The sequence below is a fragment of the Paraburkholderia sp. OAS925 genome (assembly GCF_040543975.1).
In the GTDB taxonomy this organism is placed as follows: domain Bacteria; phylum Pseudomonadota; class Gammaproteobacteria; order Burkholderiales; family Burkholderiaceae; genus Paraburkholderia; species Paraburkholderia graminis.
The window spans coordinates 1,091,945-1,149,615 of record NZ_JBEUNO010000001.1 but is presented as its reverse complement, the minus strand read 5'-3'; the positions used below and the strand labels follow the sequence as shown (position 1 = coordinate 1,149,615).

Genomic DNA, 57,671 nt, shown 5'->3' with positions numbered 1-57,671 from the left:
GGGGCTGCTGCTGGGCCCGGCCGTCGTCGGAGGCAATCGCTTTGAGGTGCTCCTCAACGGCGACGAAATCTTTCCGTCGATGCGGGAAGGCATCCGCTCGGCGCAGCGCACGATCACCTTCGAAACCTTCATTTACTGGTCCGGCGCGATCGGCGAGGACATCGCACGCGCACTCTCGGACCAGGCGCGTGCGGGTATCGCCGTGCATGTGTTGCTCGACTGGGTCGGCTCGTCGAAGATGGACAGGCGCTATCTCCAGATGCTGCGCGACGCAGGCGCGGACGTCATCCAGTATCACAGGCCGCATTGGACCGGTCTCGGCCGCATGAACGACCGCACGCATCGCAAGCTGCTGGTGATCGACGGACGCATGGGCTTTACGGGCGGCGTGGGTATCGCCGACGAATGGGCCGGGCACGCGCAGGACGAGAAGCACTGGCGCGATACGCACTTTCGCGTCGAAGGTCCGGTTGTCGGACAGATGCAGGCCGTCTTCATGGACAACTGGGTCAAGGCAACAGGAAACGTGCTGCACGGCTCGCACTACTTTCCGGAGATCGACGTCGCGGGGAACGGCCTCGCGCACATGTTCAGCAGCTCGCCTTCGGGCGGCAGCGACGACATGCAGCTGATGTATCTGATGGCCATCACCGCCGCGACGCATTCCATCCACCTGTCGAGCGCGTACTTCGTACCGGACAAGCTGACGATCAATGCGCTCGTCGAGGCGGCCAAGCGCGGCGTGAAGGTTCGCGTCATTACTCCCGGCAAGCGCATCGACGCCCACACGGTGCGCGAGGCGTCGCGTGCATGCTGGGGCGACCTGCTCGCGGCGGGCATCGAAATGCACGAATATCAGCCGACGATGTTCCACTGCAAGCTGCTTATCGTCGACGAGTATCTGGTGTCGGTCGGCTCGACAAACTTCGACAGCCGCTCGTTCAAACTCAACGACGAAGCGAATCTGAACATTTACGACCGGGATTTCGCGCGCCAGCAAGCGGCGATTTTCGATCGCGACGTCGCCCAGGCAAAACGCATTTCGCTCGACGACTGGCGCCGCCGTCCGCTCCTCGAAAAGTTGCTGGACCGCGCTGTCGCGCTGCTCGATCCGCAACTTTGACGTTGGGGGCGCGCGAGCGACCGCTGCGGACTATGGCTCACCGACGAGCCCAGCGGGCGAATGACCGCTCTACTGCCGAACACAACGCTAGGGCCGTGACGCAATCACCGGCCGCAACGGGCCGGCTGGGGTCCTGTAGTCCGAGCGCTTATCGCTGCATGGGGGCGCCTGGCCGCTAAGCAGTGATTCCATGGACAAACGTGGCGGGCCGCGCGCCGCACGAACGATGACCTGAGCCACACCGGTTCCCGGTCCGATTCGCAGGGCGTGGCACTGCGACTTGCGGAAAAGAACGGCTTCAGCGTGGCTTTTAGCCGTCAACTACTCCCTGCTATCGTGAATAGCTCGCCGCACCCACCAGGGACAGCCCAAGGTCATGAGCAGTTCCAGGCCCAAACACCGATCGTGCCAGCACGCCGGGTACGCCTTGTCGGGGAGGTTCCCCGGCCTTGGCCACGCTCTCGCCATACAGAGCGACAAACATGGCAAACGCCAGCATTGCCAACTTTCCTATCATGAGCTTGTTTTCATGTCCGCAGCCGCGCCTTCAGGTCGGCGATCTGCTGCCCGACGGCCAGCGTCTGCCGCACATACTCCGCGAGCTGTGGGACCATGCCCTCGAAATGATTCGACTGCCCCAGGCGTGCGGCCGGCAGGTTGGTCCACTTCACGCCCTTCTCCCGCAGATGAATCTCCATCATGCGGAAGTAGGAGCGGTGCGCGGAATTCCGGTAGGCCCGCACCTCGAAGTGCCAGTCGCTGTCGAACGCGGTGATGAGGATCGCCTTAGCCTCATCGCAGCCCGCCACGTGACTTTTCGCCTGACGGATCACCCTCATCGCCACCTTCTCTTCAGCGTAGCCAAGTTGAAACGCGGTGTTGACCCGCTGCTGGAACAGGTCCCATGCACCGCACAGTTCCCAGAAGAACGAGCGCAGCTGCCACTGGAGGGCGTTCACGTCGGGCTCACCGTCGCGGCGCGCCAGGATCTCCGTGATCCTTGCGAGCACCCGTTCGGCGCCGCTGATCGAGACGCGGGCGAGGTGATGTGCATCGACACCAGGGGCCGACCTCAGGTCGGGGTGGATTTCGAATGCCGGAAGTTTCGGTGTATCGCTCATGGGCTGCTTTTTCCGTTTTCGAGAGGCTGTTCAGTCGGGGGACTTGTCCAGCCGGTCCATCCCGGCCTGGATTTCAGCCGATGCCTTGTGGAACGCGGCGACAGCATCGCTGCTCGCCTCCGACGCGCGCAGGTATGCTCCATCAATTCCTTCCGCTGCTTTCCCAGCACAGACCGCTCGCGTACGCCGCGCAGCAATCGGGCACCAGCCCCGAGGTGGTTAAGGCGTGGGTGAGCCGGTTCCGCGGATGGCTGATGGCGCTTGATCCGACAGGCGATTACGAACGTCGTGTGCGCCTCGGCCTCAAAGCTCCGTGGCCGTCATGAAGTGCCCTCACTGCCGGAAGAAGGTGCTGGCGCGACCGCACGGTTTCAAAAGAACCAAGACGCAAACAGCTGCGCAACTGAGGCGACGCCTGTTCCGCTGTACCCGATGCAACGGCTTTTTCGATGTCAGCATCGACGCCCTGTAACTCGACCGAGCGCAAGTCGGCCAGGCACAGCCGGTGCGGTCGCGCAGTGCGCAAAAAAATCGACGTCGCGGGCATAGGATCAACAGTACCTGACTGTCGCGCCACGGTCGGCTGGCCGAGTAGTCAGAATTAGTGCGACAAACCTGTTCTCGCCGCAAGGACTATGGCTACGTTGCCAGACCCGATCGGCCGTAGACGACCCAGATGGAATGGACACCGCCCTCCCTTCGGGGAGATGGGCATGATTGAGGGCCTCCAGAACCGAACGGCATCAATGTGCCAAAGTGGAGTTGCGACACAACCACTTGAGGAACGGAGGCCCTAAATGAATGCTACGACATATGGACTGGATGTTGCAAAGCAGGTGTTTCAGATGTACTGGGTCGACGCTCAAACCGGTGAGATAGCCAATCGCCGGTTCGGACGCGACGATTTAATTGCGTTTCTAGCCCAACGTCCTGCTGGTCGAGTGGCCCTCGAAGCTTGGAGGAAGTGCGCACTGGCGGGCGCGTAAGATTCGGGCGCTGGGGCACGAGGTCGTGCTGCTACATGCACAATTTATTCGGCCATTCGTGCAAACGAACAAGACCGACGCAGCAGACGCTCGGGCGATTTGGACGGCTGTACAGCAACCCGGGATGCGCACGGTTGCTGCAGACAGAAGATCAGCAAACGATGCTGAGTCTGCACCGCATGCGCTCGTTACTCGTCAAGTTTCGGACGATGCAGGTGAATCAGCTACGTGGGTTGCTCTACGAATTCGGTGCGACGTTTCGAGCCGGACGGCTGGCAGGACTCGCTGAGATCCGCGAGCGCATGGCAGAGTTAGAGGACGCGCTACCACGACCGATCGTCCTTAATCTGCAAGACCAGCTACGACGTATCAACGCGTTTGAGGATGATATCAGTCAACTCGAGAAGCGCATCGGCGCCTGGCAGAAACAGAAAGCGGCGTGTCGCTCAATCTCCGAAGTGCCGGGCATCGGTAGACTCACCGCCACCGCTTTGGTCGCAACAATTGGAGATGCCAGGACGTTCAAGTCGGGACGTGCGTTCGCTGCATTTCTCGGGCTTGTTCCTCGGCAGAACGGTACGGGTGGCAAGGTTCGATTGGGCTCTATCTCAAAGCGAGGGGACCCATACCTGCGCACGCTGCTGATCCATGGGGCGCGCTCCGTCCTGTGTCACGCCAAGGTACCAACTGCTTGGCAGAAAGGAATTCAAGAGCGGCGACCTGGCAACGTAGTAGCCGTGGCTCTTGCGAACAAGATGGCGCGAATTGCGTGGGCCATACTTGCCCACGAGAGTAGTTACGAAACGAATTTCATGTCGTTGTCTCGCCGAATAATTGAAATGCGGAGTTCTTAAGCGCGAGCGTGCGCTCGCCTCCCGCTTACTTAGGATGACTATTTACCGCGTTTAAAACATCGCTCAGTGGCGAACAGCTTTAGCGTTGATCTTTCGACGACGAATCTTCCGTGCTGGCGCAGAACAGCGCCGCACGATCACTTCGCATAGCTAAAGCAAAACGCGCACGTCGACCGGACATTTCCGGTTTCCCGACGGCTAACCGCTGAGACGATTGATGGATTGCCGCGTTATGAAGGTCCGAACGGACACGGCACGGGGACACGGACAGCGATTGAGCGGGGGAACGCCAATTGCCGGCCTTGATATTGTTCTTTCGCCGGGCGTGCACCCGACTTCCTTGCGCCTGGAATACTCATAGCTGCCAGCCCCTGATATCGCGTCACTTTCGTTTCCTCGGCGCCTGAATGGCGAGTCGCCTCATGCCATGCACAGGCGCCGTTTTATTCAATGATTGAGCACTATCTGAGACGATGGCCGACCTATCGCTTTGGATACGGCGTCTCGCCCGGGGGGGCATGTAACAAAAAGAAAGTTGTGTGCTCAAGGGAACTTTCTCATAAGACTTTTCATTTGTCCACAGAAAGACGAGGCTGCTTTGGCGTATCGCGGTGGTGTGGCATTCGCATTTCCGCGGCGTTGGAACCGCAGTGAACTGCCGACCTGAAGAAACTGCGAAATGTCCGTCAGAAGGTGCTAGATTCGCTCTTTAGATGCAGTCTCGACACGGCTCACGCAAGGCCGGCCACGAGACGATATCCGGTGTCAGGAATTCGCGTCCGCGACGGCTCCACGATTGGGCCTAGACCGCAGCAACAAAGCGCGTGAGAAACGACAGGCTTTCAGCGTGTAACTTAGCGCCTGGTGCGACCGCAATGCAGCAGTTCGAAAACGGCGGCCCAAACGAGTGAGGGATCTCCAGTCGCAAATTGGCGCTCCATGGCCATCAGTGATTGCGGTGACACGACGAAGCGCGCGTGATGGCGCCGGGCAGCGACGCCTTGACGAGCTCACGCACGGGGACGAGTACCGATAGCATACACCGCAGTTTCCGGTCCACATACGCGCAGATGCCGTTTCGGCTGGATCAATGTACCTGAGACGAAGGCTTTTGGGTCGAAGTCTAGACGACTGCACGCGCGATCCCTCGCCCGTGTCTTCTCCGATAGTATTGCCAGGCATTCCGGGTCATCAGGCCTCGCCGAGAAATCGGGGAGGCAGCGTTGTCAGTCGACTGCCATAAAGCCAGGCTGTTCACACAATGTCTTTTCAGCAGGTTCGCTTCGAGCATCAACCATGCTTTGAAAGCGCTGCGCCTTGACAGCGTCAGACGCCGCTCCAGTTTCGGATTGAAGAGGCATAACGGTACGCGCCGCGAGGACGCGAGAGCACGAGCGGCTCGAAGCTTCCCAAAACGTCGACCATGCGGACCACCTGCCTGATTATTGCTTCGTCTAGCACGAGCGTGAGTTGACGAACTCAATTCACACCGATGAAAAGTGACAACTTCAGTTCACTGCATACCGAAGTAAATGCGTCAACTAGGAGGCTCACGCCCTGTCACAGCGGGCGGTGCCAGGGCCAAGATTACTTCGCTCTACGCCGCGTTGACGATGATAATGCCCAGCGCAAAGCGCTGGTCCGGTCTTGTGTCAGGTCACCGCAACGGGGATGTCTATCGTGTCGTGCGCAACGCCGATCATGCCGAACCGGATAGCCCGGTCGAGTCGCGACTCGGTGCCCGCCGCGCCGGTGTCGCGTGAGCGGGTCGCCGAAACGCCGCCGCGGACATGAACGCAGCGACGGCCATGACGCCGGCGAACACGAGGAAAAGTGCCGTGCCGCCGCGAGCCGCAATCAATCCCGGCGTGATGCCGAGAAAAGCGACGGCGAAACAACCCAGCGACAACCCGGCGATCGCGAAGAGCCGGTGCGGGTCAGGACCGCGACCAATGGTTCCATGCGTGACGCTCAGGCTGCTGTCGGCTGCGTCGTGCGAGTCGATCGACACTGCACTGCGAGCGGGACACGATTCCGTACGGGAACGGCCGCCGACGGGCTCGTCGCATTGCACAACTCCGACGCCCGCAGCGGCACGCCCTCTTACAAGTCGATTCCAGTGCTGTTCTCGCTCAGCAAGCGGGAATGCTCGCCGGACGACCATGCGTCCACGTGACAACATGGCGACGTGCGCAACGATCGCACCGGTGCGGGCGTCCCGGGCGAGGAGCATCTTGTCCCGAATGACGGGTCAACGCTTATGTAAAGGCTGTGGTGTGTGCGGCGTTACGCGCCCGGCCGGTGACCCGTCCGGACGAGCGGGGGTGCTGGGTAGAGCACATCCCCGCTCCGATCGCGCTGTTTCAGTACTTACACATTCGGCGTCGCGCTTTGCGGGTCCGCCGGTGTTGCGGCATCGGGATTCTGCAGCGGCGGTGCGTAGAGGATGACGTTGGGCAGCCGCGGGCTGGATGTGTCGGTGCTGTCCAGCACGCGCGACTGAATGGTCGTGTTATCCGTCACGCCCCAGAAGTTGTTCGAGAAGTCCAGCGAATGAACCGTGGACGCGTTGTAAGTGCCGTGAGACTCGATCACGATGCGATTCACATTCGGTGAATCCTTCTTGAAGAGAAACGAGTTCCATTGGGCGATGCCGGTGGGCGCCTGTGCACCGGCCGGGAACGCGTCGATCAGCACGAGCGGGTCGACCATGTTGATGAACAGGTTGTTTTGCACGAACACCGACGGATCGAAAGCAAAGGCTGCGGAGTCGACGAACGTATTGCCCTTCACGGTCGCGGACTTGCTCAAGCGCGGGTAGCCGTTCGTGCCGGCTTCGAAGGTGGTCACGCCGTTGCGAACGATCGGCGTCACATTCAGATGCGTAGCCTGGCTGTATGTCATCGAAAACGGCGCAGCGTCGCTGATCTGCACGAATGCGTCCTGCAACACCGTATGCGTGATGCTGACGATGCCGCCACCCGCGTCTTGCGTCAACGACGTGTTGGCAGCGGTCACGCCCAGCAGTTGAACCGGACCCTGGTTTCCCACGTTGAGCGTGCCCGCCACGTTGATGATACCTTTCGTCGGAATCGTACCCACGCACCCGGCCGTGCAGGGCACTGTGCGGTACGTCTCCACGACCGTATTGTCGCCGATCGTCAACGTGACGCCAGGCGCTACCCGCACCGTGCCGGCGAGGAAATATGGAGAGCCGCTCGTCGGCCACGTGGTATCCGCAGTGATGACGGTTCCATCGGGAATGACCGTGTTCGGCTGCACATAGACATATGCCGTGACGAGATTGCCGCTCGAGTCGGTGCAGACTTTTGTAGCGTCTGTCGTATATGGGCCGTCTGTGCATGCCTTGGGACTGGTGGACGAAGGCGCTGCCGACGAGGTGGTGGCGCTGCCGCCACCTCCTCCTCCGCCGCCGCCACACGCCGCGAGCAAAAGGGCGAAAAGTAAGCCTGGATATTTTTTCATGTGGAGGTCCCCGTACCGCGCTTATCGTTTTTGAAGTCGCTGGTGTACCGCGTCAGCGATTCGTGCAACGGATCTTCACACGCCGCGCCCGCGCTAACTGTGGTCCGGGACACAAAAGATCGCGAGAGGCGACGTCGCCGCCACACTTCCTCGTGCGCCTTTCAGGCATTGCATGTGCTCTCATGCGTCTGCGGCGCGGTCACGGCCGCTTCCCCCGAGCGAGGGGTCAACTATCAAGGAGCAAAATATGCGAGGCATTCAATCGATGCTTGTACTTTTGGCCGCATTGGCCGTTTCTGGCATGGCGAGCGCGCAAGCGGGCGGCAACGGCAACGGCGGATCAGGCGGCGGCAACGCACACGGCGCGGCGACGGCGGCCCCGACTGCCGGGGGAGACAACACGTCGGCACCGACCAGTACCCGCTCGAGCCATCATCGTTCGCACAAGCACCACAAGCATCAAAACCAGCGAGAGTCGCAGTAATGCAAGGCGCGGCGGGCGCGACCATGACGGCATGGCGACGCCCGCTCCAGTCAATCGCGATTTTTTCATCTTAAGGCTTGATGACGATGGGCACACGGGATTTTTTGAGCGAGAAAACTCCGGGGCATTCTGCAACCGATACTCCGACTGGGGGCACTACTTGTATTTGAGGCCTTATCATGAGGCGCAACATCCTACGAGCGGTTATGGTTGAAGTTTTCGCGTCCGGCCAGCCGCCTGAACGGATCGACCAAAGGCGCTCGTATCTCGGTCAAGACATCGTACAGATTTCCGTTCGATCTCTGTCACTCGCAAAGCCGCTCATCTATGTGTTGTTGCGTCTTTTCCTTTTTTTGACTCGTCACAAGGGTTCATGCATTTGGGTAAAGGGCGATGTATTGTTGTTTAGGACGCTCGACCGAAAGCGCCAAAGGAAAGCGCACCTACCTGCCATTCCAGGCCTGATCGCATCGCATGCAGCTGTGGCCGTGGAGTTCGAGTTCACTCGTGCAGGCGACAACAGTCCGGCCTCGCGCTGCCGCCAACGCCCGCAATCGGCTGGGCCTGCTGACGTCGGGGCGCCCTCAAGAAACGGATTTTTACGTACGCTAAGACCTTGGGGAGTTCGATTTGACCGTCCGCAGAGGCGCGGAAGCGCCCCTTGGCGACGCGCTTGTTCACGACCGGGCAAGCTCATTGTCGCCGTCCAGCCGTCCACCGTCCACACCGATCAGTGCCGCCAGTGCAGGCCAGTCCGCTGCCTTGCCGGGAACGTACAGATTCTTGTCTGCAAGATCGGCTATGCGCGGCGCGTACTGGAACCCGACGAAGGGGCATAGCCCGAACACGTGATCGGTGAAGCCGGCGGTATCGGTAGTGTTCCTCGATCAGCAAATCTAACTCGTGGCAGAGCAGCCCGTCGAGCACATGAGTGGCGTCCCGCACCGGTGAGTTGATGACTTTCGTATAGAACGGCGCGTACTGGTCACAGACATGCTGGTCTCGTCAGATCCGCGCGGGATCGGGTCGTATTTGTTGTTCCATTCGTCGGATTCAGTCAGGCACTTTTCCGCGCGCTCGCGCAGTCCCGACCTTTGCCCGCGGCCGGGTCCAATGCATACCGGTCAAGCGAAAATCGAGCCCGCGCAACGAACAGGTCGCAAAAAGCCAAAGCGCATCGACGGCGGGTAGGGAATTCAGGCTGACGTCCTTGGCCGACGCGTTTAGAGCGTTGATCCCGTACAGCCCGAAGCCCACGGAGAGGCACAGCAGGAAACCGAGGATGCACTAGGTGAGCGTCAGACGCGCTGTGACGGAGAAGCTTTCCATTTTTGTTGGTCCGTCAGTGCACGCAAGCGGGGCGCAGCACACTGCTTTTGCAAAGTGATGACTGTGGATAGATGTATTACGGCAGCAACTTCCGCGTCCTGAACCCGCCTTTTTCTAGCCGTAATAAGGCAACAGCGCGGAGGGCAATGCGATGGCTTCTCCTCACCGAGCTCACGTTTTGCCAGGCGACTCAACCCCTAAGCACTGCTGAATGGCAAGTCGCAAGCGGGACTCAGTGTGCCTGGGGGCCGCTCAACACGTCGGTGAATCCACCGGTCTTCGCGCCCAGGCGTCGAATGGCGAGGGCCACGTCCGTCGAGAGCAGCGCTTTCAATTCATCCGCATGACGATACGCGCGCATACCGCAAGTCAATGCGCACTCCCCTGCAACAGCAGGATGGCAATAGATCTCGCCCACGCCATCCGGCAAGGCAGCAAGCGCCGCGAGCCACGCACGCTCATCCATTTGCCCGCTGTCGGCCACGCCGACAACATAATCGTTATGGAGAATTCCGGCGGCGTCGAGTCGCGCCCTCACCCTCGCGATCCAGGGGCACAACCACAATGGCGCATTGACTTCGAGCGGCAAGCGCATCGCCTTCATGCCGAACTCGCGCCCAATTTCGAGGATCAAATCGAGCACCGTCGGATGCAGATGAAAGTGCTTGTGCGTGTTGACATGATCGAGCGTGAGCCCGCTGTCGGCGAACGCCTCGAACTGCGCGCGAATTTCCCGGGCAAGCTGTTTGCGCACGTGCGGCAGGAAGAAAAAGCGTATCCCGTCGCGCACCATGTTGCTGCCGAAGCGCCCATGCTCGTCGAGCAATGAGGCGATGCCCGCGCGCGGCATGACGGGATCGCCGTCGGCGAGTACCAGATGCAGGCCGACTCGCAAGCGCGGCATCGCGCGGGCGCGCGCGATTGCGTCGCTCGAGGCGGGTGCACCGACCATCAGGCTTGCGGCCGTGAGCACGCCGCTGACATGAGCCTGCTCGACGGCCATGTTCACCCGCGGATGCAGGCCGAAGTCGTCGGCGGTCACGATGAGTGCGCGCGGCTTAGCGGCCATCGGACGCCTCGATGGTATCCATCAACGGCAACTGCGCGCCGCGCGACGCGGAACGCGAAGTTCCAACCGGCACTCTGGCGCCTCGCCACATGACATGAGACCCGAAGGCGCTGGCGATCCACTGCACGAACAGCAAGCTATCGCGCAATGGAACGAGCGGCAGATCGCGCCAGAAAGCACGGCCGAATGCGTCCGATAATGTGTCCGATGAAGCGGACGATAAAGCGGACGACAACGCGTCCCCTGCCCCGTCCCTCAACCCGCGATGCAATGCCTGTTGCTGACGCACTGCCCGCGCGTGCAGCACGACGCGCGCGGCCAGGCCCGCGGCCATATTGACCGCGGTCAAATACGCCGGCCAGCCATGCAGGGCACCTTGCTGACTTGCAACAAGGCAAGCCGTGAGCCCGACGCCGACAACGAGCCACGGCGTAGCAAACGTAATGAAGAGAAACGCAAAGCCGAGCGGATTCACCGAACGTATCGTGCGCAACCAGCGCGTCTCGCGTTGCCAGAGCGCGGTGAACGTTGTTTCGGTGACGTCGGTGGCGACCATCATTCGCGACAGCACCGTTCGCAAACCGAGGGCGCGCACGTGTTCGGCGAGCCAGTAATCGTCCGCGAGACAGTTCTTCAGGCGCCCGAAGCCACCGATGCGTTCGAGCGTCTCGCGCCGCAAAGCAAGCGTGGCGCCGAAACCGAAGCGACGTGATCGGACCATATGCGCGACGCGCACCGAAGGTCCGAACCATTCGTTGACGAAGAGCGCGCCCACCCGCGACCAGAAACCGCTCACGCCGTGCGCGACATACAGACAGGTGACAACGCCGACAGAAGGATCGGCCAGCGGCGCGGCGACAGCGCAGAGATAATCGGCTTCGACGGCGATATCGCTATCGGCAATCACGATCACGTCATGCCGCGCGCGCTCGGCCATATTGACCAGATTACTCACTTTCAGATTGCTGCCGTGCACGCGCGCGTCGATCACGAGTTCGATGTCGAGCATCGGATACGCGGCTTGCAAACGGCGCACCACGGCAATCGCGGGATCGTCGGCAGAACCCACACCGAATACCAGCTGGAAATGATCGAGGCGCTGCTCGCAGAAGCTTCGCAGATTTTCATACAGGCGCGGCTCGACACCGCACAAGGGCTTGAGCACGCTCACGCGCACCGGCGAAAACGGATGGAGCGAACGCGTGCTGCCGCGCAGCCCGAAGAACGGCAACGCGAGCGCAGCCACCACGGCATACAGCGACGCGCCGACGCAGCCGGCAAGCAGAAGCCATTCGGATACCGGTAATGCATGCGATGCCATTGCCGCGCTCCGTCAGCGTTTGCTCAAGACGAACGGCTTCCCCGTGAGACGCAGATGCAGCACGACGAGCCACAACCGCGGGCAATCCGACGCGAGATCGATCGGCCTGCTGCAGACAGACGCAACGCTTGCATGGCGGTCTGCGACGGCGGCCCGGAACGCGGCTTGCGCGAACTGGCGCGCGACCATGACGCCGCCGGCCATCACCGCGATAGAAGAGAGCCGGAAAGCCGCTGACACGAACAGGTGCTCGGCGCCGGGATCCACGAAGACCGTCACGCACGCGAGCAGGTCGGCGGCGACAGCCGTGAGCGAAGCGACCATTAGGTGCGCGCGCAACATATCGGCGGTGACTGGCTTCATGGCTTCGTCTCGTAGCGCGATGAAAAGCATGCACGGCTTCTTGCGACGAAGCGGCGCCTGCTTCAGGAACCGCTCGTCGCAGCCGATAAAACCGTCACCGCGGTCGCCATGCATTCCATCGATGTACCGGAACCGCGTCGAGTGAAACTCGCAACTCGACACGACGCCGCACGCTCCTGTCACTCACAAGACAGTAAGCTGTTGATGGGCGATAGTAGCGATTCAAGCTGAAGGAAACCTTAAGCAGACCGCAGTAGAACCCGCCGTGAACAGCGCGGTTAAACTGCGGACTTCATCGCCGCTTTTCCGCGGTGCATCGCAATCGTGATCACAACACTCAACGGAATTTCAGTCCCATGCGTGTACTACTGGTTGAAGACGACGACCTGATCGGTTGCGGGGTCGAAGCGGGTCTGCGTCAGGCGGGTTTCACGGTCGACTGGGCGCGCGACGGCCATCAAGCAGGTCTCGCGCTGGACACCACGAGCTACGCGCTCGTCGTACTCGATCTCGGCCTGCCGCGCGTGTCCGGCATGGATCTGCTCAAGCGAATCCGCGACGCCGGCAACGACGTGCCGGTGCTTGTGCTGACGGCACGCGGCACGGTGGTAGACCGCGTGAGCGGTCTGGAGGCCGGCGCGGACGATTACCTCGGCAAGCCCTTCGACCTCACGGAACTGACGGCCCGTTGCCGCGCCTTGCTTCGCCGCGCGCAAGGCCGCAGCGTCGAGGTAATCCGCTATGGCGATCTCACGGTGAACCCGGTGGCGCAAACGGCGCAGATTGCCGGCACGCGGGTGCCGCTCACGTCGCGCGAATGGGCAATCCTGCTGCAATTGCTGACCAACCAGGGCATTCCGCAGTCGCGCTCGTGCCTCGAAGAAAGCCTGTATGGCTGGCAGCAGGAAATCGAGAGCAATGCGATCGAGGTGCACATCTCGAACCTTCGCAGGAAGCTTGGCGCAAAGCTCATACGAACCGTGCGCAATATCGGCTACGTGGTGGAGAAAGAGTAAATGAGCGCATCCATTCGCAGGCGGCTTATGCTGCTCGTGCTCGGCAGCATCGCGGCGGTCTGGGCGATTGCGCTTGCGTCGAGTTATCGTCAGGCCACGCAGGAAGTCGGCGAATGGGAAGAAGCCCGCCTCGCGGAAGTCGCGCAGATTCTCGCGCTTCTCGATCAGGCCAACCTCGCCACGCTTGCCAACGCGCACATCGACGTGCGAGAGGAAGAAAGAGGCGGCGCGACCAGTGCGAGCGATAACGACGACGACGACTCGCTGCCGCGCGACGCGCTATTTCAGGTGCGCACGCGCAGCGGCGACGTGATTGCCGGCAGCCCTGCCCTGCGCGCGCTCGGTGCATGGGATCTGCCGCTGCCGGCGGTCACCGGCACGCAAGACGTCGTGCTGGGCGGTCAGACGTATCACTCGTTCACGCTGCGCGGCACGGCGCTCGGCCACACGGTGCGCGTATTCGAGCAGGCCAATACGCGCAGCGATCTGGTCAGCGGAGTGGCGAACCGTATCGCGCGCCCTGCCCTGATTGCGCTGCCGGTCCTCGCGTTGCTCGTGTGGTTCAGCATCGGCTGGAGCCTTGCGCCGCTGCGCGTGCTGTCGGATGCAATCCGTTCGCGAGATATCAACCGCCTTGAGCCTGTCGAAATCGGCGACGCGCCGACCGAGGTGCGCCCGCTCGTCGACGCGCTCAATCTGCTGCTCTCGCGTTTGCACCATTCGCTCGAACGTGAACGCGCGTTTACCGCCGACGCCGCTCACGAACTGAAGACGCCGCTGGCCGCCATCAAAGTGCAGGCACAGGTTGCGCTCGCCGAGCCCGACCCGGCGCGGCAGCGACTCGCGATGGAGCGCGTCGTGCAAGGCGTGGATCGCAGCGCGCGGCTCGCCGAGCAATTGCTGCTGCTCGCGCGTCTGGACATGCATGAAAAACTGTCGACGGCACCGCTCGCGCCTGGGGCGCTCGCGAAGCATGCCGTGCTGGCCAACGCCGGCAACCTGCAGCAAAAAAACATGCGCGCGATGCTCGACTGCGACATGCAGGCCGAGATCAATGCGGACCCTGTGCTGATCGGTATCCTGTTCGACAATTTGGTGGACAACGCAATCAAGTACGGAAGCGAGGGCGGCAACATCGAAATTGCGGTCAAGAGCGCGCACGAGCCGCTCGATAATCGCGTTGTCGTGACCGTGCGCGACGACGGTCCCGGTGTGGCCTCGGCAGATGTCGCGCGGCTGACCAACCGGTTCTTTCGCGCCACTGGTAACCAGGCGACCGGCAGCGGGCTTGGCCTCTCGATCGTCGCGCGCATTGCGGAACACTTTGGCGCGACCGTGCGCTTCGGACCCGGCCTCGAGAGCCGCGGACTCTCCGTCGAAGTATCGTTTCCCGCCTCTACCGCCGCGCCTGACGAGCGACTGAAGGCCGCGGCCTAGCGGCGGTTCGTATCGCAGGCGACGCGGGTGTCCGCGAGTTCCGCCCGTTGCGGGTTCCGCTGCGCCTGACGGCGCACGGGCGCGCGGTTCGCGCCTTCCGCGAACTGCCATGCAATCAGCCCTGGCACGAACATCAGCAGATCGCGAATGCGGCGCGCGCCGGCAAGCGCGAGACACGTCGATGGATCGAGCCCCAGAGCGCCGCCGATCAATATAAAACCGCCCTCCTGCACGCCGAGGCCGCCCGGCACGAAGAAGGCCGCGCTGCTGATGGCCTGGATCAACGACTCGATCACGACGGCTTCAACCAGCGTGACTTGCGTGCCGAGAAAATACAGCGCGAGCCAGATTTCCAGCGACGTCAGCGCGCACTGCAGCGGCTGCCAGAAGAACAGATAGCGCAGCACGACGGCGCGGCGCCGCCAGATCAGCTTGATCGCCAGATCGATTTGCGCGGACTGTCCAACGAGTGCGGCGAGCTTGCCGCTCGTGATGTGATTGAGCGCGCGCGTCATGCGTTCGAACGGACTCGCGTGCTGCACGAGCGCGAACAAAACGAGAAGCGGCGTCAGCACGACCACGCCCCACGCAAGTTGCCCAGCGAGCCGCAGCGTGCCCGAATGCGCGTGCGCAAACAGAAAACCAATGCCGACCATCGTGAACAGCAACTGGCTGATCACCGTCAACTGCATATCGGCGATGATGCTCGCCACCGCCGTGGAAGGCCGCACGCCCCAGCGCCTGAGCATGCGGAACGACACGACCTCTCCGCCGATGCGCGCGACCGGCAGCATGCTATTGACCGATTCGCGCACCCACACGAGATGCAGCATGTCGAGCACGCGCGGCCGGTTCGCGCCGCGAATCAGCGAGCGCCAGTCGCAGGCATTGGCGAGCATCGGCAGGACATGTGCGAGTGCCGCGAGCACAAGCCCCGCGCCGGCGGCGCGCAGCGCGCCGAGCACCGCGACCGGGTTGTCCCGCCACACGAGCCACAGCGACGCAGCCAGTCCCGCGAGTGCGGCCACGCGCCCGAGATGCTTCATCATGCGGACACCTTTCGCGCGTTCGTTGCGCGACGGGCTTGCCGCTCATCGCGCCATTCGGAAGACGTGCGCATCATCGCCGCCTAAACTCCTCTCGTCGTCATTCGTCGTCATTCGTCGTCATTCGTCCTGCGCGGACGACAGCAGGCCGTCGCCATCGACGTCAAAGCTAAACCCGCGCCAGACCACCCGCGAACTCCAGAAGCTCACGACAAAGATCGCAAACGACACGATATCCCATATGGGCAGCATCCACGCGCCGCCATGCGCCTGCCGCAATGCGCGATCCGCGCTCACCTTCAGTGCGAAGCGCGCGGACAATGCAAGCGCCGCGATTAGCCAGGCCCACGGCGCGTCGCTCGACAAGCCGACAGCGAGCAAGGCCAATGGCAACGGATGCATCAACGCAGAGCCAAAATGACCTGTCGGATCGACGCTGCGAATCGTCCGGCTCCAGCGCAACTCATGCGCAAACAACTGCGCTGCGCTGGCCTCCGCGCAAGCGTGCGAAATGGCAAGCGGCGGAATCGCCACTGTCTCGCCGATTGCGCGCACTGCCTCGCCTATCGCATGGTCTTCAGCAAGATGACGCACGAACGGCAGAAAGCCGCCGATCTTCTCCAGCGTGCCGCGCCGCATTGCAATGGTCTGTCCAAAGCAAGGCCGCGCGAGACGGAGCGCGAGACCGGTGACGACGCCGGGCAGGAACTGATAGTGCGTCGCGGTCGCGGACAGGCGCGGCCAGAAGCCGGGATCGGGCTGCGCTCGATACACGCAGGTCACGAGGCCCACGCCGGGCTTCTCCAGTTCGCCGACGATATGCCGCAGATAGTCGGGCCCCACGCCAACGTCGCTATCGGCGAACACAAGCAGGTCGTGCCGCGCGTGCGGCATCATATTGATGATGTTGCTGATCTTGCGATTGGGGCCATAGAGGCGCGCGTCCACGATCACGGTGATGTCCGCGCGTGGACGCAGGCGCTGCAGGTTCTCGACGGCGTGCAATGCGGGGTCCGCCGGGTCATGCACGCCAAAGAGAAACTGCACTGGGCCCGGATAGTTCTGCTCGCAGAAGCTCGACAGATTGCTGAGCAGCGCCCACTCGCTGCCGTGCAGCGGCTTCACGACCGTCACCGCCGGAAAGCTGGCGGGCTCCGCGACAGGCCGCGCAAAAAACCGCCCGATCAGCACGCTCGCAATCGTCGTGTAGCCGATGCCGAACAGTGCGCATGCAGCGCAGAGATAAGCGCACGCATGAACGAAGACCGTGGCGGCCCAATGCGCGCCGTTCACGCCTCGTGTGCGCGCAGAAAGCGAAAGAATTCGACGCCTTCGCGCAAGCGCCGTTTCATCATGTCCCAACTGGTCAGCATCTCGCGCACGATTTCCCAGATTTTCGACGGACGAAAATAGAAGCGCTTGTAGAAGTTTTCGAGCTGGTGATAAATCTCCTCGCGCGACAGATGCGGATAGCCGATGGCCGCGAGTTGCACGCCTTCCTTGCTGACGAGGTTGATCACCTTGTTCTCTTCGAGCCAGCCGTTTTCGACCGCCTGGTCGTAGAGCCGCGTGCCCGGATACGGCGCCGCGAGCGACACCTGAATAGTGTGCGGATTGATCTCTTTCGCGTAGTCGATCGTCTTCTGAATGGTCTGCTGCGTTTCGCCCGGCAAGCCGAGAATAAAGGTGCCGTGAATCTTGATGCCGAGCTTGCGGCAGTCGTCGCTGAAGCGCCGCGCGATGTCGGTGCGCAATCCCTTCCTGATGTTCAGCAGGATCTGATCGTCGCCGGACTCGTAGCCGACCAGCAGCAAGCGCAGGCCGTTTTCCTTCATGATCTTCAGCGTGGAATACGGCACGTTCGCTTTTGCGTTGCACGACCACGTCACGCCGAGCTTGCCGAGACCACGGGCGATTTCCTCGACGCGCGGCTTGAAGTCGGTGAAGGTGTCGTCGTCAAACATGATCTCCTTCACTTCGGGCATGTTGTCGCGAATCCACTTCACTTCAGCCAGCACGTTCTCGACCGAACGCGTGCGATAACGGTGTCCGCCCACGGTCTGCGGCCACAGACAGAACGTGCATTTTGAGCGGCAGCCGCGTCCTGTATAAATCGACACGTAAGGATGCTTCAGATAGCCAATGAAGTAATTGTCGATCTTCAGATCGCGCTTGTAGACGGGCGCGACGAACGGCAACTCGTCCATGTTCTCGAGGATCGGGCGCGCTGCGTTGTGCTCAATGGAGCCGTCGGCGGCACGATAGCTGAGGCCCAGAATCTGCGCGAACGGTTTGCCCGCGGCGACTTCCTGGCAGGTGAAGTCGAATTCCTCGCGGCACACGAAGTCGATCGCCTCGCTTGCTGTCAGCGAATTGTGCGGGTCCACGGCCACCTTCGCGCCGACCATGCCGATCACAAGCGACGGCTTGCGCTTCTTGAGGTCTTCGGCAAAGAGCGCGTCAGTGGGGAACGACGGCGTGCTGGTATGAATGACGACGAGATCGTAGTGCTGCGCGATGTCGAGCGTTGCGTCGACGGACAGGCCGTCGGCGGGTGCATCGAGCACGCGGCTGTCGGGCACGAGCGCGGCGGGTTGCGCAAGCCACGTGGGATACCAGAACGAGCGGACTTCGCGCTTCGCCTGATAACGCGAGCCTGCGCCCCCGTCGAAGCCGTCATACGACGGCGCCTGCAAGAACAGAGTTTTCATGGACGCTCCAGCAAGCCTGAAAGGACGCTTTCGGTTTTCTGTCAGGAGCCTGTCGGAACTGGAACTCGGGGATGGCGAGCGCGACGGCAGACTCGCGCAGATAGTACGGAGCAAAGCTGAAGGAAACCTTAAACAGAATGCTTAGCGCGACGATGTCCGGGCACGGTCAGCGTTCGGGGAAGGCACAACGTTGCGACAACCGGTCATGGACTGAAGGCGGTGTCAGCCGAAGTCGACTGCTTGGCTCAGGTTAGTAACCGACCTGCCCAATCCGGGTCATTGCGAAGATAGTTTCCCGGCCCATGCACGGTGCACGCCGACAAAGGCCTTTTGCCCGATATATCAGACGAAGCTCATGCTCTTCGGCCTCCGAAGCGTGCGCCAGCTCGTCCGCCCTCCTTCGCAATCTGTGTTCTCGCGAGCGTGCGCGCATCGGTTACCGAGAGCCATTCCCCGAGTGCCATCGAGCAGGCGCCCGCGAAACTCCCGGCAAGCGCAGCCAACAGGATGGCGCGGTTTGGGTTCCGCCTCCCCTCCCCGCAAACACATGATCAGGCAAAAATTCGACGCCGGGCCGTCGTTAGCACCGAGTACTGCGGCGCGCAGAGTCGTGGCACCGGACGATACGCCCGGTGCCACGACTCTGCCTCGGCAATCTCGACGCCCTCGGTTGCTTCTGGCCGGCCATGGTTTGCCATCCAGCCTTGAGCTTGTCTGCCCGGCTCTTCGCGTGCTTTGGTTCCGAGACGGCCAATTCGCCAAAGGTCCGTTTTCTTTCGGAGTCCGCTTCAATTCCCGCGAGCGTCTCGGAAATGGCCACGCCATGCAGTTCGTCGGCGAGGCTGGTCCGACGGCGCTCCAGTTCTTGCCCTTGATGCCATAGCCGAGGGGTCCGTAGATGTCCGTAGATGTCCGTAGATGTCCGTAGATAGTAAAGCGTACAGTTGGGTCCGGCACTTCGCACCGGTAACCCTACGTCCTCTGAAGCGGTTGTCCAAACACTCCAGTTCGATTGCGGGCTGGTGGGGCCATTGTTGCCTCGGTTCTGGTTCCAGTGTCAGCTACATGCTGTTCGATCATATGCATCCGGTGCTCGTCGTGCAGAGGCACATGTACGGCGACACCTGGCATACGGCAGGTGCCGCCGCGTATTGCCCTCGCTCCTCCGCACGCGTTTTGCAATTTCAGATGCGCGTATACAGCGGCCCGCCATCTGCAGCACACAGTATTGTATTGATATGCGAGGCCGTGCCCTGGTTCGTGCTTCGCTGGTCAGAAACGAATGGATAAGCTTTTTGGATTGCAGGCGTCCACGCCGTTTGCGTCCCTGAGCAAGTTTGCGCATCACAATCTAGGCGAAGCGCGCGAATTCCCTAGCAGGCCGGTGAAATATCGGTCGTTAATGTGCCCAGGTGCATCACGACGGATGCTGGGGTCGCACTTTTGAAACGCGAAACATGTTTGCGAGCATTCGACGTTGCTCGCGGGTTCACGATATTGGTGTTGCTCATTGCTCTCTGCCCCTCAACCCGCGAGTGTGCGCATACGCGTCAGGTTGTAGCCGACCTGCGTCAGCACGAAGAGCTGGTCTACGCGTTCAAGTCCTCGATACATCGCTTGTCGAATTCGTCCTACTGTCTTGCCCCAACCGAATACCTGCTCAATGCGCTTACGTTTTTGCTGGCTGACCGCGTAACCTGGCCAGCGCGTAGTTCGTTCGTCAATTGCTGAACCTCCTGGACGTCCATCGTTTTGCGCCACATGCGGCGTGACGCGATGCGCGCGACAACTCGCGACGAAGCCGGCGGTGTCGTAGTTCTTGTCCGCGCCGACCGTGATGCCGAGCGGCGCAACACTTGCGGCATCGGCGAGCATCAGCTCGGCCGCGTCGCGCTCGGCGGTGCGCGTCGCTAGCGTCACCTGTGCGTTGACCACCAAGCCGTGTCGGTTGTCGGTCAACACGTGGCCCATATAACAGAGCATCGCTCCGGTTCCCTTGCTCTTGCGAAACAGGCGCGCCTGTACGTCAGTCGTGGATTGGTGCGTCTCGTTACTGCGTTTCTGTCCGTGCCAGTTGCCATTCGGCGCGGGCGGTTCGTCAGGAGGCGTGTCATCATCGTCTGGACTTGTCTTGGGCACAAAGCTCTTGTGCCGGGCCCATGCCTGAATCAACGTGCCGTCGACGCTGAAGTGTTCCCCAGAAAGATACCCGCGCTCGCGCGCGGTCTCGACTGTCTCGTTGAAGAGCAACACCAGCACGTCGTGTTCGAGCAACCGGTCGCGGTTCTTGCTGAACGTCGAGTGGTCCCACACGGTCCCGTCCATCGGCAGGCCGACGAACCAGCGGAACAGCATGTTGTAGGAAATCTGTTCTACCAGCATGCGCTCGCTACGAATTGAGTACAGCACCTGCAGCAACAAAGCTCGCACCAGCTTCTCCGGCGCGATGCTCGGCCGGCCTCCTTTCGCGTCGGCTTCGTACATCCGCGCGAACACATCGTCCATGCGTTTGAGCGCGTCATTGAGCCACGTGCGAATCGGACGCAACGGATGGCCCTTCGGCACAAAATCGTCCAGCTTCAACACCGTGAACATTGATTCCGTAAAACCATCTGGCCCTCGCATCCGTTCCATCTCGCTCTCATTGGTGACATCGGTTCAACGTTTACCCCTTCGTTACGGATGACCGCTACATGAGGTATTTCACCAGCCTGCTAGGGAATCATCGTGGTCGCCGCAGCTCACGCGGGCTGCCGCAACGTCTCGTCACTTTATGTAGTGCGCGACGCTGTACTCGTCCGGATGTTGCCTCTCTTAAGGCGACGGTGACTGCCGCAGTGCAACGTACATACGAGAAAAAGTTTTTTCTCGTTCATCGTCACGCTCGCAACTGCGAACAAGGACTCAAGGTCGTTTGGCTGCCGCTTCTTACTCAGATGGTGGAGCACACTCCATGCGATACTGGCACTGCAATGGCTGCCGCTCGCGCTCGTTGCGACTTTCCCTAGGCTACCGTAGAGTCGCTGACTGGATTTGCGGTCGAGGATGTCGTGTGTTCCCGGATGTAAGCTGGGCGGGCAAGAGTAGACTCCTGTGAGCATCAGGTCGACCACCACTGTCAATTCACGCTTTTCAGGACATCGCCGACGTGAAGTACGCTGCTACCCTCATTGCTCTCTTTGTTTGGCTAGGAGTGACGGCTGGTGCGCCGCTGACTACATCTAGCGACGCGCGGGCGACCGCATTCGTCGTTGCTGTCGTCACCAGCGATTTGCGCAGTGCACGGCAGGGCGGCCAACACGTGTTCGCTTACACGCCTGAAGAGACGGAAGCAACGCTGTCTTCTGTCATAAGAGAATGGTTGACGAAAGGCGACAGGCGCGGCTTGCGGCTTGCACTCGCGGACCAGCAAACGATCTTCGCGTTTCATTGGGCGGCGTTGCAGATGCCAGCGGACTCACAGTGCTTTGCTGTTATCGATAGTGATGGGTGTCAGGAAGACCTCGACTACTGGCTGACACGAGTCAGGAACGGTGATTCGCAATTCATCTCTGCGTATCGAGAGTCGCAGATGAGGCTGGGTCTGCCCCCACTCCTCACACGCAGTGGTAAAGGGCAATGAAGCCGTAGGTTGCCCCCCGACAGCCGTCAGAACGTCTCAGTTCAATTTCCGGTTACACCAGAATGGGCAAAATTGTGATTGGCGCGTATGGTGCTGCCCGTTTCGACTAGGCCGATCCCGGCGCACCGCGACGTGTTGCCCAATGATCAGGCATCGAACACGCAGGCATCGACAAAGCATCTCCTACCGGACGGCCGCTGCGTGCTTTCCACTATCTCGTGCGCAACAGACCGAAGCTGTGCCAACGTCACTTTGCGGCGAATACCGATCGTGAGCCTTGATACGCTCGAAACGCTCATGGCCGCTTCCCTCGTTCTTGTGCTTGGCAGGCAGATCCTTGCCCGGATATCCATTCTGCGAACTTACAGCATTCCCGAACCGGTTGTGGGTGGCCTGCTGATCGCGCTGCTGGTCTTTGCGCTACGTAATACCTTGCAGATCGACGTGCGCTTCGATACGACGCTTCAAGTGCCGCTGATGCTCTCCTTCTTTGCCACCATCGGTCTTAATGCGAATCTGGCAAGCCTGAAAGCGGGCGGGCGGTCGTTGATTGTCTTTCTTGGTGTCGTGGTCGGCTTGCTCGTGATGCAGAATGTGCTCGGCATCGGCCTCGCCTGGGCATTGGGGCAGGAGCGCATTCTCGGCCTGCTTGGCGCGTCGGTGACGCTCTCAGGCGGCCACGGCACCGGTGCCGCCTGGGCCAAGGTATTCGCAGAGCGTCACGGGCTCCAGGCGGCGACTGAGATTGCCATTGCCTGCGCCACGTTCGGCCTGATACTCGGGGGATTGATAGGCGGCCCGGTCGCGCGTTTCCTCGTCACGCGCTACGGCCTTGCTCCGAACCGTGAACCCGATGTCGCTGACACCACGGGTTTCGAGCAACCCAAAGCGGTTCGGGCGATCACAGCGGACGCTGTGATTGAAACCGTGGCGCTGATTGCGGTTTGTCTCGCTGTGGGCTCGGCGCTCGCATCGTGGCTGACCGGCACCGCGTTGGAGCTACCTCCGTTCGTGTGTGTATTGTTCGTCGGCATTATGCTTCGCAACGGGTTCGCCGTGACGGACTGGTACCAGGTGTCCGAACTCGCGGTATCGCTGCTTGGCAATGTGAGCCTTGCGCTCTTCCTCGCGATCGCGCTGATGAGCCTGCGCCTGGGAGACCTGGCCTCGCTTGCATTGCCGCTTTTCGCCATCCTGGTCGTACAGGCGATCGCCATGGCGGGCTACGCTATTTTCGTCACCTTCCGTGTCATGGGCCGCAACTATGATGCGGCGGTGCTAGCCGCGGGACACTGCGGGTTCGGCCTCGGGGCCACGCCGACGGCGATCGCTAACATGCAGGCCATCACCGAGCGGTTCGGCCCGTCGCATCTGGCGTTCTTAGTGGTGCCGATGGTCGGCGCGTTTTTTATCGACATCGCGAACGCGATCGTCATCAAGTTGTTCCTGCTGCTGCCAATGTATGGCTAGCGATAGTCGGCCCTGGGATTTTTCGACGCTACATTTGAGTGCACCCTACGAACTCAAGTCCACTCAGCGATTGAACCCGTGCAGTGCGGGAGTATTTGGAAGCATTGGAAGAAGCCAATCCGGCAAGCGCCGAAGTGGCAGAGAACGTAGAGAAATCGACGCCTCCAAGCGGGTATCTCTGACGAATCCCGCCGCGAGCTGGACGGCCGCAAAGGGCGGCTTGCCGTTCTTCGCCTACTCGACTAATTATCTTATTGACCTGCAGGCAGGGATCATCGTGGACGTTGAGGCGACGCCCGCGAACCGGTCGCACGAAGTGGAATCAACCAGGACGATGATTGACCGCGTTGAGCGGCGGCATGATCTCAAACCTCGACGTCTTGCAGGCGACACCGCGTATGGCTCAGCGGCGGTGCTTGCCTGGATGATCGAAGAGAAGGAAATTGCACCACATGTTCCGGTCTGGGATAAAACCGCACGCAAGGACAATACATTGTCCAGCAGCGAGTTCAAATGGGATGAGCTGGCCAATGAAGACCGCTGCCCCACCGGGCACGCACTACGCAGCGATCGGCGCAAGTTCAGAAATCCGCGCTCGCGAGTCACGAAGGCTGACACGATAATCTATCGGGCAAGCCAGATTGACTGTGAGAGCTGTTCGATGAAGGATCGCTGCTGCCCGAATACACCATTCCGCAAGATAGCTCGAAGCATCCATGAAGCTGCGCGTGACACAACGAGACGTATTGCGAAGACGCCTGAATACAACCAATCTTGCCGTGAGCGAAAGAAGGTGGGAATGCTTTTCGCCCATCTCAAACACATCCTGAAACTGGATCGTCTGCGACTGCGCGGTCCAAGCGGTGCCCATGATGAATTTCTGATGGCAGCAACTGCGCAAAATCTGCGAAGAATGGCCAAGCGGCTCGTGCCAGCAAGCAAGCAGATGAGCCAGGCAGTCGCATGACCGGCAACGGGGATCGTTGCCTCGTTCAAATTTGCCGCTTCGCCGATCGCCACAACTCAAAAACGTGCTGCTGACTCCAGCGCTTCGAGCCAAAACAAGACTTTTTCAACACAATCCCTTTCAAAGCGGCCATTCAGAGTTCGACGGCTGTGCGCGCTTGATCAGCTTCAGCCGACGTTGATGTGCGACCCATGATGCATGCGTTCACCGGAGAACGGGCGTTAGCCCGCAGCGGAACCGCTGTCAGCGACATTGAAAAAAGAAGACTGGCTCGCCGCAATTGCGCGCGCTTATGTCTTGCGGGGTATGCCGCAACTTTGTGCCCGACGCGCAAGCCGCCAGCGCTGAACTGGCGCCACACTCGTTCTGTGCTGCTTGTGCGGAACGGTGAGCGAGCTCGCCATCGGCCGAACGACGGGTTCACCTGGCATAATGTAACGAGGGCGGCCTGCGCCATAGTCTGGACACCGTCACACCAGATGCGGTCAGGCAGCGACCGCATCCTTAGCCGGTCCTGCCAATCAGCCCAGCGGCCAGTTCAGCACCACCAGGCTATCGTTGTAGTCGTTATCGGTACCGTCCTCCGATCCGACGAGGCCAAAGTAAGTCTTCTTGAAGATGTCGACTTGTCGCGACCCCAGCTTCGAAGGCTTGCCGTTGGCCGAAACCACAACCTTCACTTTGCCCTTGCCCGAGTTCAACACCTGCGTCTGCAGGTTCTTGTCCTGAGTGCCGTTGCCCTGAAACGTGGCCGCGGGGCTCTGATTGTCGTCCACGTAGACGGAGATCGTCTGCTGCGCCGACGAGTTCACGAGCGCGGTCACACCGAAGGGGGTATTGGGCGGCAGGTTGAAGACGCCGTCCCGTTCGCCGCCACTGGACGGTTGTGGCTCTGGTTGGGGTTGCAATGCCGCCTTCGCAAAGTAGGTGACCACGCAACCAATGCCAAGATTCGAAGCACCAGCAGGCAGCACGCCGGGCGCACCCGCCCAGGTGACGGTGCAGGCGGCGATCTGTCCGCTCGCATCCGTCTTGACCTTGTTCATCCAGCTACCTACGTCAAAACTATAAGGCGAGATCGAGATGTGAACAAATACGTCGTACGCAGATAGTTTCTCTGCGAGCTGCGCGGTCATGAATTGCCGCATTCTGTCCACCACGGCCTGCGCGCCGCTGGCCTGCACCGCGGCGGCATCGTTAGCGGCCTGCTGCAAGAGAGCATACAGGTCGTCATGAGTGAAGGGCTGTTGCATGTCTTTCCTCGTCGGTTAAGCGCTTCTGGCAACGGCTAGCGGATGGTAGCCGTTTCGGTCCCGGGCGGAAGCGGTGCACCGCCACTGGCGCATAACGCTGCGCGAACTTGGCGTGGCATCGTCCCGGGCGACCACCTTATACGCTGCAGACCTCCTGGCTAACTGCCTGTTCAGGTAGTACAAAAGTTTGGCCGCTCACGTTATCATCAGACGATTGCAGTCTGACGGGCGAGAGGGTCTGCGAGGGCTCCCGACGGCAAATTGCAAGTGCGTAGTGCGATCGGCTATCGGTCGCTGACAGCGCGAAACATTGCACGAGGTACTGCGGCAGCTTCTCTGCGAGTTGTGCGGTCATGAATTGCCGCATTCTGTCCACCACGGCCTCTGCGCCGCTGGACTGCACCGCGGTGGCGCCTGTGGCAGCGCGCTGCAGCAGAGCATAAAGATCGTCATGCGTAAATGGCTGTAGCATGTCGGTCCTCTCAATTGGGCGTGCCTGGCTCGCGCGCTGACGACGGATTGCAGTCGTCGCGCAGCCGGCTGTTGGGCGTGGCATGGTGTGAGCCATGACGATCTTGACTCGCAGCAGTGAAGAAAAATCATGTCGCACCTATCCCACACGAGAAGCTTGTGTTCGGCACTATCCGAAGCGAACTGTCCGCCCTGGAGCTATACAAAAACGGCCAGCGGCGCTAACATCGTCTGGCCGCCGGTCGAACGGCAGTCAGCTTGGTGAAGTAGCTCCATCGGGCGATCCCTGCGGTAAGGGCCGAGGCAATCCGCTCTGCGGAAACAGCGGACGGCCTGGAAAAGAAGACGCAAGCCCTCAGTGGAAAGTCGTCCAGTCCTTCCTCAGTCCGACCTCCTGCGGCAACCTGGAACGTTATGCGAATGAATAGAGTGCTTGCAGGATCGTTGCTGGCTTTGCTATTAGTCGTCGGAGCAAAGGCGTGCTACGCCGAACAGGGTGCCGCGATTGTCCGGTCGCCGATCCGTGGCGTGCTGTGTGACCGTTACATGTGCGCAAACAACAAAGGCATTTCCCGGCAGTTGACGCAGAGGTATCTCGGGGACAGGGCAGCGGAAACCCTTTTTTCACAAGGCGACTTTTCGCGCACGCAATTCACTTTTGCGAATGGGGTTTTCTGCGACGTCGAGGCGCGCGTCTGTCGGCAGGATCGCTACTTCGATACGAATGGCAAGCGCAGTGCAACGATATCCACCAAATACACAGCGCTGTTGTTCGGACAGTAACGGCGTCGACACTGGTTGACGCTGCGCGCCGGTCTGCAACTTCCGGCACTGGCCGGGTGAGGCCGAATCCTCGATGCAAATCCGGCGCTAACGGCTCTTTTCTTTTGCGCTGCGTTATCCGGCAGTGCTCCTATGCGCGTGCCGTCAGTCGTCTTTATTCCGACGGTCACCACATTCGAGCCTTCCCGCACCGAACCGGCGTTTCGATAATCGCGCAGCGTCACTATCGCGCGCGACTCGCGCACCACGCCAGCTTCGGCACCCTTCAAGGCTGACCCGGCAGGATGCGCGGCTCCGTCGCCAAACAGTGGCGCGGCCGCGATAATGAGGCGTCCGCGGTTGCCTGACGCAGACAGAGAAGTTGCTTCGCTGCGTGATGCGCCAATGCTCGCATATGCGGATTTGCGTACGAGGCTCTTGCAGATTTGCGCGTTATGTCGCTCGCGAGGTCATCCAGTATGGCCGTTGCCGTCAAGAACTGCGGATTTGACGTTGAGGATGGGTCGGGATCGACACGCTGAAGCCCTCCGTACTGCAAAGGTATCCGCCTGACGGCAGCCCGACAGTGTCCGCACTCGCCGAAGGGTGCCGCGTTGCGCGAAAAAAAAACCGGCCCGCGAGGGCCGGCAAAAACTAGCCCTGACCATTCCGAGGTGAATTTCGGCCAGGACCTGAGAGACGGGGCGAGGCCGTGGGCTGGCGAGCCGAGGGCACTCATTGCAATTGTTAACGGCCCCAAGTTACCGTACTTGAGGCTAATGTTGACGAAGAGCACCTCGCGAGACTAATAGTCCGGCCGCACTGCCTGTCACCGGAAGGCCGACGTCTGCAGTCTGGCGAGCCGTTGAGACCTCAAATGTCAACGGACACGTGCCCTGCCTTCGTCCGACGCCCCTTTCGGTTCCCAAAGGGTTAACATTGAATTCATCTGTTCGTGCTTGCTCACAGGTCAGACGTGCGCCTAGCTGATGTTCAATCCAGGCGCCAGCCCAACAGACAACCAGTCGCCGGATTTGGAAGATCGGACCCAACGAACGCGGCCAGGCATCCAACGCCCGGTGAATCGCAATGGACTCCTTATCGATCGTATGGACCGTCAACGGATTTGTCGCCGAGAGCGCTAGCTAGAACCGAGACGTCGACGGGTTTTTGCAGAACAGCGTCGAATAGACTGATGGCGGCAAAATCAATAGCTGATGGTTCCCACAGCGCGATCACTTTGCAACGACCTAGCTTGGGATCGCTGCGCAGTGCTTTGCATATGCGTACCGCATCTTCGCCCGTGGCGATATCGAGAAGTGCGGCATCTGCCGCCCAGTCCGCGGCCGTGATGGCCGCTGTGGCGGCTGGCCACGCGACGGCCGCCTCATGCCCGATCGATCTAATCTCCTCCGCGATCACCTTGACCGCCGGCAGATGGCTGCCGCTGACAACAATCTTCATGTCTTCTGCAGTAAGTGGGAGGCGAAACCACCTTCGTCTGTCGTTGCCAGCATGTTAGCGTCCGCGGCGAGGGGTTTTGAACTCACGCACTGCAGACGCGATATCGTTGCTCCCGCGCCGGCGCAGTTCCTCTTCAAGCAGTCGCTGGAAGACAGGCAATTCGCTGTCGCCATTGAGTTTGCGGAATTCGTCCATCACTTCCGAGATTGCACCTGTCCGTTTGTCATTCGTGAGCGCACTTCTGATGTGGGAGGCCCCACGGGCGAGTTTCAACATGTACAGGGTGCGGATAACCGCCCTGCCTGCGCACTCAGTCTTTCGTCCTGGCATGAGATCGTCTCCGCGGTTGTGAATGCGCCATGCGACAGTTTTGATCTACCCTCACTGCTCGCCCTTGCGAATATGCTGCGGCATATCCCGACAGTCGAACGGACCCGAGAGGTCATTGTCGCTGGCTTGCTACCGCCTGTCCGATGAGCGGTGATCAACAAATATCGCTGGCCAGTTGAGTGGCACTGAGCCTGACTGGCATGAATGGACTGCCAAGCCTTTACGATAGTCACTTAGGCAAAAATCTCAAGCGGAAGGCTAGGCAAGACCTGAGCCGGGCCGCGCAGCTCGCACCGGCTGCGGTGGACAAGGGTGATCCCTGGGGTATGGCTGGGCGGGCGGCCGTCGCTCGCCCGGATACCGACTATCTTGCGATTAGCTGCCTTCGGTCCCGCGGTGCTGGGGCTGGCTTTGAGCATCGCCTGGATTCCAATGCCGACGGCCGCGGGGCCGTCTCGGCGATTGCCGCCTGTCGATGCATTCGAGCCGCATCGACAGTTGCGCCAGCGCGAGGCAAACGACGCCGCTGCTGCAAGCGGGTACCTTCGACACGACCGAGGCCATTGACCCGGACGTCATGCTAGGCGAGCGCTGCACCGCAAGACCGGTAGTAGTCCGGACGGCAAACCTATCGACGCGGGACCGCACATGCTGACCGCATGTTTGGAAAGGAGCGCTGTTTGCGGGGGAGACGCACCTCTCCCAATCGCGGCGCGGCGCCTATAGGGGCCACGCCGTGAGCGTTGGTCAGAAACACGGCGAATTTTGCGCTCCGTTATCGCTCAATGTCTTCTCGAGGCGCGCGAGTCGTCCGATGACAGGCAGTCATCCCTGGCCACGGATTTGGTGGCGGAAAGGCCACGATAGGGGAGCGCAGCGCTCCCGCAGGGAATGTTCAGCGCGCTGGAAGCGCGGGCCATAGTTTCAGACCCGGCCGGCCACTCGCGCACAGCCGGTGGGCCGGCAGACCTTCTGGATTGGACGTGCCATCGATGCGGGCCACGCCTGTCTTTTGCTTCAGGGCACGACTTACTCGAGGGCTACTAACCGATGCTGTGAGCCTTAGTCAGGGGTTCGCAATGCTTAACGCTTTGCGTGCGCCACTGTATTTCTGGCAGGTCTCGTCCTGCCAACGCGTGGTTAATACCCGGTTCTGGTCGTCAAACTGGACCTGGTACTGGCAGTTCAGCACTCCGTCCTTCGTGGAAAGTGGAAAGCATAGTTCCACACCCGCACATGGAAGACAGACTCATGGAAATGGGGCGGTCCGATCAGCGCGTAAAGCTGATTCTTGGTCATGCCCGGCGCAACCTTGCTTACGCTTTCGGTGTTTGGGAATGAGCCCTCCGGCCAGGTCGAGATGTCAGGTGCGGGAAACGCTGTGTCGGTGGCGGTCGGCCCATGCGCCCGGTGAGCCGGCGCGCCTGCGATTAACCCTCTGCAGGATTCTGATGAAAATCGAAGGTTCTGTTGTTTTCGTAACGGGCGGGAACCGCGGCCTCGGTCTCGAGTTCGCCAAACAGGCGCTCGAAAGAGGGCGCGCAAGGTGTATGCGGGCGCGGGCGATCCGGCCAGTGTGACGTTGCGGCGCGTCGTGCGGGTGAAACTGGGCGTGACCGATCCAGCGGCCGTCGCGGCTGCTGCCGAGGCGGCGGGTGACGTCACGCTGCTGATCAACAATGCGGGCATAGCGCGGCTTGGCAGCCTGATGGACGACGGCGCAATCGACGCGTTGCGCGATCACCTCGAGACCAATGTGTTTGGCATGCTGGCGATGTCGCGGGCGTTCGCGGGCAACCTCGCCGGCAACGGCGGCGGCGCGATTCTGAACGTACTTTCGGTCGCGAGCTGGGTGAACCGGCCGATCCTCTCTGGTTACGGCGTGTCGAAGTCGGCCGCATGGGCGCTGACCAACGGCCTGCGTCATTCGTTGCGCGAGCAGCATACGCAAGTCGTCGGGCTTCATGCCGGCTTCATCGATACGGATCTGACGCGTGGCCTGGAAGTGCCGAAGGCGACGCCGGCCGACGTCGTGCGTCAGGCATATGACGCAATTGAGGCCGGCGCGGAGGGGGGTATCCACCGACGAGTTCACACGTGAGGTCAAAGCCACACTGTCCTCAGGCGTCTATCTCAACGAGCCGGTTGCTGATTAACGGCATTGGAGCGCTGGTCCGTCGCATGCGAACGCGTGCGACGGGCAGCATGACGAACATCCACGTCAAATAAACCTTTGCGGCAAAGGCAACAGCGGCAATTGGCGGCGCAGGTCCGGCTCACTCACGCGACCTTGAAATCTTCGCGAGTGACTGCTGTTTCCGGATGATATTGATCAAGCTAAGCAACGCCGGGTGGTTGTATCGACGACCACTGTAGTACATATGGAGTGGATCCTCTGCGCACGCATGGTCTTCGAGAACAACTCTCAGGGTACGCCGCGCCAGCTCATCGGCGATTCGAGCCTCGAGTAGATACGCTATACCCATTCCTGCCTTGCACGCGCTAATCGTGGTCGCGGTATCGTTGATCGTGATCGACCCCGGCACTCGGATCGGGGTTGTTTTACCTGCAACGCTGACTTCCCAACGGTAGCTCGAATTGTCACCGAGCAAAAGCTGAAGGCAGTTGTGATCAGCCAGTTCGCTGACGTGACGAGGAGTGCCGTGTTTCTTCAGGTAGGCGGGCGACGCGGCCATCACCCATCGCTGCGGGCCGGTAAGCGGCACTGCAATCATGTCTTCGGGTACATGATGACCGTAGCGGATGCCGGCGTCGTATCCTTCTGCAACGATGTCGATCGGCCGGTTGTCGACCACGACCGTAAGCTGCACATCGGGGCACAGGCGTGCGAATTCCGGCAATGCCGGTGCGACCAGCAAGTGGGCGGCATCCGCGAAAACATTCAGGCGTAAAGAGCCGAGTCGCGCGGTACCCGGCGCTTCAAAACTCTCGAGAGCGGAGCCGATCTGATTGAAGCCGTCTTCCAGCCGGGAAGCGAGATCGAGCCCCGCCTCCGTGGGCGAAACCGCCCTGCTCGTCCGGTTAAGCAGCTTTGCGCCGAGGCGGTCTTCCAGCCTCCGCATCGCGTGACTGACTGCTGACGGCGTCTGCCCGAGTTCAATTGCAGCCAGCCGGAAATTCCGGCACCTGACTATCGCAAGAAACAGCCTTAAGTCCGCAAAATCGATCCGGTCGTTCTTTGCCATGATGAATGCTGTTCATCGTTCCAGTGAATCCGTTTCATTCTACGGTATGTAATCATTTTCTTCGTCGCGAATCCCGGAGCGCTGCGGCGTATGCCCCGCTCGTGTTTATCCATTCGGAGGAAATTCCATGCATGGACTTGAGCAAACACAGATCGGCGATCTGAAGGATACGAGAGTTCTCGTCACGGGCGGCTCGACTGGAATTGGAGCGGCTATTGTTCGCGCATTTGCCGCACAGGGCGCGCACGTGGTCGCGCATTTCAACGAGAGCGAAGCGGCTGCGCAAGCGCTGCGTGCGGAATCGCCGGAGCGCATTCATCTTGTCCAGGGCGACGTCAGCGAGCCGGGCGAAGCATCGAGGGTTGTGAAGGAAGCGGCGCAACTGCTGGGCGGACTCGATGGGCTCATCAATAACGCCGGTGCCATGTTGGGACGGTTGGCATCCATAAGCGCCTCGGCCAACCACTTCGAACGCGTCGTCAATCTGAACGCAAGATCGGTTTGGGAAGCGACCTCGGCTGCCCATCCGTTTCTCAAGGAATCACGTGGTTACGTCATCAATACGTCGTCCGTTGCTGCGCGTACGGGCGGCGGCGCGGGAGCGGTGCTTTACGCGGCGTCAAAAAGCTTTGTCAGCAGTTTGACCCGTGGCCACGCAAAGGAATTTGTAAACGACGGAATCCGGGTCAACGCAGTAGCACCCGGACTCATACAGACGCCGTTCCACGACAAATACACGCCGCCGGAAATCTGGGCGTCGCAGACTGCCACGGTGCCGATGGGCAGAGAAGGTCTGCCGGAGGAGTGCGTCGGCGCGTTCCTGTTCCTCGCGTCTCCCGCCATGTCGGGATACATCACGGGGCAGATCATCGAGGTCAACGGCGGACAACTCATGCCATGAACGGAGAATCAAAATGAAAGAACGGAAGTTCGGACACGCAGAAAAGAGCGTCTCTGAAATCGGGTTTGGCGCGTGGGCCATTGGAGGTTCATGGGGCGACGTCGCCGAGAGCGATGCAAAGGCGGCTCTGCATGCGGCGCTCGATAGCGGTACAACCTTCATTGACACCGCCGACGTTTACGGCGACGGCCGCTCGGAGCGGATCATCGCGGACGTGCTCAAGGAACGTTCGGGACCGCGGCCATTCGTTGCGACCAAGGCTGGGCGGCGACTGGACCCGCACGTGGCGCAAGGCTACACCGCAGCGAATCTGAATGCATTTGTCGACCGGTCCTTGAAGAACCTGAAGATGGAGCGGCTCGATCTCGTACAGCTTCATTGTCCACCGACCGAGGTCTATTACCAGCCGGAGGTTTTCGATGCGATGGACCGCATGGTCGCAGCGGGAAAGATCAGCAGCTACGGTGTGTCGGTCGAGAAAGTCGAAGAAGGTCTGAAAGCGATCGAATATCCGGGTGTGAAGTCGGTACAGATCATCTACAACATTTTCAGGCAAAGGCCAGCCCGCTTTATTCAGGAAGCTCGTGACCGAGGAGTCGCCGTTATCGTCCGGGTGCCTCTTGCGTCGGGCCTGCTCACCGGAAAAATGACGCGCGAGACGACGTTTGCGGCCAATGACCATCGCCTTTTCAATCGTAACGGCGAGGCCTTCGACAAGGGCGAGACCTTTGCCGGCGTTCCTTATGACGTCGCGCTGGACGCCGTCGAGGAAATCCGCTCACTCGTACCGCAAAACGCCACGATGGCGCAGTTTGCGCTTCGCTGGATCCTCATGAACGACGGAGTGACGACTGTCATCCCAGGGGCGAAGAACGCAGCGCAAGCCAAAGCAAACGCTGAGGCGAGCGAACTGCCGGCGCTGACAGATTCGGCCATGGAGGTCCTTCGCGCGCTATATCTGCAAAAGATCGCGCCGTTTGTCCATCATCAGTGGTAAAACTTTGTTAAAAAACCGTCGAGCATTGCTTTCCGGTTACCGGCCGGAAACACCGGCAATCAGCGAAAAACCGGGCGGCCCGCATCGCGAAAAAGCATTCATTGCCCGCCCGGCGGTTGCACATGACACCGCAAACGCAGGCGGGTCAACGGCCATAGCAAATGCTCGTCGGTCGGACGCCGGCCAGCTGCTGCATGTCACTTTGCTGTCGTTGGCGATGCATGCAGGTTAGCGTCGACTCAGGAAAGTACGAATGAGTCTCGCGCGTCGGGCGTCTCGCGACCCTAATCCGGTCTGCCGCCGGTGCGATCAATGGCACGTCCCGGCAGCCGCATTGCAAAGGCGAATCACCACTCCTCTTTCGATGTCTCTTGATAATGCTTGGTGAGCAGGTCAAGAACAAACTGCGATGCCGTCTCCATGTATGCCGCATCGACGGAGATTAAGCCCGTCGCATCAGTTCGACGGCATGAGCCAATGAGCCGAATGGCCGGTCGACGCGAATTTTATCGACTGTTACGTCATGGATGGGAAGAAGCGTTTCAGGTCGGCCGCATCATTTTTGGTCGAGACGACGTCAACCTTAGCTACCGAGTCCTCAGTCAGCTTTAATTGCGACGCCTTCACGCGCCAAGCGCGCCGTGCTCTATTTGAAGTTGGGTAAGCGCGTCGGGGCGACCATCCGACTGCTGGGATACCATGCTTGAGGCGAGTATCGAGACCATAGCCAGAAGCAATAAACGGCCTGTGGTTCACTCCGATCGTGGACCGCACTATCGTTGGCCTGGATGGCTCTTCGGACGGCTCAAGAGGAGTGGTTCTATCACCGGGACTGGCGTACGACCATTGAGCAATTCATCGAGGTCCTCGACTCTTGCATCCGCTGGTATAACGCAAAGCGGATCAAAATCTCGCTCGGCTCTCTCAGCCCGCTTGAATACCGGGAGAGTCTAGGAATGGCAGCATAACCAGTCCAAGTATTTAGCCGCCCCCCTAGTGGGTCAGTTTCCGGCGCAAATCAACAACCGATATGTCGCCATGCGAGCTTGGCGTAAGTCAGCTGTTGCGAGCCTCTGCCATCAGAGACTCATAGTCGCGGAGAGCACCCCAAGCGGCACACCGTCACGTCGGACGCCTGACATCTGCTCATGCGGTGGCGACCCTGTCGAGCAATCGCTGCAGCCGTTCTTTCTGTGGCCGCACGAGTCCGTGCGTCGCATATGCCTGAAGAACCCGACCGCGCCAGTAAGTCTGCGCGAACAACGAGTTGGCGCTTTCCGCGCACAAAACCCGTTCAAGGTGCCTGATGGCGGCGTCAACGTTTTGCGGCGTGTAGGGGCTGACCCATGCGCCCGCTTTTGCGGTGTTCATGTGTGTCCTCTCAGGTACAAAGCTTGTTTTGCTAACACCGTGCATCGGGGGCCGAAGGCTTGTCGCTGCTCACCGCGAAATTGGCCGGGCGCGTCTGCATGTAATCGTAAAGAAAGATACATGAAAGGATGGCGTGAATAAACCGGGTTTACCCCGCTGGATTTGGGAGATGGTCAGATAAACCCCGCACGTTCGTGGCGCACAAAGATACGCCGCGGCGCTGCGTAAGCCCTTTACGCTAACTATCCATCGGCTACGCCGACCATACGCGCCGGCCGTCTGAGGTGCCGCGGCTTGGCATGTCGTGGACTGCGGCGGGTCCCTACCAACCGCTTACGAGCTACTTGGACGCCAAGCGGAAGCAGCCCGGCTCGAGCGAACCAGACTTTCAATGTAAGCGGACAGAGCGGCAAACCAACGTCGCGGACAAGCACAAGTTGGTTCTTGAGCAGACGAAACGGGAGGATCAGGTTCATATCGACGACCAAGCGTGCCTAGTGTCCCTACCAAACAAGGAATTGGCTACCACACGATTTGAGGATCGTTACGTTCAAGCGTGTACACAATGGGAAGTTGCATGCGTGCTGGATCGCAATTAGAACATTGATCGACAGGGCGAAAAGGTCATTGATTTGGACGCTGCTGGATTTCCTTTTCAGCTTGATCCGGACAGTCCAGACGGGGTTGTCCTCGCAAAGATCGAGGTTGCCCAGAAGACATTTGCTGTTGGCGATCAAATCCGATGGACTCCTGATGAATTGCCTGGAATCTGCCTCTTCTACCAGATGGTGATTGACAGAGTGACGCAAGCGGTCCAAGAGGACAAAAGACTGTGGCGTAGTTTTCGACCAGGCTGAAGCGTCGAAGCGTCCAACCTGAAGGGGGTTGCAGAAACTATCCAGCGGCAAGGCGACCTCCGCCGCCGCACCCTGTCCGTTTGCCCACCTTCCGATCTGGCCGACAACCTGTCAGCGACAAAACCCGTTCGGAGTGACTGCTGTCACCTCCGAACGCGACACGTGGGCTAAGATGGCCTGGCCGGCCGATATGGGTCGGGCTGCGTCAGCCCGCTTTTCCACTTCATCGCCGGAAAGCGGCCAGCGGAATCTCGCGGCCCGGGGGCAAACAGTCGCCAATGCGTGCTCCCGACCCCGTAGTCGCCACCGGGCCAGCAACGCCACAACGGCCGCCTTCTGATACCTAACGGGCGTCCATGCGCAGCACTCTCGCCACGTTTGCGCGACGCGTCCAGTGGTTCGCCGCACACCTTGGTGCCCGATCGTTCGGTTCGGGAGGACTCCTGCCGAGAATGCCGGAATCTTCCCACCGATATGCTCGGTCCACTGATTAGGACGCAGCAGCGCTCTGGGTCGTCTGCCGGCGATGACATTTACGTCGAGAGAAGGCGATGCTCTTAGATGAACTGTTCGGGCGTCGCGAGAGGCTGACCAGCGATCTCCGCTGCGCTTCTGTCGACGCCCGCAAGCAGTTGCTCCTGCTGATCGATCTTGACTACCAAAAAATGGGCGACAAGGGAAGGATTGCGGTCCAAGCCAAGGGGCTTTACGAATTCGTCCGGCGACACCTGCTCGAAGCGAATCCCCTTTCCGGGCGTCCCCGCGAGAATGCCCCTGAGTTCGATGTGGCTCCCGGAACCCCTGAAGCGAGACGGTTACCGCTCAATTGCTCCGAGCACGGCTACATTGGAGTAAAAAACCAAACAAAAAAGCCCGGCGATTTCGCGCCGGGCTCGAGGGCCGCCTGGTTTCAGCGGTTACAGCATCAGGCGTTGTTCGCGCCGTTACCGTTGCGTGCTTCGATAACGACCGCCTTCACTGCCTTGACGCCGATACCGAGTTGCTTCTTCGCGACGGCCAGACCGTAGCTCGCAGCGATTTCGTCGCTGTCGTTGACGCCGTTCGGCACGATGACGACCAGCGTACCGTCGTTGAGCATCCGAACGCGGTATTCCGTCACCGCGCCGTCTGCACGAACAACCGTGCCGTTCTTCCAGTCGGTGCCCGTGCCCTTCAGGTCCGGCGTCTTGTTGATCAGGCTCGGCGTACCTTCCAGTTCAATGGCGTTGCCGCGATCGACCACGTGGAACGTGCCACGGTTGTCCAGCGCTTCCGGACGATCCGAGCGGAACACAACAAGCGTGTTACGTTGTGGGCGTTCTTCAAGTGCGTCGTTCAGGCCCAGACTCGCCTTGCCGTCCATACTCAGGACAGAAGTCGAGAGCGCACCGTCAGCGATATCGACTGCATCACCACGTTGAGCCAGGGTCACCGGCAGGCCAGCGACGAGCGCCGGAGCTTCCGTCTTCGCGATTGCTCCGTCGCTGACGACCTTGCCCGCGTTATTCGTGGCTTGCGCCGTACCGTTCACACCCGTGGCGTCAGCAACGAGCGCAGACGGGTTGTAGCTCGGGCGAACGTCTGCTTGCGCGACAACAGCCGACGTGTCGAGGATGTAGTTGCCTGCATCTGCGCCGGCCAACGACAGACCTTCGCCGCTCACCGGCTTGTTCGTGCCGATGTTGCTGTTGTCGAACCTGCCGGTATCGCCGACGATCGAGACCTTGTCGCCCGCAACCACGCCATGCAGCGCCAGATCGTTCACTGCTGCAACCGTCTGGCCATCATACGGCTTGTCCTTCGCAGAACCAGTCGCGGTGACGACCTTTTGGCTGATGTCAGCCTTCGCAACTTCCTTTGACGTGTTGAGCGAATAGTTGTTCGCGTCGTTGCCCGTCAGGACCAGACCGGAGCCGTTCACCGACTTGTTCTTGCCTGCGTTGCGGGAGTCGAAGTCGCCGCTTGAGCCTTCTGCACGAATGTCGTCACCGTCCACCAGACCGGAGAGCTTGACGTCGGACAGGTGAGCGATAGTGTTGCCGTCGTAGACCTTGTTATCGGCCTTCGCAGACGCTTCGATCGTCTTCGGCGTGATCGCAGCTTTGCCGACTTCCGCCTGGTTGTCGAAGACGTAGTTTTGCGCGTCTTCGCCTGCGAGCGTCAGGCCACTGCCGTTGACCGACTTGCCCTTGCCTGCGTTCTTGTCTGCGAACGTACCGACCGTCCCGTCCACACGCAGATCATCGCCTGCCACCACATCGTTGGCGTGCGCATTCTTCAGTTCTGCGACCGTACTGCCGTCGTAGACCTTATCGGATGCGGTAGCCGTCAACGTGATTGACTTCGGCGTGATACTTGCCGTAGCGACTTGGTGGTTTGTGTCCAGAACGTAATTGCCGGAGTCGTCACCCACGAGCGAGAGACCTTCGCCGTTGACGGATTTGGACTGGCCGACGTTCTTCGTGTCGAACCTGCCGGTCGTGCCGTCTGCGGCAACGACATCGTTACCGATGACACCAGTCAGCTTTACGTTACTCAGGTCAGCCGTGACGTTGCCGTCATAGGTCTTGTCCTTTGCGTTCGCGGTAGCCGTGATGACTTTCCGATCGATGTTGGCCTGCGCAACCGTGTCGTTCGCCAGAACGTAGTTGTTGGCGTCGTTACCCGTCAGACCGAGGCCCGTTGCGTGGACAGCCTTCCCCGTACCTGCGTTCCTGTCTTCAAACGTAGCGCCCGTCGCAGTCGAACCGATGTTGTCGCCGTTAATGGTGCCATTGAGCGTGATTGCACCGATCGTGGCCGTGGTCGTCGCATCGTAGACCTTGTCCTCGGCCGTGGCGCTTGCCGTGATGGTCTTCGGTGTGATCGAAGCACCGGTGACCGTCGTCGTCAGATCATAGTTCTGTGCGTCTGCACCAGCCAGCGACAGGCCCGAACCGACAACAGACTTGCCCGTACCGGCATTCTTGTCAGAGAACGAACCGGTATTGCCCGAAATGGACAGGTTATCGCCCGCAACAATGCCAGCCGTGTCGAGTGCGACGTTCGTCAGGTCCGCATGGTTCGTGCCGTCGTACACCTTGTCCTGCGCAGCAGCCGTGCCCGTGATCGCGCGCTTGCTGACATCGGCGGTCATGTGCAGCGTTGCATCCTGCGAACCCGAGGCCAATACATAGTTGCCCGCGTCGTTGCCCGTCAGCGACGTAGTGACCGTCACATCCTTGCCGACACCCGCATTCTTGTCGGCAAACTGGCCGCTTGCAGCCGTGCTCACGTTGTCGCCGGCAATAACGCCGCTTACGGTCGTGTGAGCCGTGGTTGCCGTGTTGCCGTCGTAGACCTTGCTGTCCACGGTCGTAACGCTCGTGAGGGCCTTCGGCGTGATCGTGCCGATGTCACCTGAAAGCGTGTCTTCCGCGAGACGATAGCCATAGACCTGCACGACCTTCGAGCCGTCCGGGTTCGTGCTGCCCTGGTTCTGCGCGACGCCCAGCTTCACACCCGACAGCGTAACGGTCTTGCCCGTACCTGCGTTCTTGTCGCTGAACTGTGCGTTCGCGAGATTCGCGTCATTCAGGATCGCGAGCGGAACCTTGTCGCCGTCAATACCGACGAGGCCCGAGACCGCGACGTTACCGAGCGTAACCGTGTTGCCAGTCTGCGTACCATTTGCATCCGTGACAACGGTCGTGTTCGTTTGCGTGGCGGTCGTGCCGTCATACGTCTTCGTGACGTTGCCGACAAGCGTACCGGTCAGGACCGCAGAACGCGAGTACAGGTAACCGTTCTTGCCCGCCTGGTCGCCGTTCAGGATTTGAACGAGATCGGCGCGGTTGCCGACCGGATCGGTGATGACACCGTTCAGGTCCGGTTGACCACGGTCATCGAGCGATGCAACGTCAGTGCCGACCCAGTTTCCGTTGACGTTCTTGTACGTGCCGTCCGATTCCTTATACGTCGCTTCATAGACCTTGAAATCGACGTTCAGCTCGCGGCCGACATCCTTGTCCGGCGTCGTGGAGTAGACGAGCCAACGACCGCCTACCCCTACCGTCATCGCATCCGAGCCACGGTCGTTCACGAAGTTGCCGCCTTGCGACTCCTGCACGTCGGTGGACTTGTGGTCTGCCGTTGCTGCTGCGAGGATCGCGTTCGTTTCGGCCGTGACCGTGCCATTCTTCGTGATCACGACGTTGCCACGGCCTGTGCTCGTTACCGTTTGGTCTGCGTTTGCATCGCTGCCGACGTTGGCCGTATTGTGGTCGACGGAATCCGCTGCCTGGATGAACACGGAACCGTTGTTGTTCGTGACTGCACCATTCACGACAGCCGTGCCACCGATCAGGCCAACCTGGCCGGATGCGTTGAAGGTGAAGGGCGACGACGTACCATCCATGTGACCGACTTCGATCGTACCGAGATGATCAGTGCTGCCGATCGCCAGCGAAGGCGTACCTTGCTGTTGCAGATAAGCGAGGTCGCTTGCGCTCAGGAACGTGCTGGAAGTCGTGTTGCCGGTAACCGAACCGTCGCGGTTGACCGTGCCGTTACCGAGGACCACACCCTGGTCGTTGCTGACGAAGATGTTCGTGCCCTTGTCGGCCGACTTCAACTGCAGACCGGTCGTCGGGAGGCCCGTCACGCCTGTGTGGCTGATTGCGATCGTGCCACCTTCCAGACCGACGAGACCCGTGGTGGTCGTTGCCGCGCCGGTCTTGTCCAGAACGGACGGGTCGAGCGTCGTACCCGAGTCGAGCGTGACGGTGCTGTCCTTGTCCGTCTTGATCGTAGCGCCGCCGTGAATCTCCCAACCGGAGGTATTGACGTTACCGCCTACGCTAAGATCACCGCCGAGAATCGTCTTGTTGGCGGGTTTCGTTCCACCCGGACCGCCTGCATCGGGGACAGCCCGGAACGTGCCCGCTTGACGGGAGCAGCTACCATCGGTACACACCAGATCGACGGCACTTCCAAAGGTGAACGTTGCGGTTTGGCCCGAGTTGAAACCCCAGGCGTAGTTAAAATCGCCGCCGTTGGTCTTGATCTTGCTGCTGACCACCAGATTGCCGCCACCTGCGTGATCCGAATCAGCATGGAGGTAGACGTAGCCGCAATACGTCGTCAGGTCGCCAGAAATGGCGAGACCGTCTGCACCCAGAAGCGTAATCGTCCCTGCGCCCGGCGTAGCCGTATTCACGCCCGCCCAATCGGTGCTGCCGTAAGCGCTCGTGGATGTGGATTGGCCGTTTGCGTCCAGGCCACCGTGGGCGATCAGATTGAATACGCCCCGATTGGTATTCGGATCATTTCCCCCATTACCGATGGCACCACCGCCGAGCGCACCTGCTTCAATGAGGATGTGACCGGTTCCCGAAACTTCAAGGGTGTTGTGCGGATTATCGAATAAGATTCTATTCGACGTATCCAATCCATTGGACGCGTTCGAGGGATTAACTCCGCCATCAGCTTGAGCCGTGAAGCTGACATTGGGCTTCATCGTGATCTTGCCGTCACCACCATTACCATTCAGGTCGTGAAACTCGATAACGCCGGCACCTGCGCCATCGCTAATACCATTGGTGATCGTGGAGCTACCCTTGGCGTTTACCGACAACACCACCGACACATCCTGGGCTTCGAGCGACTTTTCATAAACGGCAGCACCCGTGACGTTAGTGCCGCCGTTGGGGTCGGAGCCGCCATAAACGTCAATGCGCGTGGGGTCAAGAAGCAGGGTTCCAGTCAAACCGTGCGCGGACAAGCCGTTGGTATAGCCTCGATAACTCAGGCTACCGAGACCCGAGACTTCGGCGAAACCGCCGTCACCACCGTCCTTGCCGCCACGAATAAAAATTTGGCCCGAAAACGCATTGGTGCCGTCCGACCAGACGGCGATCGTTCCGCCGTTGCCCTTTTGCGTCGCATCCGCCGACAGAACAACGTTCCTGCCTGTCGTGACCGCCGTCGCATTGTTGACAGTAGCGTCTTGACCACGAAGACCACCGCCGATCCTGATCGTACCACCACCCAATGCACCATCCGCCGTGATCGCCGCATTGTCGATCGCGATGGTCTTGCCTTGGATCACGACGTTACCGCCCACGCCGTCAGCCGATGAGGCGTTCAGCGTTCCCGCCACGGTCGTATTGCCGTTTGCTGCGTCGTTGTCCAGAACGATACGACCGTTCTTCGATTGCAGCGACCGCGCTTCGATCACGCCCGTGTTGTTGACCACGCTGCTGATAGCCGCGTCAGCAGCACGCGCCGTCAGGAGCACTGCTGAGCCGTCAGCCGAAATCTGACCTTCGTTGCTCACCAGTGCGTCGAGCGCGCCCTTCGTGACCTGAACGCTGATCAGACCGTCGCCGTTGAAGTCGAGATTGACATCCTGCCCGGCTGCGAGTGCAACGCCCTTCGCGTTGATGGTGCCCTGGTTCGTGACTTGCTGACCGATCAGCGCGACGACACCCTGGCTGTTGATCTTCCCCTGGTTGACGATGTTCCCCATTGCTCCGGTCAACTTCGTTTTGCCCGCGAGAAACTCGCTGTCGCTGATGTTCGCGCTCGAAGCAACGAGACCGGCGACGTTGATGGTCGCGCCCTTGCCGATGACCACGCCGCCGGGATTGATCAGCCATACCTGACCGTTTGCGTTCATGTTGCCAAGAATCTGGCTGGCACCGTTACCGCCGATGACACGGTTCAGCGAAACGGCCGCGCTGTTCGGTTGTGCGAACGTGACGGTATTGCCTTGGCCAATGTCGAAGCCGTTCCAGTTCGTGACCATCTTCCCGGAACTCTGGGTGATGGTCATGGACGAACCATTTTGCGTGATCGAGCCTTGGCCCGCCACAATTTGACCGCCAGTCGGAAGCGGCGGGGCTGCGTGCGCTGCGTCTGCCACGGCAACGACACCGAGGGCTGCGAGCAGGGCCGCGCTACATGCGCTGCGTTTGCCGCGAGCGTTCGTGTTCTCGGCTACGGCGACGAATGCACCGATCGTGGTGTTCCATATCAGCCGATAGACGTGATTCATTGATGCTTTTTTCATTTGCAGTCCTTTAAGATCGATCAGAAGGCCGTTCGGTCAGAACGCCATGCCGAGTTGGAGCCACGCGCGCCAGCTGGTATCCAGGCCATCGGCGTTGTTACCCGCCAGAGAAGCACCATCATTGCGGCCGATCGTCCGTGCAACAGCCGCGTGTGCGTTCCAACGACCGCTCCACACGTTCACGCCCAGACCTGCCGAGGTCAACGTCACCTTGTTCGTGTGCCCTTCGTTGATCTCCGAACCCGGGTAACCCGTGTGGTGCAAACGAATCTGGCCGACATCCACGAAGCCAAGCGCCTGAACCTTGACGGACGGAACGCCGATATTCACGAAACGGCGCAGTTCAACCGTTCCCATCCAGCCTTCGTCGCCCGAACCTTCGCCGACCGGATAACCGCGGACGCCAGTCGGACCACCGAGCAGGAACTTTTCCGAACTGTCGAGATTGGTGCTCGACAATTGACCCGCCCAACCACCGTAGACGCTCCAGTTCGGGTCGAGGGATTGCAGACGGCTGAAGTTCGCAGCGAGCTTCGTGAACGTGCCTTGCGTGCGCGCCGTCATCGAATCCGCCAGTTGATCAACCGGGTTGCCCGACAGGTCGACGTGACCGAACGTCACTGCGGCCCGGCCTTCCGTCACACCACCTTGCAGCAGACCGTCGTAACGGTTACCCGAGAGCGAGAACGTCACGTTGTCGAGCTTGCGCTTGCTCAGGCTTACATCAAGCGCGCTGTCCTTCAGATACTTGTGGTCGTACATCACGGTCGCATTGAGGTTCTGCGTGCGCGTACGAATGATCGGGTAATTCAAACCGGCCGAGCCAGTCACAGCCGAACCGCGCAGGTCGAGAGCCGAGTAAGCCTCCTGAACCACGCGATAATGCAGATACGAGCCGCCCAGCAACAGCGTCAGGCCAGTGGGCGTCAGCGGCAGGCTGTAGCCGAGGTTGGCGACTTCCGTGCCTTGGCTCTTGCTCAGACCGAGCGTGACCTGATCGCCCATACCAAGCGGATCGTTCACGAAAAACGTCGCCGTGCCGCGCTCGATGCCCGTGCTTCGGCTGCCATAGTTGTCGATGAACAGTTGGCCGTTGACGATCGGGGTCGGCGTCGTTTCGACGAGAAGCTTACTCGTGCCCGGTTGATCGCCCTTTTGCAGGATGGCCTTCGCGCTCACGCCCGGACGGTCGTTGATGAGCAGAAGTGCGCGTTCGAGGTCTTCCTTCTTCAGCGGGCGATCGGTCGGAAGGGCTGCGTTCGCGATGGCAGCGATACGCTCATTGCTGCTGCGAGTTTTGCCGTGGATGGTTACGCGGTTCTTGCCGGTTTCCAGGCGGCCTTCCACGATCGTGATGACGAGATTGCCCGCCGTCAGGTCTTGCGGTGCGAGGTACGCGTAAGCGAGTGCGTAGCCTCGACCGCGCAGATACTGGGTGATGGTGTCTGCGATTTTCTGCAAGCCCGCGTGGGTCAGTTTCTTGCCGACCATCAAGGCAGTAACAGACTGCAAATCTTCTGCATCTGCCACACTCTTGTCACCATCGAAGGTGATGGATTTCAGCGTCACGGTCGGGCCGACTTCTGGTTCGGCTGCGCCCGGTGCGGCTTCGGACGGGATCACTTCTTCCGGGGTTGTGGCTTGCGGTGCGCGCGGTTGTGGGGCGCTTTGCTGCTCGTTCAGGATCGAACCTGCATTCGGTAAAGATTGAGCGTAGACAGGAGCCGCCAGGATCAGGATCGCCAGACCAATAGGAGTGTGAAGTTTTCTTGTGAAGGTCATAGGTGGGTTATGGCCGTTGGTAGAGACTTAAAAATTGCCTCTGTTAAATAGTTGTTCGGAGCCGCATTGGGTGTGAGCTATCGGTGGTTTTTGAGCGACGTTGATTTCGACTCCACCGCCAAACGGCTCACGATTCAGATCGACTTCACTGCCGGCACTCGCTTCCGTATCCGGAAGTGGCTGGCGCGCATACCGTGGATGACACTGTCTCGAAGCGCTATTGACACCTGAGCTCCTTCCGGCATGACTGCTATCTCGCAGCGCGCACGCGGCGTGAGGCTGTCCGATGGCCGCGTCGCGCTCGTCGACCCCAGTTGGGCCAGCAAGCTTTGTGGCTTCACGCTGCTGTTTGAGGTGATGGTGCTCACAGTCGCCCGGCAGATGCCTTTTGCCGCGGTGGTCCACGCAGTCGGCGAGTCGCAGCACCGCGTACACGCGATCTGCAAGCACCACGTCGGACTGGCGTCGGCCGAGATTGATCTTTTTCACGTGACGAGCGCTGCCGTCGACAAGACTTGCTATAAGCGCGGGCACTAGCCGTTCGTCTCCAATGAACCGACGTCGTTCACCCGCGCGCCCGACGGCGCCGTCAATGCGCTCTGCTCCGAATGCGAAATTGCGTCTCCCGCATCGTTCAGGATCTGCGGCGTCACGCATGCGGCTCACGACGCGCATCCGTTCCAGGGTTACAAAATCGCGGAATGGCGACGATGTCACGCCATCACGTATGGTCCTTACGGCGTGGCGGGCTGAATATGCGCCAGAATGCTTATCTTTCATTGGAAGACTGCCCCCCTCTGCGCCCGGTCCGGGCGCAACATTTAATTTAATTAGAGCCTTTATGCACCGCCTCGCCATTTATGGGCCCCGGCCTGCGCGGCGATTATGAATTGGTTCCCGATAAATTCGAAAATAATCTTCTTTAAAGATTGTTAGATTTAAAATGACGCAACATGAAACCGGCTTCCGGCCCGCCTCCTCGCATTTCGCCTATAAAAAGCAAACTTTTACCGGAGTGCGTCCTGGCTGTGGCTCGCCCCTGTCGACGCATACTGCGCGACCTCAGTTTATGTGCCGTACCCCTAACGATGCTGCGCTGCCTGAGAGCGTAGGGAGACTAGACGGCTTTACAATAGCGGCACCCGGCCGGCCGCAAACGGTCGATCAGAGGCCGGAAGCGGGGTCTTTTCAGGACTCTGGTGAGCGCTCAGTGCCGCATCGGTCTACTGGGCTGTCGATTCGACGGGCGGCAGTAGAGCAGCCAGGCTGACAGCGCAGGGCGACGCAAGCGGGGGGTGACCGAACCAGTCCTCCAGGTTGGTGTCTACCTGACCAACGAACCAGGCGTCGACGGCAAAAGGCTACGTGGGCCCCTACTTGCCTGAGTTTGCCGAATGTCGGGTCGTGCTCGGCCGAAGCGCGCCCTTCGGCTCGCCCTCGCTTGCGTCGAGCAACTGCGGCGAACCGTGGCTGAATGACGCCAGGCACACTTCGTTGCCGGTGCGTTGATGACCAACCAGTCGCGAAGTTGACCGCGGCCACACTCCGCGGTCTACCAAGCCATCCGCATGCCGGCCGAGATGGCGAAGTTAACATCGACGCGCTGGCTGCCATCGAGCGCGAACACGCGGCCAACTTCTCCATACACATTGAGCCGCCGAGTCACTGCCCAGGTGCCGCCGACGGCCAGGTCGGCGCTTGTATAGCCACGCTCTGTGCGAATGTTTGTGCTGGCGCCCGGACCCGTCACCGTCAGTGTGTCGGCACCGTTAAAGCCATGCCAGAGATTAACGCGAGCATACGGCCGCAGACGGCCTTTTGCGGCCTGCAGGTCGCCAACCATACGCACGCCGAGCCGCCCCGTCACTTGGGTGCCAGGGTTCTGGTCGAAGTCTGCTGCCCGAATGGAGATGCCGTCCAGATGTTCTTTGCCGACGATCAATTGAGCCTGGGGTTCAATGCTCAAGCTGCTGTTCAGTGTGAAGGCTTTGCCAACTTCGAGCGAAGCGAGCGTGCTGCGCCCCGTTATCGCGCCGTGGCTGCCTGTCGAGGCCTGCGCATTACCGTCGTGCCAGGCATGTTGCACGACTGCATCGCTGTACCAGCCAGCATCGCTCTGATACGTCCAATAGAGGCCTCCGTAGTTGGTGCGACCGTCTAGCCGGCCCACCCACTGGTTCTGCAGCCCGCTCGCGAAGCCGGACACGCTCTCATTCCATCGCAGCGTCCCGCCATAAACCCCAATACGGTGATGCGGCGTAATGAGGAAGTCGATGCCGGCTTGCCCACCAGACGATCCGCCGTCGCTGTGCGGCGATACGGTGCCGTCCTGGCGATTGCGCACGTCCTGGTGGATGAAGCGCGCCCATGCGCCGCCGCTCCGCACGGAGCCATCCGGGGAGGTGCTGGGACCGACATCGCCCATACGCTCGTGATATGTGCCCAGCATGGCAAGGTCGTTTTGCATCAATGCAGCAGGCAGTGCCGCATTCAGCGCTACCTCGGGGCGGTAGGTCACGGCGGACGGCGACGGTGGGGCGCTCGGGCTCGCCGGAAGCGCCGGCCCCGCCGGATCGGTCAGCACTGTCGGCAGCGTCGAACGCAGATACCAGTTCTCGCCGGCGCCGTTCGCATCGCCAGGTTGCAAGCGGTATTCGAAAGCACCGGCGTCCACATGTCCGCTAGCGAGCGAAAACGCGTCGCGCGTGGTTTGAGCGGTGGTCGTCGCGCCGTTGATCGCGCTGATCAGTTCAATGCCGTTGCCGGTGGTCTTCGCACCCAGCCCCCCGACGTTGGACAATTGGATCGTCGTGTGGCCGCTCGCCGTGCCACCATCGATGATGAGACGGTCCGTCGGACTCTCGTTACCGGCGAGCACGCCGCTCATCCGGACCACGCCGCTCTGTCCGACGTAGTTGCCGTGCACGGTCAGCGTCGCGCCGGGCGCACTGCCGCTGAGCGATACGGTGCCTGCGTTCGCCAAGCCGGCGACGGTTTGATTGAAGCCTGCAGCATCGAGCGTCGCACCCGAGGCCACCGCAACTGAGGCCACCGGGCCAAATGCATTGGCCGCGCCCGCACGCAGCGTGCCGGCCGCCACTGTGGCCGTACCGGTGCTCAGGTTGGTGCCTGACAGCAGGAGCGTCCCGGCACCAAGTTTGGACCAGTTGCCACTACCCGACACAGCACCCGTGGCGGTCATCGTGTAGGCTTGAGTATCGATCCCCCCGCCGCTAGTCCGCACATCGATAGTGCGGGCGGTCTGGAGGTCCTGCGACACACGTAGCGTGCCTCCATCCAGCGCCAGCCCACCGGCGGCGTCGCCAAGATTGGCGTCGCGGGCGATCTGCAGTGTCCCGCCGCCAACCGTGGTGCCCCCCGTATAGACGTTATCGCCACCGAGAATGAGGGTACCCTGGTCCGACTTGACGAGGCCTCCCGTGCCAGCGATGGTCGCGTTGATCATGGCCGTCATCGCCCGGCCGGCAGCGGACCCGTCGCCGACACGGATGACGGTTTCAGGCGTCGTCGTATTCAGCACGCCTTGACCGCCGATCGTATAGCCATCTACTGCGAACTGTGCGCCCGCAAAGTTGACCGGGCTGGCACTGCTGTCCACTGTGACGGTGCCTGCCGTGCCCGTGAACACAGCGAAGGCGTTATCTGTCCAGTTACTGTTGACTGCCGGATCGACGTCGGTCCAGGAGCGGTCTCCGGTTGCCTCCCAGACGCCGACGTTGCCGTTAAAGACGCCGTTGTCATGCCCGGACCGGGTTGGCACCATCCCAAAACCGCAACGTTACTCCGGCCGTGTTGACGAGGTCTACCTGGTTCGGAATTGTCGTCAGCACGGAGACCGAGCCCGGTGGCGCGCTGGCTGGCATTAAACCGATGTTCAACGTGTTGTCGGTCAGCGTGCCGGTGTAGTTAATGATGCGGTAGAGGCCGGGATCGAACTTGCCGCCCGGTGTCTGCGTCACGTTGACGGTGCCGTCGAGTGTCAGGTGGCCATTGACCGCAACCAGGTCGTTGAGCGGGCCACCAACGACCCCGCGCGCACCAAGATCAAGATTAAGCGTCGAGCTATCGTTTAGCATCAGCGCGCCCATCGTCAGCGTACCGGCGCCACCCTGCCCAGGCGATAGAATGCCGCCGTTGTTGACCGTCACCGCACCGCCCAGCATGCCCAACCCCGCGAGCGTCGCGCCGCTTTCCACGGTGGTGGTGCCGGTCGCCGCGGCCTGGTTGCCGTTGATCACGAGCGTGCCTTGTGCGATGTCGGTCGCGCCGGTGTAGCTGTTCGCGCCGCTCAGTACGGTGGTCCCCGCGCCTCGTTGCGTGACCGAGCCCGTGCCCGAGATGACGCCGTCGATCGCCAGCAGGTCGGAGCGGTCGAACACGAGCGCGCCGTTGTTCGCGACGTTGCCGACGATACTTCCCGCGGTGCTGCCGTTTCCGATTTGCAGGGTGCCGGCCGAGATGGTCGTGCCGCCCGCATAGGTGTTGTTTCCGGCGAGGATCGTCGTGCCGGTGCCCCATTGCGCCACCGCGCCGTTGCCCGAGATCAGCCCGCTGAACGTGACGGTATCCGAGCGATCGAACGCGAGCGTGCCGTTGTCGACAACGTCGCCGACGATGCTGCCGGTGGTGCCGCCGCTGCCGAGCTGCAGCGTGCCGGCTGAAATCGTCGTGCCGCCGGTATAGGTGTTGTTGCCGGTCACGCGCAGTGTGCCGGCGCCCAACTTTTGCAGCGGCCCGCCGCCGCTCAGAGCCTGGTTCAGGTCAAACGTTTGCGACGGGTCGGCGATGTCGAAGCCGCCGCCGGCGGCACCCCAGTTGATGGTTCTCGCGGTGCTCGTGAAGGTGGTGCCGGTGATTTGCAGAATCCCGCCGTTAATGGTTAGCGCGCCGGCCGTCGCGCCGAGACTGGCGTCCTGAGACACGGAGAGGGTGCCGCCAAGGATTTGCCACGGCGTGGTCGCTGTCGTCGTGCCCGCGAGTGCCCACGTGCTCGCGCCTATCTTTTTGTAGATGCCGAAGCCGCTGTACTGCGCAGTCGCGCCGACTAACGCTGCACTCAAGTTGCCGTTCGCGGTTCCGCCGAGCGTCAGCGTGTCCGTTGCAGCGGCGGTGACTGCACCGTTGATTGCGAAGCCCGCGCGCAACTCAAGCGTGTTGTTGCCCCCGCTGAAAGCAATGGCGCTCGCTTGCGTGAGTCCGTTCCCCGACATGCCGCCGGAGACGGTGCCCGACGTGATCACGCTCGCTCCGCCGAGCCCTTGAATGCCGGTCGCCCCAAGCCCGCTGACGCCATTGGACAGCGGGCCGTTGCCGCCCGCGATGGTGCCCGTATTGGTGATCGTACTGTTCGAAAGCGTGGCCCCGGCACCGCCCACCGCGATCACGCCGTTCGCTGAACCGCCACGACCGCCGCGGATGACGCCCGTGTTGGTCGCGGTGCTGTTGACAAGCGCGAGCCCGACGCCACCTGCGCCGTTGATCGCTGCGCCGCTGAAGCCACCGTCGCTGGTGCCGCCGGTGATGGTGCCGTTGTTGACGATCGTGCTGCCCGTCACGCTGGCGCCGATACCGCCGCCGCCGCCGCGATTGCTGAAAACTTCCTTCGTGCCTTTGCCACCGGCGATTGCGCCGTTGTTGATAAAGGTGGCACCGCCGTTGAGCACCAAACCGGTACCGCCGCCCACGCCGCCGGAGTATTGGCTGCCGAAGCTCATACCGGCTCCGCCGTTGCCGCCGACGATCGATCCGGTCATGCTATTCGTGTAGCTGCCCCCGGTTAGTTGCGCGCCGGTGCCGCCACCCCCGCCATAATAGCGTCGACTGTTGGCAGCCGCATTGATGACGCTCCCGCCGTCGCCGCCGACGATGCGCCCTTCGTTGTCAAATGACCCGCTGTTCATCACCACACCGGTCCCACCCGCGCCGGCGCCAATCGTCGTGGCAAAGCCATCGCTTCCGCCAGCGTCAGTAACGCCCCCTTGCCCCCCCGAGATCGCGCCGCGGTTCGTGAGTGCGCCGCCAGCAAGGCTGGCGCCGGCGCCGCCTGCTCCGGCATTCGATCGATAGGCGTCGCCGCCTTTGCCGCCAACGAGCGAGCCAATGGCGGTAAATTGGGAGCCTGCACCGAATGCCAAGCTTCCGCCGACCGCCGCTGCAGTGGAATTGACGCCGGTAAGCGTGAACGACCCTGTGTCGATGGTGATCGGTTTCGTCAATACGGGCAATCCGGCGGTGCTGCCGAGAGTTACGTTACTCAGCAGCGTGATGACCGACGTCGGGTCGGCATCGCCATTCGCCGCTCGGATCGCCGCGCGCAGTTGCGTTTCGTCCACAGCGGTGTAGTTGGCCGCATGCGCGGTATTGGAAGAAAGCAGTGCCGTGAGAGCAACGATGCGCAACATAAGCGCCGTCTTCCCCGAAACAATATCAGCGTGTCTGGATGACCTGGCGTTGCCCGCTGTGTGCGCAAGTTCGCCAGCCACCATCCAACCTTGCCTTGTTTCGCTCCATACGACACGGTAAGTGCGATTCATGTTGTTCTCCCCCGGCGTCTCACTGCAAGAATGCGAACTACCGCAGCCGACTTGATATGTCGCGCGGCTGCGGCTTTCACGTTAATCAGAGATCGAAACACCAACAGATGCCGACACCGTCCTGTGCGGTCGTCGGTATAAGACTGTGTCCGCGCCTGGCCCTATTCGTGTAGGCAACGAAAGCCCCCAAAGCGGCGAGTTGGCGGCTCCGTGCGCAGAATCGGGAGGGTGCTGCCGCTTACCGTTGCCATGCAAACTTTTGCCGGCCTTGTCGGCGGCGCCTTTGTAGATTGCCTGGCTGCGAATTGACATTGACTGATGCGGCCTTAATCATTTTCTCGTGACGGCCTCGCGGGTGATTGTCCGATATCTCCTAAAGATCAGTCTATTGCGCTGGCACATGAAAGTAAACAATCCGTGAATAACAGTCTGGTAGTTTGGCGACAACAGCACAGTGCGGCGGCCCACGACTTTGGGACTCTGATGCACTTTGAATTTGATACCACCTGCGCATATGGTTTAGCTGACTGCTGCCTCCTCGACAGGACAATGTCGATCAAGACGGATGCGAGCGGACAGATCGCCGCCTGCACCGTCACCTGGGCGGGTGCGCCCGGCGTCCTGCCTGCCGGTGCTTCGTATCTTGGCATTGGTTGCGTGGTCACCTACTTTGCAAAGGCGGCATTGCAACCGCAACCAGAGCCATAACCGTCCGGTGGCGGCGAACGAGACGGCGTCTTCAACCTGCCGTCCAATACCCCTTCGGTGTGACCGCGCTCGTGAACTCGTCGGCGCAGCAGACGATCTCCGTCTACGTGGACGACAATCAGAGCCCCGCGGCCACGTTTCAGGGCCACGGCACCCAGGACAAGAACCTGCAGACGCAGGTGTTGAACTCCGGCAAGGGCAAAGTGAAGGTTGTGGTCTCGGCAAACGGAAAGCCGTCCAAGCTGGGGTCGCGGCAAGTCGACATCTTCAAGAAGACGTTCTTTGGCCTCGTCGGATCGGAGGACGGTACCGATAACGACTACAACGATAGTCTGGTGGTGCTGAACTGGCCGCTGGGCTGATTTTCAGCACCGGCTAAGGATGCGGTCGCTGCCTGACCGCATCTGATTTGACGGTGTCCAGACTATGGCGCAGGCCGCCCTCGTTACATTATGCCAGGTGAACCCGTCGTTCGGCCGATGGCGAGCTCGCTCACCGTTCCGCACAAGCAGCACAGAACGAGTGTGGCGCCAGTCAGCGCTGGCGGCTTGGGCGTCAGGCACAACGAGTTGCGGCATACCCCGCAAGACATAAGCGCGCGCAATTGCGGCGAGCCAGTCTTCTTTTTTCAATGTCGCTGACAGCGGTTCCGCTGCGGGCTAACGCCCGTTCTCCGGTGAACGCATGCATCATGGGTCGCACATCAACGTCGGCTGAAGCTGATCAAGCGCGCACAGCCGTCGAACTCTGAATGGCCGCTTTGAAAAGGATACTGTTGAAAAGGTCGCTGACCGTCTCTGTCGCGAGGCTAGAGGGTAGCCGCGCTTCCTCCCGGAAAGGCGGCCCCCGAAGAACCGTACGTGCGAGTTTCCCTGCATACGGCTCGCGCACGGCATTAAACATCACATCGATGCCGGTTGCGTCGTCATATACACAACCTTCGCCAGCGTCACATCATCGATTCGTCCCGTTGCCGGGACAAGGACGCTGAACCGTAGCGCAACCGGTCTCTCACAAGCTGTCCTTTGTTGAACCCCAGATGCTGGCTAACGACAGCCGCACCACGCGCACGACGTCAGCACCCTTTCAGGTCGGGGCAAATCTCGAACCCCTATGTCACCCGTTACAGGCAACCCTTCGCTTCTTGCGCGTTCTCACTCCCGCTTCCCCAACAGTGTTCCTCACGGTCCACCTGCCGCCGCTCCAATGAGCTGGAGCGAAGGCGAGAAATCGGGGTTTCCGCGTTCCCATCCCTGCCGACCCGAATGTTCCCGGGCCTGTCCGTTTAGCACCTGTCTATTCCCCGATGGCCCTGTGACGACGTGCACCCACCTGAAAAAGATGCAACCGACCATTTACCATTTTGGTCAGAGTTTCTCAGCAGCTTTGGCTCTTCGAAGATAACGAGGATTCCATCGACAGTTCACGTACGTTGTGCATGCGGAACTTGCCTGGCCCCACACCGCACGGCTGCTGGCAGTGTCGATTCCTGCCCGGTCGCCCGGGTGAATCGCCCATAGGGGGTACTTTGTCCCCCGGAGCTTCGAACCCGACCGTTACCGGTCGCGCACGTCCGGGTAGGCAACTGCTGGTCGTACAGCAGGTCACGGCTTCAATCTCCGATGTTCAGGTTGTTGAATGTGACAAGGCAGAGAAGAGCTTTGCCATCCACTACGTTGCCGATTTACGTCCGGCGGACGGCGACACGCGTCGCACTTCAGAGGTCTTCTTACCCTAAGCGGGAACGCGCGAGCGGTTTGTAGGCCGATCTGAAAGGTCGATTTTCGCGCAGGAGAACTGAGAAAACCACGCGGCGACTTTTTCAACAGTATCAAAGGTGGAGCGGACGCTGCAATGTCTAAACCCCATTGCAGACCAATGTCGCTTCATGGCCGCAAGTCGACTTTCGTGCGGGCGCGTCAGAGGTCCAAACGTTTGAGCTCATCTGGATCGCCACCCATCGCTTTGCATACGTCGCGCATAAACTCCGCGCTCAGCGTGTCCCACTCCGGTGAGCCGAATGCAACGTCTTCGGGATTTTTCCTGCCTCTGACCCGGCGCATGATGCGCACTGTTGAAGTCAGGGCCACCATCTCCTGGAAAAGCGGATCCTCGGGGCCAATACGACGGTGTTTATCCATGAGTTATATCCCGTTAGGCTCATGAATACTTTAGACGATTCGTGACATAAGGCAAACGGGAACGCGCCGCTGACCCCTTGGGCACGCGGCTTCCACGCTCTCCGCTCACCTCTCGTTCTTACCGTCGCTTATTGTCGATGTGGCTCATGTGTGGTTTGCCGCAGGCCGCGGCACCATCTGCCCGCCCCCGATCTGAGGCGTACAAATGGCGAGAGACGGCCGCGGCTGGCACTCGATCCCGGTGCCAGCTCGGCATACTGGTCACGCAATAAAATCCCCGCAAACATGCCTCCACATGGTCTGCACCGCACCTCGGGACGCCGAATTGAGTAGCGGGTGGAAAAGCGCGGTCACCGTGCATGCGGCCTGCTGCCAACGTCCGCTCATGGCGACTAATCTAGCAGCCGGGCCGCGATCTGCGTATGGCGCGTGATGGGAGCTGGCGCGTCTCCCCTTGACTTACCCGGCACAAACGCTATCACTGACGTGTGGCACCACTGGACATGCGGCATGCCTTCCGGACCTCGCCATCGAGTAGGACCCGTCGTGCGCCCATGTGCCGCACAGTACATCCGCATGTCGACCGACCATCAGGAATACTCTCCGGTTTTTCAGCGGCAGGCTATCGCAGAGTATGCACGCGCACACAACATCCGCGTCGTTATCGATTACGAGGACGCCGGTATCAGCGGACTTACCTTCCGGCAGCGACCCGCGCTTGTGCAGCTTCTGCTCGACGTTGAAAACCCCAAACGCAGGTTCAGCAAGGTGCTTGTCTTCGACGTAAGCCGATGGGGACGTTTCCAGGATGTCGACGAGGCGGCGTTCTATGAATACGCGTGCAGGCGCGCGGGTGTCGACGTGGTTTATGTGGCCGAGTCTTTCGCAAATGATGGCAGTCCGGCGACGTCCGTCATTAAGGCGCTGAAGCGGGCGATGGCCGCGGAATTCAGCCGGGAGATGTCCCGCAAGGTCTTCCTCGGGCAGTGCCTTAACGCTCAACGCGGATTTCATGCTGGTGGGCCGCCCGGCTACGGACTGCAGCGCATCCTTCTTGACGACAAGCGCGAGCAGAGACGTCCGCTTGGTCAGTACGAGTACAAGAGCGTGCAAACCGACCGGGTCGTCATCGCACCTGCGTCGGCGACCGAGGCGTCGCTCGTCAGGAAGATGTTCGAATGGTATGCAACGCAATCGGTGACCGGGGCGGGTATCGCGAGGCGGCTCAATGAGTTTGGCTTGCGCAACCGTCACGGTCGCCCCTGGCAGGCGCAGAACATCCGCCGGATACTTCGCAGTGAGGCGTACATCGGCACGAACGTGTACAGCCGGACCTCGTCAAAACTTGACGGCAAGTGGGAGCAGGTGCCCCCGCACGACTGGATACGCGTGGAGGATGCGTTCGAACCAGTGGTGGAAAGGTGTGTATTCGCTTCAGTCCAGAAACGAATGGATTCCGCCCGGCGCAAACCCACGCGTGAGGAAATTCTCGATGGCCTGCACAAGGTCATCAGACGGTCCGGCGAGCTCAGCCAGGCCACGCTGAAACGTTATCGCAGCGCCCCGTCCGTTGAGCAGGTCATGCGGGAGTTCGGCAGTCTCTACGACGCGTATGACGCAGTCGGGTACGTGCCGAAGCTTGCTCCGGAGCGCTCGGCGAACCGGCATGCAGAGAGAAAAATAGAACAACAGGTCGCGCAGGTCGTCATTCGGACGTTGCAGTCCCACGGCCACGAGGTCCGGTACGAAAAGCACACCAACACATTTTGCGTCGATAACTGGCTGAGACTGAACCTTGCCGTTCGCAGCCCGTGGCTCATCGGGGGCCACCTGCCTTATTGGGTCGCACGTTGGCCGGACAGCTTCCCTGTCGACTTCCTTGTCTATGGCCGCATTGAGCGCGCAGGCGCAGAGCTGGTCGACTTCCATATCTTCCCGCGAGGAAGTCTGGTGCCTGGAGCATTCACCGTTGTCTGGCGCCACGGACAGTCACATTTCCGCATGTACCAGCGGCCCGACCTGCGCTCACTGCTAGATATCGCCGGCAGCGTTCCCCTGGAAATAGCGCCAGTTGATGGCACGACCGGGAGCGGACAATGAAGCCGGCACACGGCGGTGCAGGAAGTGTTGCAGGGAAGGCTGCACCTGGTGGTCGGCATGACAAGACGGTGCCTGATGTGCGAGGCGCGCGCGGTCAGGCGACGCAGGAGTCGAAGGCGCAATCGGTTCTGACACAGGAACTGCGCCGACAACGCAACATCGTGAGTCGCATGAGCGATACCGACCGGGAGATTACGCTGGTACTCGACATTCTGCGCGAGCTGACGCGTGACCCGGGGTTCGTCGCGCTGATGAACACCCGGGGCTTCACGACGCTTCCCCGGCTCCTTCACGAGCGCCTGACCGGCCGTCCGCGATGAGGAAAGCGCAAAGCCCGCGATTCATATGCCGCACCGTTAGCTCAGGCAATCGGGTGCCCGTGAACCTGTGCCCCGAAGCCGCAGCGATGGTGGCGGAACAGACGCTGCCAGAACGGACAGCGCAGGCGCTCGAACAAATGTCCCCGGCGCGCCAGGTCGAGACTGGCTCCATTATGGTCCGGCAAGACAATCTCACCGGCAATTTCGCTCGCGCACTGCTGGCAGCGACGCCCGCGAGCATGCGTATAGATGCTGCGCATGGTCACGTTTCACATCCTGATTGCGTGCGTCGAATGGCTCGCATTGTGCAAAGACTCACCGCACTACAACAGGATGCGGAACGCCTGCGGTCTCGCCATAACGGGAACCTGATACTTCTGACACTTGCCGCGGGTTGGGCCAGAGGATGGGTTCGCGACGCCGTCATCGCGCAATGGCTTAAGTCGCGCCGACCCGATTACGCGGCGATGCTAGAGCGAGTTGTGCAGGACGCGGAAGGGCCGCCGCATGAAGCTTGCCTACGAAGTTGCCGACGGCACGGTAGCTGTCGCGCATCGAAGCAAACGACGCAAAAGAAGGTGTCTGTAGGCAGTCAAAACTTGCTTCAGAAATAGCCCGAATCAACCAGGTGCGTGAGGCAGTGCTGGTAGATTTCCCGCGCCAGGGGGGAGCGGAAGTCGAGCCGCAGGTTTTCGCAAAAGAGCGCGGGGACGGATTTGGGCGTCACGGCCGCTTGCAATGTCTTTTCGAGACGTCGGGCGATATCGGCTGCCTGGGCGGACAGCATCACGCGCTGCATGACGTCGGCGCCTCCTCCGTTCGTTTTGAGCCAGAGCTGCGTTGACTCGACGACATGCGCGGCCGACAGCCATTCGCCTGTCATCTGCCGGGCAAGCAGATGCGCTGCGACGAGATAGGCAAGCAGCTCCGCGCGGGCGCGGAGGTCTAGGTTAAGCGGGTTGTTCACTCTTCTACATGGCCTGGTATGGTTGAACGGT

At 60.8% G+C, this 57,671-nt stretch carries 33 protein-coding genes and 9 pseudogenes (1 of these 42 cut by a window edge); 19 read left to right on the top strand and 23 right to left on the bottom strand.

Annotation, left to right across the window (positions count from 1 at the left end):
* Positions 1-1,123 carry the 3' portion of a cardiolipin synthase gene (gene cls, locus ABIE53_RS05050; RefSeq protein WP_192700530.1) on the top strand. It extends 149 nt beyond the left edge of the window, so 1,123 of the gene's 1,272 nt are visible here — the last part of the coding sequence; the start codon falls outside the window, past its left edge; the stop codon is at positions 1,121-1,123.
* Between the two features lie 527 nt (positions 1,124-1,650).
* Here the strand turns inward: cls and ABIE53_RS05045 are convergent.
* Positions 1,651-2,244, bottom strand: coding sequence for a hypothetical protein (locus ABIE53_RS05045; protein WP_192700529.1), 594 nt, complete (start codon positions 2,242-2,244; stop codon positions 1,651-1,653).
* Between ABIE53_RS05045 and ABIE53_RS05040 the strand changes: the two genes are divergently transcribed.
* Complete coding sequence (locus tag ABIE53_RS05040; RefSeq protein WP_376914732.1) at positions 2,217-2,570, top strand: DUF746 domain-containing protein; 354 nt, start codon at positions 2,217-2,219, stop codon at positions 2,568-2,570. The two genes, ABIE53_RS05045 and ABIE53_RS05040, sit on opposite strands and share 28 nt — an antisense overlap.
* Before the next feature lie 471 nt (positions 2,571-3,041).
* Positions 3,042-4,084: pseudogene (locus tag ABIE53_RS05035) on the top strand (IS110 family RNA-guided transposase).
* Positions 4,085-6,454: 2,370 nt separating this feature from the next.
* Here ABIE53_RS05035 and ABIE53_RS05030 read toward each other — a convergent pair.
* The 5 genes and pseudogenes from ABIE53_RS05030 to ABIE53_RS05010 all read right to left on the bottom strand — a co-directional run bounded on the left by ABIE53_RS05030 (position 6,455) and on the right by ABIE53_RS05010 (position 12,136).
* Positions 6,455-7,570 (bottom strand): hypothetical protein, encoded by a 1,116-nt coding sequence (locus tag ABIE53_RS05030; RefSeq protein ID WP_192700527.1) that lies wholly within the window; start codon positions 7,568-7,570, stop codon positions 6,455-6,457.
* 1,209 nt (positions 7,571-8,779) lie between these two features.
* Positions 8,780-9,050, bottom strand: a pseudogene (locus ABIE53_RS05025) (Tn3 family transposase); the annotation flags it as partial.
* A 565-nt stretch (positions 9,051-9,615) separates the two neighbouring features.
* Entirely contained in the window at positions 9,616-10,452 is an 837-nt protein-coding gene (gene hpnK / locus ABIE53_RS05020) for a hopanoid biosynthesis-associated protein HpnK (RefSeq protein WP_192700525.1), read from the bottom strand.
* The gene (gene hpnI / locus ABIE53_RS05015; protein WP_192700524.1) at positions 10,442-11,773 is read right to left on the bottom strand and encodes a bacteriohopanetetrol glucosamine biosynthesis glycosyltransferase HpnI; all 1,332 of its coding nucleotides are present in this window, start codon (positions 11,771-11,773) and stop codon (positions 10,442-10,444) included. The genes hpnK and hpnI (ABIE53_RS05015) overlap by 11 nt, the downstream gene beginning before the upstream one ends.
* A 12-nt stretch (positions 11,774-11,785) precedes the next feature.
* Positions 11,786-12,136 (bottom strand): hypothetical protein, encoded by a 351-nt coding sequence (locus tag ABIE53_RS05010; RefSeq protein WP_029972141.1) that lies wholly within the window; start codon positions 12,134-12,136, stop codon positions 11,786-11,788.
* Between the two features lie 356 nt (positions 12,137-12,492).
* On the opposite strand from ABIE53_RS05010, the gene ABIE53_RS05005 reads away from it, so the two are divergent.
* Positions 12,493-13,152, top strand: coding sequence for a response regulator (locus tag ABIE53_RS05005; protein ID WP_192700523.1), 660 nt, complete (start codon positions 12,493-12,495; stop codon positions 13,150-13,152).
* Positions 13,153-14,589: an ATP-binding protein gene (locus ABIE53_RS05000; protein WP_192700522.1), complete on the top strand. Its 1,437-nt coding sequence runs from the start codon at positions 13,153-13,155 to the stop codon at positions 14,587-14,589.
* Here ABIE53_RS05000 and ABIE53_RS04995 read toward each other — a convergent pair.
* From ABIE53_RS04995 to ABIE53_RS04975, 5 genes and pseudogenes are all read right to left on the bottom strand, one after another.
* The gene (locus ABIE53_RS04995; protein WP_192700521.1) at positions 14,586-15,638 is read right to left on the bottom strand and encodes a lysylphosphatidylglycerol synthase domain-containing protein; all 1,053 of its coding nucleotides are present in this window, start codon (positions 15,636-15,638) and stop codon (positions 14,586-14,588) included. The two genes, ABIE53_RS05000 and ABIE53_RS04995, sit on opposite strands and share 4 nt — an antisense overlap.
* Before the next feature lie 117 nt (positions 15,639-15,755).
* Positions 15,756-16,928 carry a bacteriohopanetetrol glucosamine biosynthesis glycosyltransferase HpnI gene (hpnI, locus tag ABIE53_RS04990; RefSeq protein ID WP_192700520.1) on the bottom strand — a complete coding sequence of 391 codons (1,173 nt, stop codon included), beginning with the start codon at positions 16,926-16,928 and terminating at the stop codon, positions 15,756-15,758.
* Positions 16,925-18,346: a hopanoid biosynthesis associated radical SAM protein HpnJ gene (gene hpnJ / locus ABIE53_RS04985; RefSeq protein ID WP_006050771.1), complete on the bottom strand. Its 1,422-nt coding sequence runs from the start codon at positions 18,344-18,346 to the stop codon at positions 16,925-16,927. The genes hpnI (ABIE53_RS04990) and hpnJ overlap by 4 nt, the downstream gene beginning before the upstream one ends.
* Positions 18,347-18,668: 322 nt before the next feature.
* Positions 18,669-19,256 (bottom strand): annotated as a pseudogene (locus ABIE53_RS31975) (VIT1/CCC1 transporter family protein); the annotation flags it as partial.
* A gap of 614 nt (positions 19,257-19,870) precedes the next feature.
* On the bottom strand, positions 19,871-20,971 hold the full coding sequence (locus ABIE53_RS04975; protein WP_192700097.1) for an IS5 family transposase: 1,101 nt from the start codon (positions 20,969-20,971) through the stop codon (positions 19,871-19,873).
* Between the two features lie 523 nt (positions 20,972-21,494).
* On the opposite strand from ABIE53_RS04975, the gene ABIE53_RS04970 reads away from it, so the two are divergent.
* The 3 genes and pseudogenes from ABIE53_RS04970 to ABIE53_RS04960 all read left to right on the top strand — a co-directional run.
* A complete protein-coding gene (locus ABIE53_RS04970; RefSeq protein ID WP_192700083.1) occupies positions 21,495-21,968 on the top strand; it encodes a hypothetical protein in 474 nt (157 codons plus the stop codon).
* A gap of 270 nt (positions 21,969-22,238) precedes the next feature.
* The gene (gene gltS, locus ABIE53_RS04965; protein WP_502922727.1) at positions 22,239-23,438 is read left to right on the top strand and encodes a sodium/glutamate symporter; all 1,200 of its coding nucleotides are present in this window, start codon (positions 22,239-22,241) and stop codon (positions 23,436-23,438) included.
* Between the two features lie 74 nt (positions 23,439-23,512).
* Positions 23,513-24,405: pseudogene (locus tag ABIE53_RS04960) on the top strand (transposase); the annotation flags it as partial.
* A 521-nt stretch (positions 24,406-24,926) separates the two neighbouring features.
* Here the strand turns inward: ABIE53_RS04960 and ABIE53_RS04955 are convergent.
* Together ABIE53_RS04955 and ABIE53_RS04950 are read right to left on the bottom strand one after the other, a co-directional pair.
* On the bottom strand, positions 24,927-25,658 hold the full coding sequence (locus tag ABIE53_RS04955) for a fucose-binding lectin II (protein ID WP_192700082.1): 732 nt from the start codon (positions 25,656-25,658) through the stop codon (positions 24,927-24,929).
* Between the two features lie 319 nt (positions 25,659-25,977).
* Positions 25,978-26,130 (bottom strand): annotated as a pseudogene (locus ABIE53_RS04950) (fucose-binding lectin II); the annotation flags it as partial.
* Between the two features lie 419 nt (positions 26,131-26,549).
* On the opposite strand from ABIE53_RS04950, the gene ABIE53_RS04945 reads away from it, so the two are divergent.
* On the top strand, positions 26,550-26,912 hold the full coding sequence (locus tag ABIE53_RS04945) for a YcgJ family protein (RefSeq protein ID WP_502922726.1): 363 nt from the start codon (positions 26,550-26,552) through the stop codon (positions 26,910-26,912).
* A 1,077-nt stretch (positions 26,913-27,989) separates the two neighbouring features.
* Here ABIE53_RS04945 and ABIE53_RS04940 read toward each other — a convergent pair.
* From ABIE53_RS04940 to ABIE53_RS31970, 3 genes are all read right to left on the bottom strand, one after another.
* Positions 27,990-28,355 (bottom strand): hypothetical protein, encoded by a 366-nt coding sequence (locus tag ABIE53_RS04940; protein WP_192700080.1) that lies wholly within the window; start codon positions 28,353-28,355, stop codon positions 27,990-27,992.
* A gap of 54 nt (positions 28,356-28,409) precedes the next feature.
* Entirely contained in the window at positions 28,410-28,631 is a 222-nt protein-coding gene (locus ABIE53_RS04935) for a hypothetical protein (RefSeq protein ID WP_376914724.1), read from the bottom strand.
* Between the two features lie 1,239 nt (positions 28,632-29,870).
* Positions 29,871-30,047 (bottom strand): outer membrane protein assembly factor BamE, encoded by a 177-nt coding sequence (locus tag ABIE53_RS31970; RefSeq protein ID WP_502922734.1) that lies wholly within the window; start codon positions 30,045-30,047, stop codon positions 29,871-29,873.
* 89 nt (positions 30,048-30,136) lie between these two features.
* Between ABIE53_RS31970 and ABIE53_RS04925 the strand changes: the two are divergent.
* Positions 30,137-30,841: pseudogene (locus ABIE53_RS04925) on the top strand (SDR family oxidoreductase).
* Positions 30,842-30,961: 120 nt separating this feature from the next.
* On the opposite strand, the gene ABIE53_RS04920 reads toward ABIE53_RS04925, so the two are convergent.
* Positions 30,962-31,891: a LysR family transcriptional regulator gene (locus ABIE53_RS04920; RefSeq protein ID WP_192700078.1), complete on the bottom strand. Its 930-nt coding sequence runs from the start codon at positions 31,889-31,891 to the stop codon at positions 30,962-30,964.
* Positions 31,892-32,018: 127 nt separating this feature from the next.
* Here ABIE53_RS04920 and ABIE53_RS04915 point away from each other — a divergent pair, with 127 nt between their 5' ends.
* The 4 genes and pseudogenes from ABIE53_RS04915 to ABIE53_RS04900 all read left to right on the top strand — a co-directional run.
* Positions 32,019-32,792 carry an SDR family NAD(P)-dependent oxidoreductase gene (locus ABIE53_RS04915; RefSeq protein ID WP_192700077.1) on the top strand — a complete coding sequence of 258 codons (774 nt, stop codon included), beginning with the start codon at positions 32,019-32,021 and terminating at the stop codon, positions 32,790-32,792.
* A gap of 13 nt (positions 32,793-32,805) precedes the next feature.
* On the top strand, positions 32,806-33,789 hold the full coding sequence (locus tag ABIE53_RS04910) for an aldo/keto reductase (protein ID WP_192700076.1): 984 nt from the start codon (positions 32,806-32,808) through the stop codon (positions 33,787-33,789).
* On the top strand, positions 33,770-34,021 hold the full coding sequence (locus tag ABIE53_RS04905) for a hypothetical protein (RefSeq protein ID WP_192700075.1): 252 nt from the start codon (positions 33,770-33,772) through the stop codon (positions 34,019-34,021). The genes ABIE53_RS04910 and ABIE53_RS04905 overlap by 20 nt, the downstream gene beginning before the upstream one ends.
* A 422-nt stretch (positions 34,022-34,443) precedes the next feature.
* Positions 34,444-34,757, top strand: a pseudogene (locus ABIE53_RS04900) (IS3 family transposase); the annotation flags it as partial.
* Between the two features lie 2,185 nt (positions 34,758-36,942).
* Here ABIE53_RS04900 and ABIE53_RS04895 read toward each other — a convergent pair.
* Positions 36,943-43,068, bottom strand: a complete 6,126-nt coding sequence (locus ABIE53_RS04895; protein WP_192700074.1) for a YDG domain-containing protein — start codon at positions 43,066-43,068, stop codon at positions 36,943-36,945.
* Between the two features lie 36 nt (positions 43,069-43,104).
* Positions 43,105-44,850, bottom strand: coding sequence for a ShlB/FhaC/HecB family hemolysin secretion/activation protein (locus ABIE53_RS04890; RefSeq protein ID WP_192700073.1), 1,746 nt, complete (start codon positions 44,848-44,850; stop codon positions 43,105-43,107).
* 51 nt (positions 44,851-44,901) lie between these two features.
* On the opposite strand from ABIE53_RS04890, the pseudogene ABIE53_RS04885 reads away from it, so the two are divergent.
* Positions 44,902-45,384 (top strand): annotated as a pseudogene (locus tag ABIE53_RS04885) (helix-turn-helix domain-containing protein); the annotation flags it as partial.
* A 1,018-nt stretch (positions 45,385-46,402) separates the two neighbouring features.
* On the opposite strand, the gene ABIE53_RS04880 reads toward ABIE53_RS04885, so the two are convergent.
* Positions 46,403-48,634: an autotransporter family protein gene (locus tag ABIE53_RS04880; protein WP_376914718.1), complete on the bottom strand. Its 2,232-nt coding sequence runs from the start codon at positions 48,632-48,634 to the stop codon at positions 46,403-46,405.
* A complete protein-coding gene (locus ABIE53_RS04875; protein ID WP_376914716.1) occupies positions 48,609-51,404 on the bottom strand; it encodes an autotransporter-associated beta strand repeat-containing protein in 2,796 nt (931 codons plus the stop codon). The genes ABIE53_RS04880 and ABIE53_RS04875 overlap by 26 nt, the downstream gene beginning before the upstream one ends.
* A gap of 555 nt (positions 51,405-51,959) precedes the next feature.
* Here ABIE53_RS04875 and ABIE53_RS04870 point away from each other — a divergent pair.
* Positions 51,960-52,474: pseudogene (locus ABIE53_RS04870) on the top strand (fucose-binding lectin II); the annotation flags it as partial.
* A gap of 1,557 nt (positions 52,475-54,031) precedes the next feature.
* Here the strand turns inward: ABIE53_RS04870 and ABIE53_RS04865 are convergent.
* Positions 54,032-54,253, bottom strand: coding sequence for a hypothetical protein (locus ABIE53_RS04865; protein WP_192700068.1), 222 nt, complete (start codon positions 54,251-54,253; stop codon positions 54,032-54,034).
* 510 nt (positions 54,254-54,763) lie between these two features.
* Between ABIE53_RS04865 and ABIE53_RS04860 the strand changes: the two genes are divergently transcribed.
* Genes ABIE53_RS04860 through ABIE53_RS04850 form a run of 3 tightly spaced genes read left to right on the top strand, consistent with a single transcriptional unit; the run spans position 54,764 to position 57,287 of the window.
* Positions 54,764-56,353 (top strand): recombinase family protein, encoded by a 1,590-nt coding sequence (locus ABIE53_RS04860; RefSeq protein WP_376914714.1) that lies wholly within the window; start codon positions 54,764-54,766, stop codon positions 56,351-56,353.
* Positions 56,350-56,673 carry a hypothetical protein gene (locus ABIE53_RS04855; protein WP_192700066.1) on the top strand — a complete coding sequence of 108 codons (324 nt, stop codon included), beginning with the start codon at positions 56,350-56,352 and terminating at the stop codon, positions 56,671-56,673. Before ABIE53_RS04860 ends, ABIE53_RS04855 begins: the two co-directional genes overlap by 4 nt.
* Positions 56,670-57,287 carry a plasmid partitioning protein RepB C-terminal domain-containing protein gene (locus ABIE53_RS04850; RefSeq protein WP_376914712.1) on the top strand — a complete coding sequence of 206 codons (618 nt, stop codon included), beginning with the start codon at positions 56,670-56,672 and terminating at the stop codon, positions 57,285-57,287. Before ABIE53_RS04855 ends, ABIE53_RS04850 begins: the two co-directional genes overlap by 4 nt.
* On the opposite strand, the gene ABIE53_RS04845 is transcribed toward ABIE53_RS04850, so the two are convergent.
* Positions 57,278-57,640 carry a hypothetical protein gene (locus ABIE53_RS04845; RefSeq protein WP_192700064.1) on the bottom strand — a complete coding sequence of 121 codons (363 nt, stop codon included), beginning with the start codon at positions 57,638-57,640 and terminating at the stop codon, positions 57,278-57,280. The two genes, ABIE53_RS04850 and ABIE53_RS04845, sit on opposite strands and share 10 nt — an antisense overlap.
* Positions 57,641-57,671 lie beyond the last annotated feature (31 nt).

What these genes read in the sequence shown, in the direction of transcription:
- ABIE53_RS05040 (WP_376914732.1), top strand. Translation starts at nt 2,217, where the DNA reads ATGCCGGAAGTTTCGGTGTATCGCTCATGGGCTGCTTTTTCCGTTTTC.
- ABIE53_RS05045 (WP_192700529.1), bottom strand. Translation starts at nt 2,244, where the DNA reads ATGAGCGATACACCGAAACTTCCGGCATTCGAAATCCACCCCGACCTG.
- ABIE53_RS05030 (WP_192700527.1), bottom strand. Translation starts at nt 7,570, where the DNA reads ATGAAAAAATATCCAGGCTTACTTTTCGCCCTTTTGCTCGCGGCGTGT.
- hpnK (WP_192700525.1), bottom strand. Translation starts at nt 10,452, where the DNA reads ATGGCCGCTAAGCCGCGCGCACTCATCGTGACCGCCGACGACTTCGGC.
- hpnI (WP_192700524.1), bottom strand. Translation starts at nt 11,773, where the DNA reads ATGGCATCGCATGCATTACCGGTATCCGAATGGCTTCTGCTTGCCGGC.
- ABIE53_RS05010 (WP_029972141.1), bottom strand. Translation starts at nt 12,136, where the DNA reads ATGAAGCCAGTCACCGCCGATATGTTGCGCGCGCACCTAATGGTCGCT.
- ABIE53_RS05005 (WP_192700523.1), top strand. Translation starts at nt 12,493, where the DNA reads ATGCGTGTACTACTGGTTGAAGACGACGACCTGATCGGTTGCGGGGTC.
- ABIE53_RS05000 (WP_192700522.1), top strand. Translation starts at nt 13,153, where the DNA reads ATGAGCGCATCCATTCGCAGGCGGCTTATGCTGCTCGTGCTCGGCAGC.
- ABIE53_RS04995 (WP_192700521.1), bottom strand. Translation starts at nt 15,638, where the DNA reads ATGATGAAGCATCTCGGGCGCGTGGCCGCACTCGCGGGACTGGCTGCG.
- hpnJ (WP_006050771.1), bottom strand. Translation starts at nt 18,346, where the DNA reads ATGAAAACTCTGTTCTTGCAGGCGCCGTCGTATGACGGCTTCGACGGG.
- ABIE53_RS04975 (WP_192700097.1), bottom strand. Translation starts at nt 20,971, where the DNA reads ATGCGAGGGCCAGATGGTTTTACGGAATCAATGTTCACGGTGTTGAAG.
- ABIE53_RS04955 (WP_192700082.1), bottom strand. Translation starts at nt 25,658, where the DNA reads ATGCAACAGCCCTTCACTCATGACGACCTGTATGCTCTCTTGCAGCAG.
- ABIE53_RS04945 (WP_502922726.1), top strand. Translation starts at nt 26,550, where the DNA reads ATGAATAGAGTGCTTGCAGGATCGTTGCTGGCTTTGCTATTAGTCGTC.
- ABIE53_RS04940 (WP_192700080.1), bottom strand. Translation starts at nt 28,355, where the DNA reads ATGAAGATTGTTGTCAGCGGCAGCCATCTGCCGGCGGTCAAGGTGATC.
- ABIE53_RS04935 (WP_376914724.1), bottom strand. Translation starts at nt 28,631, where the DNA reads ATGTTGAAACTCGCCCGTGGGGCCTCCCACATCAGAAGTGCGCTCACG.
- ABIE53_RS04920 (WP_192700078.1), bottom strand. Translation starts at nt 31,891, where the DNA reads ATGGCAAAGAACGACCGGATCGATTTTGCGGACTTAAGGCTGTTTCTT.
- ABIE53_RS04915 (WP_192700077.1), top strand. Translation starts at nt 32,019, where the DNA reads ATGCATGGACTTGAGCAAACACAGATCGGCGATCTGAAGGATACGAGA.
- ABIE53_RS04910 (WP_192700076.1), top strand. Translation starts at nt 32,806, where the DNA reads ATGAAAGAACGGAAGTTCGGACACGCAGAAAAGAGCGTCTCTGAAATC.
- ABIE53_RS04895 (WP_192700074.1), bottom strand. Translation starts at nt 43,068, where the DNA reads ATGAAAAAAGCATCAATGAATCACGTCTATCGGCTGATATGGAACACC.
- ABIE53_RS04890 (WP_192700073.1), bottom strand. Translation starts at nt 44,850, where the DNA reads ATGACCTTCACAAGAAAACTTCACACTCCTATTGGTCTGGCGATCCTG.
- ABIE53_RS04880 (WP_376914718.1), bottom strand. Translation starts at nt 48,634, where the DNA reads ATGGTGCCAACCCGGTCCGGGCATGACAACGGCGTCTTTAACGGCAAC.
- ABIE53_RS04875 (WP_376914716.1), bottom strand. Translation starts at nt 51,404, where the DNA reads ATGAATCGCACTTACCGTGTCGTATGGAGCGAAACAAGGCAAGGTTGG.
- ABIE53_RS04865 (WP_192700068.1), bottom strand. Translation starts at nt 54,253, where the DNA reads ATGGATAAACACCGTCGTATTGGCCCCGAGGATCCGCTTTTCCAGGAG.
- ABIE53_RS04860 (WP_376914714.1), top strand. Translation starts at nt 54,764, where the DNA reads ATGCCTTCCGGACCTCGCCATCGAGTAGGACCCGTCGTGCGCCCATGT.
- ABIE53_RS04855 (WP_192700066.1), top strand. Translation starts at nt 56,350, where the DNA reads ATGAAGCCGGCACACGGCGGTGCAGGAAGTGTTGCAGGGAAGGCTGCA.
- ABIE53_RS04850 (WP_376914712.1), top strand. Translation starts at nt 56,670, where the DNA reads ATGAGGAAAGCGCAAAGCCCGCGATTCATATGCCGCACCGTTAGCTCA.